We start from the raw sequence: 55,416 nt of genomic DNA on the forward strand, positions 1-55,416 counted from the left end.
GCCGGGGGCTGCCGTTCGCGAAGCCACCGACGAGCGCCTGCGCGGCTCGAATCAGGCCGGACTCAGGGCGCATAACGAACGCGCCGTCCTGTCCTTGATCCGGCGGCACGGCGAACTCGCCAAGTCGCAGATCGCACGCCTGTCCGGCCTGTCGCCGCAGACGGCCTCGGTGATCATGCGCTCGCTGGAAGCGGAGGGGCTGGTGCTGGCGGGCGAGCCGCGGCGCGGTCGCGTCGGCCAGCCGTCGGTGCCCATGCGGCTCAACCCGGACGGCGCCTTCTCCTTCGGCCTCAAGCTCGGCCGGCGCACCAGCGAGATCGTGCTGATGGACTTCGTGGGCCAGGTGCGCGATTCGCGCGATGTCCTGTATCGTTTCCCCCGCCGCGCGGAGATCCAGGCCTTCGTCGAGCGGGGCGTGGCGGACCTGCGCGCGAGCCTCCCGCCCGCCCTTCGCCGGCGCATCGCGGGGCTTGGCGTCGGCATGCCCTTCGAGCTTTGGTCCTGGGGGGAAGCGAACGGTGCGCCGGCCGGCGAGATGGAGGAATGGCGCCATCTCGACATCCCGGCTGAACTGGAGGCGCTGACCGGCGAGGCGGTCTATGTCGCCAATGACGTGACTGCCGCCTGCGGCGCGGAGCAGGCCTTCGGGACCACCGACTCGGCCGACTACATCTACTTCTTCGTCGGCGCCTTCGTGGGCGGCGGCATCGTGATCGACGGCTCGCTCGTGCCGGGGCGCACGGGGAATGCCGGCGCGCTCGGCTCCATGCCGGTTCCCGCCCCCGGTGGCGGGCGGCACCAGTTGATCCACGCCGCATCCATCCATGTCCTGGAGCGGCGGCTGGAAGCGGCCGGTGGTTCCTCGGTGGAACTCTGGCGCAAGGACGCCGACTGGAACGGCCTCGGCCCCCCGCTCGACGCCTGGATCGCGGAAGCGGCGGAAGGGCTCGCCCATGCGATCGCCTCCGCCGTCTCGGTCTACGACTTCGAGAAGGCGGTGATCGACGGCAGCTTTCCCGGCAGCGTCCGGGCGCGCCTCACAGTGGCGACGCGCGATGCGCTGGGCCGCATCGACCTCCAGGGCCTGCCCCCCGTCTCCGTCGCGGAAGGGACGATCGGGCGGGCGGCGCGCGAGGTGGGCTCGGCGAGCCTGCCCTTCTTCGCCAAGTTCTTTCTGGATCACCGGGTGCTTCTGGCCGAGCGCTAGCGCTGGGCCTCCGCCGGCCGCACGCGCAGGACCGAGCCGTTCGCGCCTTCGACCACCACGGCGACGCCGACCGGCAGGTCCGGCCCTTCGGCGCTCCACCATCCGTCATCGAGCGCGACGCGTCCGCGCCCGTTGCGGATCGCCTCGCTGACGACGGCCGATCGACCGACCAGCCGGGCGGTCCGATCGTTGAGAGGCTCGCCGGAGCCGGGTTTCGCGCGCTGGCCGTACCATCGGTGGCCGAGAAGCGTCGCGACGCCCGACACGACCGCGAAGCCGAGAAGCTGGCTCTGCCACGAAAGGTCCGGCACGAGGAGGGCGTTGGCGCCGACGACCAGCGCTCCGATTCCGAAGAACAGGAGATAGACGCCCGGCAGTGCGAGTTCGCCGGCGAGAAGCAGCGCGCCGAGGATCCACCAGCCATAGGTGCCGACGAGATCGCCCATCGCGCGTCAGGCCTCCGGCTTCGGATAGACCACGCCGCCGGTTCTCGGCACGGACGCGGCGGGAGACCTCGGCGCCGGCGGGGCGGGGGCGTCGCCGAAGCTCGCCTTGGCCAGTTCCGCGATGCCGCCGATCGAGCCGATCAGCGACGAGGCCTCCAGCGGCATCAGGATCACGCGCTGGTTGGGGGCGCCGGCGAGCTTGGCGAGCGCCTCGGTGTATTTCTGGGCGACGAAGTAGTTGATGGCCTGCACGTCGCCGGCTGCGATGGCTTCCGAGACGAGCTGTGTCGCTTTGGCCTCGGCTTCCGCCAGTCGCTCGCGCGCTTCCGCCTCGCGGAAGGCCGCCTCCCGTTTGCCTTCGGCTTCCAGGATCTGGCTCTGCTTCTCGCCCTCGGCGCGCAGGATCTTGGCGTTCCGGGCGCCTTCGGCCTCCAGGATTTCGGCCCGCTTCTCGCGCTCGGCCATCATCTGGCGGGCCATGGAATCCACGAGGTTCTTCGGCGGGTTGATGTCCTTGATCTCGATACGGGTGATCTTGATGCCCCAGCCGTGCGCGGCCTGATCGACCACCCGCAGGATGCGCTCGGAGATCGTGTCGCGGTTGGAGAGGAGATCGTCGAGGTCCATCGAGCCCATGACCGAGCGCAGGTTGGTCATGACGAGGTTGAGGATCGCGTATTGGAGGTTCGACACCTCGTAGGCTGCCGAGGAGGCGTCGAGGATCTGGTAGAAGGCGACGCCGTCGGCCGCGACCGACGCGTTGTCGCGGGTGATGACCTCCTGCGTGGGGACGTCGAGCACCTGCTCCATCATGTTCATCTTGTGCCCGATCCGCTCCACGAAGGGCATGATGATGTTGAGGCCGGGCGTCAGGGTGCGCACGTAGCGGCCGAAGTTCTCGACCGTGTAGTTGTAGCCCTGCGGCACGATCTTGACGGTGGAGGCGAGGACGACGATCGCCACGAAGACCGCGACCACGACGAGAATGCTGCCCAGGCCGAAATCCATCGGGAATCCGTTCATCGCGTTCCTACCTCCACTCTTGTCATGTCATTCCACCTCGCGGATGCGTCCGTCGGTCGACGGGGTATAGGGCGAGTTGCCGTCCTGAAGGTAGGCGATCACCGCGTCCTCCATGTTCGGGCCGAAGTCGTAGGCGTTCTTCGCCTGCGTTGCGAAGACAGCATATCCGTCGCCGCCCTGGCGCAGGAAGTTGTTGGAGACGACCGTGTAGGTGGCCGCCGGGTCGATCGGCACCCACTCGCCGGCCTCGTTCTTCAGCCGCACCGCCTTGATCCGGTCGACGCCGGGCGTGCCCTTGCGCGACCAGTCGAACTGGAGGCCCGCCACCTGCGGGAAGCGACCGGCGCCCTCCTCGACCTGGGACACGCCGTTCTCCAGTGCCTTGACGATGTCGGCCCCGGTGAGCTGGAAGGTCGCCAGCGTATTCTGGAAGGGCAGGACGGTCAGCACGTCGCCCATGGTGATCGGCCCCTGGTCGATCGAGGCCCGCACGTTGCCGCCGTTGCCGATGGCGATGGTCGTGCCCTGGTCCTTGGTGCGCTCCAGGATCGCGTCGGCGACGAGATTGCCCATCTGGCACTCAGCCACGCGGCAGGTGTCGCGCTGCCCGTCGATGGGGGCGGCCGCCTCGGCGACGACCTTGGCCTTGATCTCCTCCAAGGGCTGGGCGAGTTCGGCGACCCGCGCCTTGATCGTCTCGTCCTCCGGCACGGACGCGTCGAGGAGAATCGGCGCACCCTCGGCCTTCGTCACGCGTCCCTGGTCGTCGAAGGTCACCGTCAGTTTGCCGAGATACTTCGAATAGGCGTAGGCCTGGACGATCGGCACGTCGCGCCCGTCCGGCCCCTTCACCAGCGTCGGATAGGGTCCCGCCGCCTTCGGGTCGGTGGAGGAGAGGAGCGTGTGCGAATGGCCGCCGACGATCACGTCGATCTCGGGCACTTCTGCGGCGAGGCGCTTGTCCAGCTCGTAGCCGGAATGGCTGAGGAGGATGATCTTGGTCACGCCCTCCTCGGTCAGCGTCTTCGCCTCGCGCGTGGCGGCCTCGACCGGATCGGTGAAGGTGATCGACTTGCCGGCGGCCGTCAGCTCCTGGTTGTCCTGGGGCGTCAGGCCGATGATGCCGATCCGCTCCCCGTCCTTCTCGATGATCGTGGACGGCTTCACGACCTTGGCGAGCCCCGGCTCGCGCGCAAGATCGGCGTTGGCCATCAGCATCGGGAATTTCACCGCGCCGGCGAACTTCTCGATCACCGGCACGCCGTCGTCGAACTCGTGATTGCCGACCGCCATCGCCTCGAAGCCGATCGTGTTCATGAACTCGGCCGAATCGTCGTTGCGGTAGCGCGTGTAGAAGAGCGAGCCCTGACTCTGGTCGCCCGCGTCGAGGAGGATGGTCGGCGTGGTCCCGGCCGCCGCCCGCTCGGCCTTCACGGCGCTGGCGATGCGCGCGACGCCGCCGAAGCAGGCCTTCTCCGCCGCGTCCTTCTCCGAACAGGGGCCGTCCGATTTCGAGATCGGCTCCACCCGGCTGTGGAAGTCATTGATGTGGAGGATCGTCAGGTCGAAGGCCCGGGCGGGCAGAGCGGTGCCGGCGGCAAGGACGGCCACGAGGCCGAGAAGGGCGGATCGCATGGAATCTCCTCGTGATCTGAACGGGCGCGAGTGTCCTGGGCCGGAGCCGCTTTGGCAACCCACCCTTACCCAAACCCCTGGCGAAGCCGTTTGACAGGGGTATCTCCATCGCCCAAACCCGTGGGACCCTGACCAAGGAGGAGCCTGCCCATGTCCGATACCGTCGAAGTCCACGGCCTCAAGGTCGCGTCCGTCCTCAAGAGTTTCGTGGAATCGGAGGCGCTGCCGGGCACGGGTGTGGAGGCCGACGCATTCTGGCGGTCGCTGGCCGAAATCCTCGCAGACCTCGCGCCCCGCAACCGCGAGCTTCTGGCACGACGCGACGAGCTGCAGGCGCGGATCGACGCCTGGTGCCGCGAGCGCCAGGGCCGGGCGGTGGACGGCGCGGAGGCGGAAGGCTTCCTGCGCGAGATCGGCTATGTCGTGCCGGAGGGCGAGGCCTTCTCCGTCGAGACGGCGAACGTCGATCCCGAGATCGCCTCTATCGCCGGGCCGCAGCTCGTGGTTCCCGTCCTCAACGCCCGTTTCGCGCTGAACGCGGCCAACGCCCGCTGGGGCTCGCTCTACGACGCGCTCTACGGCACGGACGCGATCTCCGAGGAGGACGGCGCGACGCGCGGGCCGGGCTACAACCCGGTGCGCGGCGCCAAGGTCGTCGCCTGGGTGCGCGCCTTTCTCGACCGCTCCGCACCGCTCGACGGGGCGTCGTGGAGCGATGCGATGGGCTTTTCGGTCGCCAGCGGCACGCTCGCCGTCCGCCTCGACGGCCGTGAGACCGGCCTCGCCACACCCGACCAGTTCGCTGGCTATCGCGGCGCGGCCGAGCGGCCGGACGCGATCCTCCTCGTCACCAACGGCCTTCACGCCGAAGTGGTGATCGACGCCTCGACGCCGATCGGCAAGGTCGACCGCGCCGGCATCTCCGACGTGGTCCTCGAAAGCGCGGTGACGACGATCCAGGATTGCGAGGATTCGGTCGCCGCCGTCGATGCCGATGACAAAGTCGCGGTCTATCGCAACTGGCTCGGCCTCATGAAGGGCGACCTCGCCGAGACCTTCGAGAAGGGCGGCCGGACGATGACCCGTCGCCTCAACCCCGACCGCACCTACACGGCGCCGGACGGCGAAGCGCTGACGCTGCCCGGCCGCTCGCTGATGCTGGTGCGCAATGTCGGACACCTGATGACCAACCCGGCCGTCCATCTGCCGGACGGCTCGGAGGCGCCGGAGGGCATCCTCGACGCCATGTTCACCTCGCTGATCGCGATGCACGACCTAAAGAAGACGGACGGCCCGAGGAACAGCCGCGCCGGCTCGGTCTACATCGTGAAGCCCAAGATGCACGGGCCAGACGAGGTGGAATTCGCCGACGAGATCTTCAGCCGCGTCGAGACGGCGCTCGGTCTTGCGCCCGACACGCTCAAGATGGGCATCATGGACGAGGAGCGGCGCACCACCGTCAACCTCAAGGAGTGCATCCGTCGGGCGCGCCGCCGCGTGGTCTTCATCAACACCGGCTTCCTCGACCGGACCGGCGACGAGATGCACACGTCGATGGAACTCGGTCCCATGGTCCGCAAGGGGGACATGAAGTCCTCCACCTGGATCAAGGCCTACGAGGACCGCAACGTCGACACGGGCCTCGCCTGCGGTCTGAAGGGCCGTGCCCAGATCGGCAAGGGCATGTGGGCGATGCCCGACATGATGGCCGCGATGCTGGAGCAGAAGGTCGGCCACCCGAAGGCCGGCGCCAACACGGCCTGGGTCCCGTCGCCGACGGCCGCGACACTCCACGCCACGCACTATCACGAGATTTCGGTCGCCAAGGTGCAGGCGGGCCTCGAAGGCCATCCGCGCACCAGGCTCGCCGACATCCTGACCATTCCCGTCGCCGTGCGCCCGAACTGGACGCCGGAGGACGTGCAGGCCGAGCTCGACAACAACGCGCAAGGCATTCTCGGGTATGTCGTGCGCTGGATCGACGGTGGCGTCGGCTGCTCCAAGGTGCCCGACATCCACGATGTCGGCCTGATGGAGGACCGGGCCACCTGCCGCATCTCCTCCCAGCACATCGCCAACTGGCTGCGCCACGGCGTGGTGACGGAGTCGCAGGTCGTCGAGACCATGAAGCGCATGGCCGCCGTGGTGGACAAGCAGAACGCGGGCGATCCGGCCTACGAGCCCATGGCGACCGATCCCGACCGTTCCATCGCCTTCCAGGCGGCGCTGGAACTCGTGCTCAAGGGCCGCGAGCAGCCGAACGGCTATACCGAGCCGGTCCTCCACCGCCGCCGCCTGGAGAAGAAGGCCGCCGGCCGCCGCGGCTGATGGCGCGGTGATCGAACTTGCCGAAAGCGCGGGCCCCCTGGCGATCCAGGGGGCTCTCTTCGTATCGGCCTTCCTGTCGGCAACGCTTCTTCCCGGCTCGTCCGAAGCGCTGCTCGTCGCCCTGCTGCTCAAGGGCGGACATGATCCGGTCGCGCTCACGCTGGTGGCGACAGCCGGCAACACGCTCGGCAGCCTGTTCAATTGGGCCTGCGGGCGCTGGCTGATGCATCGGAGCGATGCCCGCTGGTTTCCCGTGTCCGAGCGCCATCTCGCCCGCGCCAGGCGCTGGTTCGCGCGCTTCGGTCTGCCTTCGCTGCTTCTCGCCTGGCTGCCGGTGGTGGGCGACGCGCTGACGCTGGTCGCGGGGCTGCTGGGCGTGCGGGCGGTACCCTTCCTCGTGCTGGTCGGGATCGGCAAGCTCGCGCGCTACGGCGTCGTCGCGGCGACGACGCTGGGCGTGCTGTCCCTTTAAAGGCTTACGGCTGGCCGGTGGCGGGCAGGCTCCGCGCGGCGGCGTCCGCCGCCCCGGCGCTTTCCGGCGCGCCGGCGTCCTTGGACTGGCGCCGCAGCTCGTCCAGCGTGGTGGAGCCACGATAGACGATGGCGTTGTCCCGCGTGACCGGCGAGACGGCGCCGCCGCGCCCGGTCCAGTTGAACTGGTCCGCGCGGCCCTCGGTCGGGTCGTGCGGCGCCCCTGCGACCACGAGCTTGGCGCGGGGGCTGGCGTCGGCGCCGGGCTTGGCCGCAGGCGCCGTGGGCGCCGTGCCGCCGAGCAGGCTGTCGCCGCCGTCGAGGCTCGGGTCGGAAAAGCTCACCGGCGGCGTCGTGGTCGTCGAGGCGAGTTCGCCCACCGAGGGCAGGTCGGCCGCCGAGAGCTGCTGCGGCCCGAGGCTCGCCACGAGATCATCGACGCTGAGGCCGAGGACGCGCGTCACCGGCTTTTCGACGAAGTAGGCGAGCTTGTCGGATCCGGCACCGGTCAGGGTGATGCCGTCGGAGTTGCGCAGCCGCGCGGTCTGTCCCGCCATGTCGGGTCCGGACGCCGTGAAGGCGCCGTTGGCGTCGGTGAAGCCGCCCCAGACATCGACATACTCGCCGCCAACCTTGAGTGCGGCGGTACGGTAGAGGTCGTTGAAATAGACCATGTCCTCGTTGGCGCGATCGACGCCGAAGGGCAGGGCGCCCACCCAGACCAGGGAGGCGCCGCCCGCCCGGACGGCCGAGGCCAGCGCTTCGACGCGCGCGGTGTAGCGCGCGTTCCACTCGCCCGTGCGCAGGGCCAGCGAGGACCCCGCCTCGCGAATCGCCTGCCGGTCGTTGGCGCCCAGCATGACCACCACGACGGCCGGCTTCTCCTTGACGACGACCTCGCCGATCGCGGCCGGCCAGTCGAAATGGTCGTCGCGCACGAGGCCGGACGAGCCGTCCACCTTGGAGACGACGCGAATCTCGCGATTCTGCGAGACGGCCGCCTCCAAGCCCTTGGCGAGCGAGCCGGCCATGAAATCGCCGACCACGAGGACGGTGCGTGCGGTCTCGCTCTTTTCGACGGGCGCGAGCGCCGCGGCGGCTGCCGCGCCCGCCCCGGCCGCCGCACCCGCCGTCGCGGCCTTGGCGCCGCCAGGGCGAGAGGCCTGCGTCGTCGCCTTGCGCGGCTTGCGGACCTTCTTCACCTGACGGCGCTGCTGCTGCGGCTGAACGCGCTGGGGCGTCGGCTGCATCTCGTTGCGGCCGCCGCCGAACAGCATGTCGAGGAGGCCGCGGCGCTGCTGCGCCTCGACCGGAGGCGCGTGGGCGGCCTCCGCGCCCACGACGGCGAGGGCCAATATGGCGGACAGGAGGGCGCGGGTCCGCCGCGCGTGTGTCGTGTCCGCCATGGCCGTCAATGTCTCCGCAGGAGGTCGAGAAGGGCCTTGGAGGCGTTGCCGTCCTCGGCCACGCCCGCCCGGCGCTGGTAGGCGGTGATCGACGCCTTCGAGCCGGAGCCGATCTTGCCGTCGATCTTGCCGTCGTAGAGGCCATGATGGCTGAGGCGCTGCTGCACCTCGTAGCGCTCTTCCATGGTGAGCGGCGTGTAGCCACGCGGCCATTCCTGCGCGAAGTCGCCGTAACCGGCGATCCGGTCGGCGAGGTGACCGACGGCGAGCGCGTACTTGTCGGCGTTGTTGTATCGCTTGATGACGAAGAAGTTCTTGGTCATCAGGAAGGCCGGCCCGGAAGCGCCCGCCGGCATCAGGAGGTTGGCGTTGTCGCCCGCGTTGGGGAAGTCGCGGCCGCTCACGCGCTTGAAACCGCTGGCCGACCACTGCGACAGCTTGCGGTTGGCGCGCTGCATGTCGGAGGCGCCGGCCGGCGCCACGACCTCGTAGCCCCAGGTCTTGCCGGTCTGCCACCCGTTCTTGCGCAGGAGATTGGCCGCGGTCGCGAGCGCGTCCGGCACCGAGTTCCAGATGTCGGGATGGCCGTTGCCGTCCATGTCGACCGCATAGGCCTGGTAGCTCGTCGGGATGAACTGCGTGTGGCCCATGGCGCCCGCCCAGGAGCCGGTCAGGCCCTTGGGGGTGATGTGCCCGTCCTGCACGATCTTGAGAGCGGCCAGGAGCTGGGTGCGCGCGAACTTGGCCCGCTTGGGGTCCATGTAGGCGAGCGTCGCAAGGGCCTGCGGCACGCTCTTCATCACGTCCTGGCGTTCCAGGATGCGGCCGTAGTTGGACTCCATCGACCAGATGGCGAGGAGGATGTGGCGATCGACGCCGAAGCGCTTCTCGATCCGGTCGAGCCAGGGCTTGTACTGGACCAGCATGCGCCGGCCTTCGGCGATCGATTCCTCGTTCACCCGGTTGTCGAGATAGTCCCAGATCTTGTCCTGGAACTCGGGCTGGAAGCGCGCCTTCTGGATGACGTCGTGATCGGGCTCGGTGACGCCGGCGAACACCGCGCGATAGGTGTTGCGGCTGATGCCGCTGGCCACGGCCGTCTTCTCGAAGCCGGCGATCCAGTTGCGGAACCCGGCGTCGGCCAGGGCCGGCGTCGAAGCCGACGCGATCATCAGCGCCAGACAGCCGGCGCCAAGGCGGAGGATGCGCTTGCGGATCGGTCCAGGCATGGGTCTACACTCCTTGGAAGGACGGGACGTTAGCGAGGGCCTCGAGTCTAGAGGGCGGATGTGAACGCTTCCTTTACCACGTCTGGACACGAAAAGCTTTTCGACGCGTGATGTGTCATCTAATCGGCTTGTTCTTGGGCGAAATCACGGCGTCGCCGCAGATTCGCTCGACGCGACCGTGCGTCACCCGGTATATTCACGTTATCGTAATGGGCAGGAAGGACTACGAATGCGCAAGGTCAGGAAGGCCGTCTTTCCGGTCGCGGGTCTGGGGACGCGGTTCCTCCCCGCCACCAAGGCGATCCCCAAGGAGATGCTGACGGTCGTCGATCGCCCCGTGATCCAGTACGTCGTGGACGAGGCGCGCGAAGCCGGCATCGAGCACCTGATCTTCGTCACGGGCCGCAACAAGGGTGTGATCGAGGACTATTTCGACATCCAGGTCGAGCTGGTCAACACGCTGACCGAGCGCAACAAGACCACCGAACTGAAGCTCCTCGACAGCCTCCAGCCGACGGCCGGCACGGCGAGCTTCACCCGCCAGCAGGCGCCGCTCGGCCTCGGCCACGCCGTCTGGTGCGCGCGCGACCTCGTCGGCCCCGAGCCCTTCGCGCTGCTCCTGCCCGACATGATCATGCAGGACACGCAGGGCTGCCTGAAGCGGATGGTCGAGCTCTACGAGCAGACAGGCGGCAACGTCGTCTCCGTGGAGCAGTGCGACCCGGCCGAGACCCACAAGTACGGCATCGTCGGCAAGGGCGGGGACGTCGGCTCGGGCTTCCGCATCGACGGCATGGTCGAGAAGCCGAAGGCCGAGGAGGCTCCCTCCAACTTCTTCATCTCGGGCCGCTACATCCTGCAGCCCGAGATCTTCGACATCCTGTCGACCCAAGAGAAGGGCGCGGGCAACGAGATCCAGCTCACCGACGGCATGCTGAAGCTTGCCAAGCAGCAGGACTTCTTCGCCTATCCCTTCACGGGTCGCACCTTCGACTGCGGCTCCAAGGAAGGCTTCATCCAGGCCAACGTCGCCTTCGCGCTGTGGCGCCACGATATCCGCCACAAGGTCTTCGACGATCTGGAGGAACTGATGCGCACGGTGGAGCCGGAAGAGCGCCGCACCGCGCCGCGCTCGGCAGCCGAGTAAGCGCGCCGAACCGAGTTGGGGCGCCCTCCGGGGCGCCCTTTTTCGTCAGCGTTGGAGGCGAACGCCGATACGGAACGTGTTGGCGTCGTAGTCGAGCCCAGGCCGGGGCGAGTCGAAGCGGTCGTAGCGATAGCGCGCGGTGAACGCGACGTAGCGGTTGAGCCAGTAGGTCAGGCCGGTTTCGGCGGCATAAAGGTTCTCGTCGCCCGCGATCGGGCCGTCGCGCAGGCCCGCGATCAGCCGGCCGTCGAGGTCGATCCTGGCGGTCGCGCGATGGCGGAGCCCGAGCGAGAGCTGGTAGAGCGTCGAGGTCGCGAGCCCGGTCGTGTCCGGCTCGAAGAAGGTCTCGCCGCGCAGGAGCACGTCGGTGCCGCGCAGCGGCGACCAGGCGATGCGCGCGTCGATCGTCGGGCTGGCCTTCTCCTCCAGCGCGTCGGCGTCCGGGATGTTCCAGGCATAGCCGAGCGCCACCTCGCCGGAGAGCTTCTCGCCCCAGTCGAAGGCGAGACCGCCGCGCAAGGCCGGGATCACGCTGTCGCGCGAGGGTGCGCCGAGGGCTTCCTCGTCGAACAGACGGCGGCCGACGCTGGCCGCGACGAAGGGCCGGAGCGCGGGGGCGATGTCGTAGCCGGCGCGCAGTCCCGCGCTCCAGGTGGTGAAGCTGTCGTCCAGCCGGCGCACCGTGCCGTCGAACAGGCCGTCGTCGCGATCCTCGCGGACGGCGGAAAGATCGAGGTCCGTGGACAGGCGTCCGACGGCGCGGGTGAGCGAGGCGCCGGCGGAATAGGCGAGGATGTCGCGCCGGGCGTTGGCGGTCGTCGCCGGTCCGGTGACGAGCGGATCGTCGCGGTCGAAGCGCAGGGCACCCCGAAGGTTCGCCGTCCAGTCGCGGTCGATGTCGAGACGCAGCCGGCCGTCGAGGTCGAGGCGCGGCACCTCTTCCAGCGGGCCGGAATCGTTGCGCCGGTAGCTCGCGAGCGCATTGAGTTCGGCCGCATGCCGGCTCCAGTTCGAAGCGACGCGGGCCGAGAGCGCGGTTTCCGAGAACGCGCCGCGCGAGCCGTCCAGCGTGTTGGTCAGGTTGTCCGACGTGCCGAAGCTCTGCTCCAGCGTCGTGTAGGCGGTGAAGCTGCCGAGCCGCAGCCCGATCGGCGCGAACGGGTCGTCGGCGGCGATTGGTAGGGAGCGGCGCAGATCGTCGAGGCCGGCCATGCCCTGCCGCCCCAGGCGGGCGTCGCGCGTCGGGCTGCGGATGGGGCCGACGGCGCGGAACAGATCGGGCGGTGCGAGCGTGCCTTCCGGGCGCACCGCGCGCGTGTCGTCCGGCACCAGCTCTTCGTCCTGCGGGAGGCCGGGCAGGGTCTGCCCCTCGCGAACGCCGGGAAGGCCGGACACTCGGGGGGCACCGGCGCGGTTGCGCGTGGCGCCGACGGGACGCACGCCGCGATCCACCGGCTGGGCGGGCGTCGCCTGGCGCGTCGATTGCGGCAGGTTCTCGCGGCGCGGCTGCGGAGGGCCGGCAAAGAGGTCCAGCGTCGCCGCGGCCTCGGCGCCCGGCCGCTCGGCCGGAGCGTCCGTGCGCTCGCGGCGCGGGCGGGAGGAGGGATCGGCGAGATTGGCGTCGAGATCGCGCGACAGTTCCCGGGTGCGCGGGTCTAGCGGCTGGCGCACCGGTTCGGCGTAGGATGCCGCGGGCCGGGTCCGAAGCTCGCCGGTGTCCGACAGCCGCACCTCCGCCTCGCCGCGGCGCGGCGGTGCCGGCGGCCCGAAGGCGTCCTGCGCCGAGGCCGGCAGGATCGGGCCGGCCGACAGGAGCAGCGAGGCGAGGAGGGGACGAAGGCTGCGCGTCATGTCCGATCGTCTTGGGGCGCCCGGCTTTTCGGCGGGCGCGGGGGCGTGCGTCGTCCATTCGTAATGCGTGACCATGGAGCCGGGCTGACCGCGGCGTTTCCAGCGCTGGCGTGCATGCGATCGGGAGAGTAAGGGAAGCGGATGACGTCCCAAGCCTTTCCGCTCGCCCCTCCGCCGGCTCCCGGCACCCAGTCCGCCATCCGCACCGTGCGCACGGAGGCGGAAGGTCTGTCGCTCCTCGCCGACGCGCTGGACGGCGAACTCGGCGCCGCCTTCGAGCGAAGCCTCGACCTGATCGCCGGCGTGCGCGGCCGGCTGGTCGTCACCGGCATCGGCAAGAGCGGCCATGTCGGCTCCAAGATCGCCGCGACCTTCGCCTCGACGGGGACACCCGCCTTCTTCGTCCACCCGGTGGAAGCCAACCACGGCGACCTCGGCATGATCGGGCGCGACGACGCGGTGCTGGCGATGAGCTGGTCGGGCGAGTCGGCCGAGCTGACGGGCATCGTGTCCTACACGCGCCGCTTCCGCATTCCGCTGATCGCCGTCACCTCGCGCGAGACCTCGGCGCTGGGCTCGGCGGCCGACGAACGCCTGATCCTGCCGCGCGTGACCGAGGCCTGCCCGCACGGCCTTGCGCCGACGAGCTCGACCACGCTCCAGCTCGCGCTCGGCGACGCGCTGGCGGTGGCGCTCCTGGAGCGCAAGGGCTTCAGCCCCAGCGACTTCCGCGTGTTCCATCCCGGCGGGCAGCTCGGCGCGAGCCTGCGCCATGTCGGCGACGTGATGCACAAGGGCGAGGCGCTGCCGCTGGTGGCCAGCGGCACGAAGATGGGCGAGGCGATCCTCGCCATCTCGCGCAAGGGCTTCGGTTGCGTGGCGGTGGTGGACGAGGCGGGACGGCTGCTCGGCATCGTGACCGACGGCGACCTGCGCCGGCACCTAGCGCCCGATCTCCTCGGGCGCACGGTGGACGAGGTGATGACGCGGGCGCCCAAGACCATCCGCCCCGACACGCTCGCGGTGAAGGCGCTCGACATCATCAACGGCGCCAACATCACGGCGCTCATGGTGGTGGAGGGTGAAAAGCCGGTCGGCATCATCCATCTCCACGACCTCCTGCGCCTCGGCGTCGCCTGACGGCGAGGTCACGATTTCCTGAGCCCCCGATGGGCGCGTTGAAAGGAAAGGTCGCGCGCTAGCTTTTCTCCTTACCCGCCTTGTTCCGCGCGTTCCCGCAGCGGACCGGCACCCTCGAGGAGATCGTCCGCATGCGACCATCGAAGACCCTGCTCCTGGCAGGCGCCCTGCTTTTGCCCTGGACGAACGTTCAGGCCGACACGCCCGTCGACCAGTTGCCGAGCGTGGGCGCAAACCCCCAACTGCCGGCCGTCGACAAGAGCCACGACGGCACGATCAACCGCACGAGCTGGATCGGCTGGGCGGAGGGCGGCAAGCCGACCGCCCCGGAGGGGTTCACGGTCCAGGCCTTCGCCAAGGGGCTCGACAATCCGCGCTGGATGCATGTCCTCGAGAACGGCGACGTGCTGGTGGCCGAGGCCCGCACCATCCCGCAGCCGGACGCGGGTTCGATCGACGGGTCCGCCGGCGAGAGCGCCAATCGGATCACGCTCCTGCGCGACACGGACGGCGACGGCGTCGCGGACGAGCGCCACGCGCTGCGGACCGGCCTGCTCCAGCCCTTCGGCATGGTGGCGCGCGACGGCCATCTCTATGTCGCCAACACCAACGCCGTGATGCGCTTCGACTTCAAGCCGGGCGACACCCAGATCGAGGGCGAGGGGACGGAGATCCTCAAGCTGCCGGGCGACGGCTACAACAACCACTGGACGCGCAACATCGTCCAGAACCCGGACGGCACCAAGCTCTACGTCACCGTCGGCTCCAAGAGCGACCACGGCGAGGAGGGCATCGAGGCGGAGGAGAACCGCGCGGCGATCCACGAGATCAACCCGGACGGCAGCGGCCACCGCATCTTCGCCAGCGGCCTGCGCAACCCGAACGGCCTCGCCTTCGAGCCCTCGTCGGGCGCGCTCTGGACGGCCGTCAACGAGCGCGACAATCTCGGCGACGACCTCGTGCCCGACTACGTCACCAGCGTGCAGGACGGCGGCTTCTACGGCTGGCCCTACTACTACTGGGGCCGCAACGCCGATCCGCGCATCGAGGCGCCGGCCGAGGTGGCCGAGCGCGAGGTGCTGACGCCCGACTTCGCCCTCGGCGCCCATACCTCCACCATGTCGATCGTCTTCCCGCAGAGCGAGGCCTTCCCGGAAGCATTCCGCAACGGCGCCTTCATCGCCCAGCGCGGCTCCTGGAACCGCTCGGCGCATTCGGGCTACCGGGTGCTCTACCTGCCCTTCGCCGACGGCAAGCCGTCGGGCGACCCGCAGGACTTCCTGACCGGCTTCTTCCGGGACGTGGAGGCCGGCGAGGTCTACGGCCGCCCGACGGGCCTTGCCGCGCATGCGGACGGCTCGCTGCTGGTCGCCGACGACGTCGGCAACACGATCTGGCGCGTCGCCGCGAACTGATCGCCCGTGCGATCGAAAGGCCCGTCGCTCAAGTAAGCGGCGGGCCTTTTGTTGTCAGCCGATCCAGCCGGACAACTCGCGCCGGACCATGTGTTCGATCACGTCCATCCCGTCCTCGGAATCGTTGAGGCAGGGGATGTGGCTGAAGTGCTCGCCCCCGTGCTCGCGGAAGATGTCGCCAGCCTCGCCCGCGATCTCCTCCAGCGTTTCCAGGCAGTCGGAGACGAAGCCGGGATTGAGGATGGCGATGCGTTTGATCCCTTGCTTGGCAAGAGCCTCGACCGTCTTGTCCGTGTAGGGCTGGAGCCACTCTTCCGGCCCGAAGCGCGACTGGAAAGTGGTCATGAAGCGCCCCTTTTCCCAACCCAGGCGCTCCTCCACCAGACGGGAGGTCTTCTGGCAATGGCAGTGATAGGGGTCACCCTTGCGGAAGTAGCTCTGCGGAATGCCGTGATAGGAGGCGATTACCCGCTCCGGTTCGAAGGGCAGGCTTTCGAGGTGCCGCTCGATGGTGCGGGCCAGCGCTTCGATATAGACCGGTTCGTCGTGATAGGCCGGCACGGTGCGGGTGGCGGGCATCCAGCGCAGGCTCATCAGGTGCTCGAAGAACTTGTCGTTCACCGTCGCCGTGGTCGAGGCCGAATACTGCGGGTAGAGCGGGAAGCACAGGATGCGCTCGCAGCCCTCGGCCCGAAGCGCGTCCACGCGTTCGGCGATCGACGGCTGGCCGTAGCGCATGCCCCAGTCCACGACGACGTTGGCCTCGCCCGCCATGCGCTCGGCCAGTTTCTCGCCCTGCGAGCGGGTGAAGGTGCGCAGCGGGCTCTCGTTGCGCTCCTTGTTCCAGATCTGCTCGTAGGCGTGGCCCGACTTCTTCGGGCGGGTATTGAGGACGATGCCGTAGAGGATCGGATACCAGGCCGCCCTCGGCCACTCGATCACGCGCTTGTCGGACAGGAACTCCTTCAGGTAGCGGCGCATCGGCTTGAAGTCTGTGCCGTCGGGTGTCCCGAGATTGACCAGGAGCACGCCGACCTTCTTCGGCTTCACCGGCGGATGGCCGGGGGGCAGGGGGCCGATCGCGGTGGAGGAATCGGTGGGGCGAGGGCTGGTCAACATGGGCGGCGGGTCACTTCGAGGGGCCTGAATCGGCTGCGACGGCGAGGCGTTCGTCGCCCGCCGCCGCAGCCGGATATGGACAGGTGGCTCGCCCTCGGCAAGCGGACAAAGCGTCCGCCCCGGCCGGAAGGGCGTTCCGGTCAGGCCCTGCGGGTGAACTCGAAGCGGCTGCCGTCCGCGTTCACGCAGGCCAGCCGGTTTGCGGCCATCTGGTTGCAGTTCACAGACATCTGCTGGTTGCGCGAGCGCGAGGTGTAGATGATGCTCGCCTGGCTCGGGCTCAGCTTGGTGTAGTTGCCCTCCGCCAGGATCGCGCCGGTCGCGGCCTCGCGCGAGGTGAAGCGACCGCTGGCGAAGGTCGCCGTGTAGGCCACAGGACCGCCCACGGAGGACCAGTCCCCTTCGAGGCCCGTGGCGCGCGGCGCGGCCTCGGCGAGGCGTGGCGGCGGCGCGGCGGTCTGGCAGGCGGACAGGGCCATGCCCACGGCCAGCAGCGGGAGGGCACGGGAAATCGGACGCATCGGCAACTCCGGATGGCGACGGTTAAGATTTTAGACAAGTTTAAGGCACAAGGGCCGGGGAGTCATCGGTCCGGGCCGCAAAGCCCGGCCCTTTCCTCAGCTTCGCGACGAGGATCCCGCCAAGCTCTCCTCGCGCTTGGACGCGATCACGGAATGGATGGTGCCGATCGTCTCGATCGAGCGGATGCGCCCGTCCGTCGTGAAGGAGAACCAGTACATGGTGCTGCCGGTGACCAGCGATCCGTTGGTCTCGTCCTGGCGCGTCCAGTCGCAGCGGCTCGCGCCCTCGTCGCCCTCCACCACGATGCCGCGCGGCTTATAGGAGATGTAGGTCGCACGGCGCAGGAGCTCGTTGAGAAAGGACCTGGCTTCCTCCTCGCTTTGAAAACGGTATTCGCCTTCCATGCGATTGAACCAGGGCGCATCGATGATCCCGGCGTTGTTCCTGTTGGAGAACATGGCGCCCGGCGCGAAGTGTCGCGCGATGGAGCCCGCCGAGCCCGCCATCGCGGCATCCATGATCTCACGGATGATACTGTGCTTTCGCTGGGCTTCCGAAAGAAACTCGCCCATCACCTACTCCTCAAGCGCATCAAGCACTTGGGTGAGAATGCTAGGGCGGGCCATATGTTTCGCCAGCAGAATATGAAAAGCCGCAGGATGATCTGCGGCTTTTCCACTGTCAAATCTGTTCCTCAGACCTTATCGGACAAGGATATTCCGGAACTGCCAGGGATCCTTCTCGTCCAGATCCTCCGGGAACAGTCCCGGCCGGTCGGTGAGCGGCGTCCAGTCGGTGTAGTAGCCCTTCACCGGCCCGAGATAGGGACGCTGCACTTCGAGGCACCGGCGGTAGTCCATTTCGTCGGCCTCGACGATGCCGGCCTCCGGGTTCTCCAGGGCCCAGACCATGCCGGCGAGGACCGCCGAGGTCACCTGCAGACCTGTCGCATTCTGGTAGGGCGCAATGCGGCGCGTTTCCTCGAGGCTGAGCTGCGAGCCGTACCAATAGGCGTTCTTCTCATGGCCGAACAGGAGTACGCCGAGCTCGTCGATGCCCTCGACCAGCTCGTTCTCGTCCAGGACGTGGTGCTCGGGCTGGATCTTGCCGGCGGCACCGAACAGCTCGTGCAGCGACAGGACGGCGTCGTTGGCCGGATGGTAGGCGTAGTGGACGGTCGGGCGATAGGTCACCTCGTCGTCCTTGTTGCGGTGGGTGAAGTAGTCCGCGATCGAGATGGACTCGTTGTGCGTGACGAGGAAGCCGTACTGGGCGCCCGGCGTCGGGCACCAGGTGCGGACGCGGGTGTTGGCTCCGGGCTGCTCCAGGTAGATCGCCGCCTGGCATCCCTTCTTGTGGGTCTTGGCGTTCTTGGGCATCCACTTCTCGTGCGTGCCCCAGCCGAGCTCGGCCGGCTGCATGCCCTCCGACAGGAAGCCCTCGACCGACCAGGTGTTCCAGAACACGTCGCGGGGCTTCGGCTTGGCGGCGACCTGCGTGTCGCGCTCGGCGATGTGGATGCCCTTGACGCCGACCTTCTTCATGAGCTTGGCCCAGCCCTCGCGGTCGTCCGGGCCGGGCTCCTCGAACTCAAGATTGGTGTCGCGGGCGATGTCGACCAGCGCCTGCTTGACGAACCAGGACACCATGCCCGGATTGGCACCGCAGGTGGAGACGGCGGTGGTGCCGCCCGGATGCTTGCGCTTCTCCTTGCGGAGCGTCTCGCGCAGCGCATAGTTGGTGCGGTCGGCGTTCGACAGGTTCTCGTCGAAATAGAAGCCGAGCCAGGGCTCGACCACCGTGTCGATATAGAGCACGCCGAGCTCGCGGCAGAGGCGCATCAGATCGACAGAGCCCGTGTCCACCGAGAGGTTGACGAGGAAGCCCTGGCCGCCGCCCTGCGTCAGCAGTGGGGTGAGAAGGTCGCGGTAGTTCTGCCGCGTCACCGCCTCCTGGACGAAGCGGATGCCGCGCTCGTCGAGCAGGTGGCGGCTCGTGTCGCGCGGGTCGATCACGGTGAAGCGCGACTGGTCGTAGCGGAAATGGCGCTCGATCAGGGGGAGGGTGCCGCGCCCGATGGAGCCGAAGCCGATCATCACGATCGGGCCGGTGATCTCGGCATGGACCGGGAAGTTCTCGTCTGCCATGGGGTCCCTTTCGGTCTGGACGTGTCTGGAAGCGCCGGGCTAGAGCAGAACGCTGTCAAATAAAAGGGGCTTGCATGCCGAGCGGCGCCGAACGCCGTGCGTCGCGTGCGCCACGATCGCATGGACCTTCCCCCGCTCCTCCGCGCCGCCGTCGAGGCGGAACTCGCCGGGACGCCGCTGGCCGACCTTCAGCGGGCCGGCGAGACGCTCTCGGGCCGCTACCGCGCCGAGACGCGCGACGGGCGCCTCCACCTGTCGGACGACCTCTTCGCCAAGGCCTATGCCGCCGCGCGCCTGCCGGCCACCTATGCAGCGCTGCGCGCCTGCCTGGAGGCGGTCGCCGGCGCCCTGCCGGACTTCGCCCCGACGGGTCTTCTCGACGTCGGCGCGGGGCCGGGCACCGCGCTCTGGGCCGCGACGGACGCCTTTCCGCGCCTCGATGCGGCGACGCTTCTGGAAGCGTCCGACCCGATCCGGCGCCTCGGCGCGCGGCTCGGCGAGGGCGCCTTCGACTTCCGGCCGGACTGGCGCGCGGGCGATCTGGCGACCGGGCTCGGCGCCCTGCCGCAGGCGGACCTCGTGACGCTGTCCTACGTTCTCGACGAGATCGCCCCGCAGGCGATCGGCCCGCTGGCCGACGCGCTGTGGTCCAAGACGGCAAGCGTGCTCCTCGTGGTGGAGCCGGGGACGCCGGCGGGCTGGCGGCGCATCCTTGCGGTGCGCGACCGTCTGATCGCGGCCGGGGCGCACATCGTCGCGCCCTGTCCGCACGCGCTCGCCTGCCCGATCGTGTCGCCCGACTGGTGCCACTTCGCCCAGCGCCTGCCGCGCTCACGCCTCCACCTGCGCACCAAGGAGGCGGAAGTGCCCTTCGAGGACGAGAAGTTCGCCTATGTCGCGCTGGCCCGCGAGGCGCCCGCGGGAAGCGCCTTCACGCGCGTCCTGGCCCCGCCGCACGCTGGCAGCGGCAAGGTGCGCCTGAAGCTCTGCCGCCCGGACGGCACGGCCACCGACACGCTCGTCACCAAGCGCGACGGCGACGGCTTCCGCCGGGCGCGGCGCGCCAACTGGGGCGACCGCCTGCCGTTTTAGGCCGCCGCGTCCATCGCCTCCAGTTCGTCGATCAGCCCGGAGATCATCGACAGGCCCTGCCGCCAGAAGGCGGGGTCCGCGGCGTCGAGCCCGAAGGGCGCGAGGAGCTCGGAATGATGCTTGGTGCCGCCGGCCCGCAGCATCGCGAAATACTTGTCCTGAAAGCCCTCGTCCGCCTTTTCGTAGACCGCGTAGAGCGAGTTCACGAGGCAGTCGCCGAAGGCATAGGCGTAGACGTAGAAGGGCGAGTGGATGAAGTGCGGGATATAGGTCCAGAAGGTCTCGTAGCCCTCCCCGAGCCGCACGGCCGGGCCGAGGCTCCGCGCCTGGACCGCCATCCAGATCTCGCCGATCCGCTCGGCCGTCAGTTCCCCCTTGCGGCGTTCGGTGTGGATCTCGCGCTCGAACTCGTAGAAGGCGATCTGGCGGATCACCGTGTTGATCATGTCCTCCACCTTGGAGGCGATCAGCGTGCGGCGCTCCGCCTTCGAGGCCGCGCGGGCGAGAAGCGAGCGGAAGGTCAGCATCTCGCCGAACACGGAGGCCGTCTCCGCCAGCGTCAGCGGCGTCGAGGCCATCAGCGCGCCCTGGTCGCCCGCCAGAACCTGATGCACGCCGTGGCCGAGCTCGTGCGCCAGCGTCATCACGTCCCGCGGCTTGCCGAGATAGTTGACCAGCACATAGGGGTGGACGGAGGGGACCGTCGGATGGGCGAAGGCGCCCGGCGCCTTGCCCGGACGCACGGCGGCGTCGATCCAGCCCTGCTCGAAGAAGCGGCCTGCGATCTCTGCCATGTCGGGCGCAAAGCCGCGATAGGCCGAGAGCACCGTTTCGCGTGCCTCGTCCCAGCCGATGTCGCGGCGCGAGGCGCCGGGCAGGGGCGCGTTGCGGTCGTAGAATTCCAGCGCGTCGAGCCCGAGCCACTTCGCCTTCAGCGAGTAGTAGCGATGGGCGATCGACGGATAGGCGTCGGAGACGGCCTTGGCGAGCGCGTCCACGACCTCGCGCTCGACGCGGTTGGCCAGATGGCGGGAGTCGGCGACATCCTCAAAGCCGCGCCAGCGGTCGGAGATTTCCTTGTCCTTGGCGAGCGTGTTGGTGACCAGCGCGAAGGTGCGCAAGTTGCGGCGGAACACCTCGCCCAGCGCCGCGCCGGCCTTGGCGCGGGTGTCGCGGTCGGGGTCCTGGAGGAGGTTCAGCACCTCCTCCAGCGCCAGTTCTTCGCCGTCCACGGTGAAGCGCAGCGCCGTCATGGTCTCGTCGAAGAGCCGGTTCCAGGCGCCGTGGCCGGTGACGGACTTCTCCAGGAACAGCTCCTCCACCCGGTCTTCGAGCTGGAATGGCTTGTCCTGGCGAAGGTCCACAACCCAGGGCCGGTAGTGCGCGAGCGCCGCGTCGCGCTCCATCGCGGCGTCCATCACGGCTTCGTCGATCCGGTTCAGCTCCAGGGCGAAGAACAGGAGGGCGGAGGAGATATCGGTGACGCGTGCCTGGATGTCGCCGTAGAACTTGGCGTTGGCCGGCGAGGCGGTGTCGCCGGAATAGACGAGACCGGCGAAGGACACGAGGCGGCCGAGACGCTCGTCGATCGCCTCGTACTGGGCGATCGCCGCGCGGAGTCCGTCCTCGCCCGCGGCGCCGGCAGCCTCGGCGAGCCGGCCCTTCCAGCGTGCCTGGAAGGCGGAGGCCTGCGCCGCAGCCTCGTCGAGATCCGCAGCGATCTCCGGCGCGTCGATGCTCCGATAGAGATCGGCCAGGTTCCACTCGGGAAGCGGGCCGAGATCGACGGACTTGGAGCGAGCGGCGGTCGGATGGGCGGAATTCATCGAGGAAACACTCCGGGCGGTCTTTAGGCGCGACGCTTCGCCATCGCTCCCGCCATATAGGTCAGGGCGCGCGCCTGCGCATCCGGACGCGGCAAGCGGGTTCGCGAGCGGAGGAGGGCGGAGGTGATTCGCGAGGCGAACAGCCAGACTGCATCGATTTTCACTCGCCGTTAACCAAAATCATGTGTATTGGCGCAGAAATCGACCAAGTGTCATTTTCGTGCCGCACTCGTTCCTGATTAAGCTCACCGGCTGGATCGGGATCATTCGTGACCTGATGGGGGATTTCCATCAGCGGGACGACGCACCGGGGGAAAGTACCGCATGTTCGGATGGACCGAATGCGTATCGCGACGCGTCTTTCAACGCGCCGCGCTGGTCCTGATGGGCCTGCTCGCAGCAACGGCGGCCGAGGCCGAGACACGGACTCTCAAGCTCTACCACGTCCATCTCAAAGAGAAGTCCGAGATCACCTACAAGCGGAACGGCAAGTTCCTGCCCGACGGCCTGAAGAAGGCCAACTGGGCTCTGCGCGACTGGCGCGAGAACAAGCCGACCACCATGGACCCGAAGCTCCTCGACCTCCTCTACGAGGCGCATAAGCAGTCCGGCTCGCGCGGCTACATCCACGTCATCGGCGGTTACCGTTCGCCCGGCACCAACAAGATGCTGCGCTCGCGCTCCTCGGGCGTGGCGGGCTCGAGCCTCCACATGTCCGGCAAGGCGGTGGATTTCTTCCTGCCCGACGTCCCCCTCAAGCGGGTTCGCGACATCGGCCTGCGCATGCAGCTCGGCGGCGTCGGCTACTATCCGCGCTCCGGCTCCCCCTTCGTCCATTTCGACACCGGAAAGGGCCGCTACTGGCCGCGCATGAGCCGCACGGAGCTGGCCAGCGTCTTCCCGAAGGGCAACACGATCCATCTGCCCTCCGACGGCAAGCCGCTGCCCGGCTACGAGACGGCGCTCGCTTCCTACAACAAGCGCAAGGGTGCCAACGACGTCCAGATCGCCTCCTCGTCGAGTTCCGGCGGCGGCCGTTCGCTGCTGGCCGTCCTGTTCGGCGGCGGCGCGGACGAGGCGGAGGACGAGGCCGAGGCCACGGCGGCCCCGGTCGGGCGCACCGCCCCGGCGGCCCGTCCGCAGCCGGCGGCCCCCGAGCCCGAGGTCCAGGTCGCGGCCGTTCGCCCGGCCCGTGCCCTGCCGCCCGCAGCCCTGCCGACCGGCGTCCCGATGCCCGAGCGCGATGCGTTCGACGGCTCCAGCCCCGCCGCCCGCGCGGCGCCGCCCGCCGGCATTCCGGCGGCCGAGACGGCGGTCGCGGCCCTTGTGCCCGCCCGCGTTCCGCTGCCGACCAGCGCGCCGTCGCGGCCTCAGGTCGTGGACCCCGCCTCGACGCTGGTCGCGGCGCTGGAGGCCGAAGCGCAGCCCGAGGTCGCCCCCGGCGCCCCGGCTCAGCTCGCCTACGCCGTGCCGACGCCACGGGCTCGTCCGCCCTTCGAGGCCGTTCTGCGCGGTGAGCAGGCTGCCCTGCCGACGCCGCGCATGATCGGTACCGAGCCCGAGCTAACGCCCGAATCCATCATCGCCGCCGCCATGGCCGAAAGCGCGGCCGCGTCGGCGGGTACCAAACCGCCGTCCCGTCCCGCCCCTCAACCGTCGGCGCGCCCGGACGAGGCTGCGCTGGTCGCGGCCGTGATGCCCGCCACTCCGACGCCGGCCGCCGCACCGATCCGCGTCGCCGCGCTGGATGCGACGGCCGCTGTCGTCGCCAAGGTCGCCGAGCCCGCCCGCCGAACGGTGTCCGCCAAGGGCGGGCGCGTGGTCGGCGACGAGGCGGCCATCGCCGCAGCCCGTCGCGCCGCGCAGCCCTCGGCGCGCATCATCGCCGAGCGCGTCGAGTTCGCCGCCCTGATATCCAACCCGGAGCGCCGCGCCCTGGAGCAGGAGTTGGAGCGCCCGGTCGCCCACAGCCTGATCGGCAACGTGCCGGACGCCGTGTTCGCCCATGGCTTCTCGCACAAGGGGAGCGTTCCCTCCGCGTCCTCCCGTTTCGAGGGCAAGGCCGTGAACTTCATGCCGGTCCACAAGATCAACTGATCCGGCCGACCCGAGACGGACCGCCCTTCACGCCCGCGCCCATCGGCGCGGGCGTTCGCGTTTCCGGCGAAGACGCGCCGGGTTCCTTCCCAGCCAAGTTCTCAGACGGCTATGCCTTATCCGCGGGGCGGACACGTGAAGATGATCGCGGCGCGCCTATCGGGGATTCATTGAGCAGGACTGTGCGTTTCAAAATCGGAGCTTGACAAAACTCGGACCGATTCTCAGATACCTCACGGATAAACGCTCTCGCACATTGCTCCATCGAAGCCCGCAAGACGATTCGCCCCGCAAGGGCGGTCGAGCACGCTTCATGAACTTGAGCGACCTTTGCGTCTTTACGACCGGATCGGATTGAGACATGGACGACCTGAACATTTCGGACAGCGACGACGGGCTGATGGAACTGACCGCCGAGGTCGTCGCCGCCTATGTCAGCAATCATTCGCTGCCCGTGGCCGACCTGCCGGCCCTGATCGCGGACGTCCATGGCGCGCTCGGCATGACCGGCGCCCAGCCCGAACCCCCGCCGGCCGAGAAGCCCAAGCCCGCCGTTTCCGTCAAGAAGTCCGTCACCGACGAGTACATCGTCTGCCTCGAGGACGGGAAGAAGTTCAAGTCGCTGAAGCGTCACCTCATGACGCACTACAACCTGACCCCGGAAGAGTACCGCGAGAAGTGGGACCTGCCGGCGGACTATCCGATGGTCGCGCCGAGCTATGCTGCGGCCCGCTCGCGCCTCGCCAAGCAGATGGGCCTCGGCCACAAGCGCCGCCGCGGCCGCTGACCAGCCCGGCCCAAACGAAAACGCCTCCGGTGCGAGCCGGAGGCGTTTTCGATTCGAGGCGGTGCCCGGAGGCGTCAGCCGCCGGACGGCATCATGCCCAGCGCCTGGAGATAGAGGTCCAGGATCGCGTCCATCTCGGCTCGCTCGTTGGCGTCCTGCTTGCGCAAGCTGATCACCTTCCGCAGCACCTTGACGTCGAAGCCGTTGCCCTTGGCCTCGGCGTAGACGTCCTTGATGTCGTCGGAGATCTGCTTCTTCTCCTCCTCCAGGCGCTCGATGCGCTCGACGAAGGAGCGGAGCTGGTCCTGGGCGACTTCCTCGGTGGCGTTGGACATGGGTAGACCTCGTAGCGGACGATAGGTACGCGTCGCCTAGAAACGGCGGCCGCTTTCCCCTCTTCGATGACGCGCAATGGTTACGCGAGCGTTACGCCGGCCTCAATCGTGCGGCTTGGAGGCGGCGAAGGCGGCTTGAGTCGCCGGGCTCGCCTCGCGCTGGTGAAGCGCACGCCATTCGTCGTAGGGCATGCCGTAGACGATCTCGCGCGCCGCCTCCTTCGACAGCGGCTGTCCGGCCTCGGCCGAGGCCTCGGCATACCAGTTCGACAGGCAGTTGCGGCAGAAGCCGGCGAGGTTCATCAGGTCGATGTTCTGGACATCGGTGCGCGCGCGCAGGTGGTCGCGCAGCCGGCGGAAGGCGGCCGCCTCCAGCTCCGTCGTGCTCGGGGCTTGGTCCATGGAAAGGCTCCTCGCTGTCGGTCCTCGACCCGATATCGGCCGCCCGGCGAGCGGCCGCAAGGCTGGCGACCGGCGCGATCGTATCGATTTAAGAAAAAGTATGCCCATGCGACGCCGCCCCGGCTTTGACAGTTTTCGCGACTATGCGAGAAGAGCCCGCCGCCGCGTTTCGTCAAAGGGTCGCCCATGCCGCTTCGCCCGATCCTGGGGCTCCGCTCTCCGATCTCCGCCGCCGTCCTCGCCCTCGGTCTTTCCGCCCTGTCGGCGCCGTTCCTCTCCTCCGACGCCCGCGCCGATTTCCGCGTCTGCAACGGCACGCAGGCGCTGGTCGGCGTGGCGATCGGCCAGCGGACGGCGGAAGGCTGGGTGAGCGAAGGCTGGTGGCGCATTCCGGCGACGACCTGCCGCTCCGTCATCGAGGGCGAGCTGCAGTCGCGCTACTACTACATCTATGCCGAGGACGCCGAGGGCGTCGGGCGTTGGGCGGGCGATATCGACATGTGCATCGCCGAAAACGAGTTCAAGATCGTCGGGGTCAAGGACTGCTTCGCCCGCGGGTTCCAGAAGATGGGCTTTCGGGAGTACGACACCGGCGGGCAGGGCAGCTGGATGGTCCAGCTGACGGAAGCGGCACGCGAAGGGACCGACCAGCCATGAAACGCAATCGCCGCGTAAAGATCCTTGCAACGCTCGGGCCGGCCTCGTCGGACGAGGCGATGATCCGCAAGCTGCACGAAGCGGGCGCCGACGTGTTCCGCATCAACATGAGCCACACCGACCACGACACGATGCGCGAGCTCGTCGCCCGCATCCGCCGCGTCGAGGCGGCCGTCGACCGGCCGATCGGCATCCTGGCCGATCTCCAGGGTCCGAAGCTGCGCGTCGGCAAGTTCGCGGACGGCAAGGTCGACCTCCAGCCCGGCGATATCATCACGCTGGACGACAATCCCGAGCCGGGCGACCGCACCCGCGTCTACCTGCCTCATCCCGAGATCCTCCAGACCGTCCAACCGGGCCATCGTCTGCTGATCGACGACGGCAAGCTCCAGCTCCGCGCACTGGAATCGACCGGCACGGCGATCCGCTGCGAGGTCGTCGCCGGCACGCGCATTTCCGACAAGAAGGGCGTCAGCCTGCCCGACACGCTGCTGACGTCGGGCGCACTCACCGACAAGGATCGGCGCGACCTCGACGCGGTGCTGGAGGCCGAGGTCGACTGGCTGGCCCTCAGCTTCATCCAGCGGCCGGAAGACCTTGCCGAGGCGCGCAAGCTGGCGCGTGGGCGCGCCGGCCTTCTGTCCAAGATCGAGAAGCCGCAGGCCGTGGAGCGCCTCGACGAGATCATCGAGCTGTCCGACGCCATCATGGTGGCGCGCGGCGATCTCGGCGTCGAGATGCCGCTGGAGCAGGTGCCGGGCATCCAGAAGCGCATCACCCGCGCCGCCCGCCGTGCGGGCAAGCCGGTCGTCGTCGCGACCCAGATGCTGGAATCGATGATCACCGCCCCGGTGCCGACGCGCGCCGAGGTGTCGGACGTGTCGATTGCCGTCTTCGAGGGCGCCGACGCGATCATGCTGTCGGCCGAATCGGCGGCTGGCGCCTACCCGATCGAGGCCGTCCAGACCATGGACCGGATCGCGGTCGAGGTGGAGAAGGACCCGCTCTATCCCGGCATCATCTTCGCCCAGCGCCCCGCGGCGGAAGCGACGGGCGCCGACGCGGTGTCGCTGGCCGCGCGCCAGATCGCCGAGACGCTGCAGGTCGCGACCATCGTCACCTACACCTCGACCGGCACGACGGGCCTGCGCACCGCGCGCGAGCGCCCGCAGATCCCGATCCTTGCCCTGTCGCCGATCGCCGCCACGGCGCGCCGTCTCAGCCTCGTCTGGGGCCTGCACTGCGTGGTGACGGACGATGCGTCCGACATGGAGGACATGGTCAATCGCGCCTGCCGGCTGGCCGTGCAGCAGGGCTATGCGCGCGTCGGCGAGCGGGTGATCGTGACCGCCGGCGTGCCGCTGCGCACTCCCGGCGCCACCAACATGATCCGTATCGCCTATATCGGCTCCGACGGCCTCTCGGCCATCTGACGGGAACAGGGGAGGCGGCCTGCCGAACGGGGCCGCCTTCCGGGCGTCAGGCCGGCTCGCCCGACATCTCCTCGGCGATCCGGGCCGCCGCGTCCTGCGCGGCCTTCAGCGTCGGGTAGAGGGTGAGGGCGCGGGTATAGGCCTCCAGGGCCTCCCGCTTGCGCCCGAGCTCCTCCAGCATCGCTCCCAGCCCCGTCAGCGCGCCGAAATGGCGCGGCTCGCGGCGCAGTGTCTCCTCGACATCGGCGATCGACAGGGCATAGCGGTTCTGCGTGTAGTGCAGCGTGGCGCGGCGATTGTAGGCTTCCGCATAATCCGGCTGGAGCACGATCGCCTGGTCCACGAGATCGAGGGCGGCGCCCGCATCCTTGCGCGCGACGGCCTGCCCGGCCCGCTCCATCAGAAGGTCCACCGTGGCGCTGCCGCTGTCGAGCCAGACCCCTTGGATCTGGTTGGCGACGGCGGTCGCCTTCTCGGCGTCCGGCTCGCGCCGTAGCTCGGCGAAGAGACGGTCGAGGCGCGCCTCACGCGTTTCGTCGGCCGGAGGCGTCGCGGCTTCCGAGGCGACTCCCGGCGGCAGGACGTCCTGCGCCCGAGACGGCATGCCGGCGGCCGTCAGCAACGCTGCGGCGAGAAGGGCGGATCGGAAACGAGAAAAGGCGCGCATGAGACGACCTTAAGTCGTCCCGGCGCGCCTTCCAAACGATTTTCGTCGAGCCGGTCGCCCGGCCCCGAGCGTCAGCCCTGACGCGCCTTGTAGCGCGGGGCGAGCTTGTTGATGATGTAGATGCGACCCTTGCGGCGAACCAGGCGGTTGGCGCGGTGGCGGCCCTTGAGGGACTTCAGCGAGTTCTTGATCTTCATGGTTTCGACCGTCGATTGCCAGGCGACGATCGGGCCTAGTCCCATTCCGCCGCATAATGAAAAACGCGCCGTGGGGGGCGCGTCGACCTAGGGTGGCAATAGCGGCAGGCGGGGTGCGATGTCAACCATGTGACGACGCGCCGCCTGCCGTTTCATCAGCCTTTTCGTGCGGTGAGGCGGGTCGCGTGGCCCATCTTGCGCCCGGCGCGCGCCTCGCGCTTGCCGTAGAGGGTGAGAAGGACGTTCGGCTCGGCCAGCAGCGCGCCGGCCCGCTCCACGTCGGCGCCGATGAGGTTCTCCATCACGCAGTCCGAATGCCGCTCCGCCGAGCCCAGCGGCAGGCCCGCGACGGCGCGGATATGCTGCTCGAACTGCGAGATCGTGCAGGCGGCCTCCGTCCAGTGGCCGGAATTGTGGACGCGGGGCGCGATCTCGTTGACGAGGAGCGCTCCGTCGCCGCCAACGAAGAACTCGACGCCGATCACCCCGACATAGGACAGCCTGTCGAGGATCGTGCGCGCCGTTTCCACGGCCTTCTCGGCGACCGCCTCGCCAATCGCCGCCGGCACGGTGGATCGGCTGAGAATGCCCATCCGATGGACGTTCTCGGCCGGGTCGAAGGCGACGAACGAGCCGTCCGCCCCACGCGCCGCGATCACCGAGATCTCCCGCTCGAAGGGCACCTTCTTTTCGAGGATGGCGGGCACGCCGCCGAGGCTCTCGAACACGTCGTCGTGCGGCCCGCCGGCCGCGATGGTCGCCTGGCCCTTGCCGTCGTAGCCGAGGCGGCGCGTCTTGAGGATGCAGTCGCCGCGCAGATCGAGGAGTGCGTGCTCCAGCTCCTGCGGGTCGTCCACTGCGCGCCAGGGGGCGGTGGCGATGCCGATGCCGTTGAGGAACGCCTTCTCCACGACGCGGTCCTGCGCCACCTCCAAGGCCTCGATCGGCGGGTGGATGGGCCTGGGAACGCCGAGCGCGCGCAGGGGCTCGACCGGCACGTTCTCGAACTCGTAGGTCATGACGTCGGTGGCGTCGGCCAGCTGGCGAAGGGCCGCGAGATCGTCGTAGGCGCCGCGCACCAGACCGTTGGCCACCTGGGCGGCCGGGCAGTCGGCGTCGGGATCGAGGATCAGGGTGCGAAAGCCGAGCCGGGCCGCACTCGACGCCATCATGCGGCCGAGCTGGCCACCGCCGATGATGCCGATCGTGGAGCCGAAGGGGAGGGGGGCTGTCATGCGGTCCGCCTCGAAAGGAAAGGGATCAATGCGATGGGCCTGCGTCGTCGACGGGACGCTCGTCGACCGCGTCGGTCTGGCGCGCACGCCAGGCGTCCAGCCGTTCGGCGAGGGCCGGATCGGTGAGGGCAAGGACGCTGGCGGCGAGCAGCGCCGCGTTGACCGCGCCCGCCCGCCCGATCGCCAGCGTGCCGACCGGAATGCCCGCCGGCATCTGCACGATCGACAGGAGACTGTCCTGGCCCGACAGCGCCCGGCTCTCCACCGGCACTCCAAAGACGGGAAGCGGCGTCATGGAGGCCGCCATGCCCGGAAGGTGGGCAGCGCCGCCGGCACCCGCGATCACGACCTTGAAGCCCCTGGCCTTGGCGCCCTTGGCGAAGGAGACGAGGCGGTCGGGCGTGCGATGGGCCGAGACGATCAAGGCCTCGTGCGCGATGCCGAGCGCGTCCAGCGTCTCGGCGGCGTTCCGCATCGTGGGCCAGTCCGACTGGCTGCCCATGATGATGGCGACGGGGGCCGAGCTCATGCGATGATGTCCGGCAGGACCTGATCCTCGAGATCCTGGAGGCGGTCCTTGATCAGGAGCTTCTTCTTCTTCATGCGCTGGATCTGCAGCCGGTCGCAGCCGGTCGCCTCCATCGCGTCGATCGCCGCGTCGAAATCCGCGTGCTCCTGGCGCAGCCTTGCCAACTGCAGCCTGAGTTCGGCCTGTTCCTGATCCGCCACCCCGGTCCCCTCGAACGCGACACCACCGAACCCCGGCGCCCGCTCGGCGGGCCGGGGCCTCACAAAAAATCGACCCGGCCTTCCTCGGCAGGCGGAAACCCCGCCAAGTCCTTGGGAAAGGACGCTTCGACACCCATCCATTCGTTACCAGCCTCGGAAGAATTTAAAAACCCGGGCTTGAACCCCATTCGACAGGTCAAACCTTATATGACACCTTCATGGCGTCCACGACGCGCCGGTCGTCCGGGCGCCGATGGAGGGAGAAGAGACCTAGAGGAGCTCAAGAATGTCCTTGGATGCCCATCTCGCGACCCTGGAACAGCGCCATTCGGCTCTGAACGAGGAAATCGCCTCGGCCCACACCAAGCCTGCCATGAGCGATGCGGAAATACAGGAACTCAAGCGGCGCAAGCTGCAGCTGAAGGACGAGATCGAGCGTCTGCGTCAATCGACCCATTGATCCCTCAGGACCTATCATCCTTCGGCGCGGCCCTCGGGCCGCGTCTCTTCGTTTGGTGCCCGACCCTTGTAGTCTCGCCGCAATCGGTATCTACAGCAGCCCGCCGGTCTTGATCCGGCCCGTTATCGCCCGCTGCGCAGATGTTTCCATGATCGACGACGACCGCATCCGCCCCCGACTGGTCCTGGCGACGACCCTCCTGCCGGATGGCGAGGCCGGTGAGGCCGCGCTCCGGGCGGCGCTCGCCGCGGGCGACGTCGCGTCCGTGCTGGTGGATCCCGCCGGCCGCCAGCCGACCCCCTTCCAGGATTTCGCCGAGCGGCTCGTGCCCCTGATCCAGGAGGCCGGTGCCGCCGCCATCGTCGCCGAGGACACGCGCTGTGCGGGCCGAGTCAGGGCCGACGGCTTCCACGACGCCTCCGGCAGCGTACCGGCCCTGCGCGAGGCGGTCGGGCGCTTTTCGCCCCGCCTCATCGTCGGCGGTTCGGGCTTCACGACCCGCCACGACGCGTTGGAGGCCGGCGAGTGCATGCCGGACTACCTGTTCTTCGGAAAGCTCGGCGCCGACGCAGGTCCCGAGCCGCTCCGCCGCAATCTGGAGCTTGCCGAGTGGTGGGCCTCCATCGTCGAGATCCCCTGCATCGTGCAGGGCGGCTCCGACCTGGCGGCCCTTTCCAGCGCGATCGAGACGCGCGCCGAGTTCATCGCCCTGTCCAGCGCGGTCTTCTCGGATCTTGCCCGCGCCGCCCATCAGGTCGAGGCCGCCAACCGCATGATCGACGCGGCGATGGAGGAGGCTTCGGCATGAGGCGCCTTGCGCTCCTCTTCGTGCTTCTCGCCGCCGAGCCCGCCCTCGCACAGGATGCGGCTGCGCCCGCTGTGACGCCTGCGCCGCCAGCCGCCGGTTCTGAGCCGCCGGTCGCCGGAGAGGGCACCGGCACGAACCCGCCGCCGCTGTCGCCCAATTTCCTGCCGACGCCCGTCGCCCGTGCGGCCGACGATCCGGCCGGGACGGACGGCGCTTCCGCCAGCGCGCAGGCCTATGGTGCTTTCCAGCGCGGCTACTACCTGTCGGCCCTGCGCCTTGCCGAGCCGCTCGCCAATCTCGGCGACCCGGCCGCCCAGACCCTTCTCGGCGAGATCTACGGTCGCGGTCTCGGCGTGCCCCGCGACGAGACGGAGGCCGCGCGCTGGTACGGCGTCGCCGCCAAGGCGGGCGTGCCGGAAGCCCAGTTCCGCTATGCCATGCTGCTGATCGAAGGCCGCGCGGTCGCGCCCGACGACGCGACCGCGCGCGACCTGATGAAGGCGGCCGCCGACGCCGGCAATCCGCTCGCCGCCTACAATTACGGCCAGATGCTGATCCGCGCGGCGCCCACCGGCGGCTTTACCGAGGCCGCGGGCTATTTCCGCAAGGCCGCCGAAGCCGGCCTGCCCGACGCGCAATACGCGCTGTCGCAGCTCTACGCCTATGGCAAGGGGCTCGAGAAGGCCGACGACGGCGAGGCCCGCCGCTGGCTCGCCGAGGCGGCCAAGGGCGGCAGCGACACCGCGCAGATCGAACTCGGCATCTGGCTGATCAACGGCCGGGGCGGTCCGGCCGAGCCGCTGGAAGGATTTCGCTGGCTGAAGGGGGCGGCCGACCGGGGCAATCCGATCGCCGTCAACCGCATGGCCCATCTCTACAAGGACGGCGTCGGCACGCCGCGCGACCGCGCCCAGGCGGCCATGTGGACGGTGCTCGCCCGCCGCGCCTCAAATTCGGACGCGACGCTGGACGGCTGGTTCCGGACGCTGCCCGACGTCGAGCAGAAGGCCGCCCTGGAGGCCGCCAACCGCTTCCGCTCCGGCTAGAGGCTTGAGTCCGACGCCCGGATGTGGTTCTGAGGCGCCCGTTCCCCCATTCGCCCCGCTTTGCTGCGGGAATGCGGCATGCCCCTTCGGCCGCCGCCTGTTCTTTCGATCGTTGTAGGAAAGTTGAAGACATGGCCCGTACGGCGCTGATGAACGTCATGACGCAGGCCGCCATGAAGGCGGGCCGCTCGCTCACGCGCGATTTCGGCGAGGTGCAGAACCTCCAGGTTTCGATGAAGGGTCCGGCGGACTTCGTGTCGCAGGCCGACCGCAAGGCCGAGGAGATCGTCTACGCCGAACTCGCCCGCGCCCGCCCCGACTGGGGCTTCCTGATGGAGGAGCGCGGCGCTATCGAAGGGCGCGACCCACAGCATCGCTGGATCGTCGATCCGCTCGACGGCACCACCAACTTCCTGCACGGAATTCCGCACTTCGCCATCTCGATCGGGCTGGAGCGCGACGGGCAGATCGTCGCGGGCGTCATCTTCAACCCGGTGACCGACGAGCTCTACACCGCCGAGAAGGGCGGCGGCGCCTTCCTTAACGATCGCCGCATCCGCGTCGCCGCGCGCACCAAGCTCGCCGAATGCGTCGTGGCGACGGGCGTCCCCCATCTCGGCCATGCCGACCACGCGCGCTATCTCTTCGAGGCCCGCCAGATAATGGGCGAGGCGGCGGGCATCCGCGCCTTCGGCTCGGCCGCGCTCAACCTCGCCTATCTCGCCGCCGGCCGCATCGACGGCTTCTGGGAGCACTCGCTCCAGCCCTGGGACGTGGCGGCCGGCTCGATGCTTGTGCGCGAGGCCGGCGGTTTCGTCACCCATTCCGACGGCTCGAAGTTCGAGTTCGTCGAGGGCGATATCGCCTGCGGCAACGAACTCGTCCACAAGGCCCTGGTCGCCCAGCTCGCCAAGGCGAACACCGCGCTGCGCGGCGGGGCGAAGCCCAAGGCCGAGGCCACAGTCGAAAAAGACGCCTGACACCTTGCTGCGGCGCGCTTCTCGCGAAAAAAGCGATTTGCAGCGCGCCGCCGCTTTATCTCTTTGATTTCATGCATCGGGCTTTCCGAAAATCGATATCGATTTCCGGGCCGATGCTGTAGCTTCCCGCCAGCCAGCGAGTTCGCCAAGCGGGTGCCCGTGCCGATGCAGGTTCTGAGTTCATCTCCCGACGGCCGCCCGACCGCTCCCGGCGGGCCGGAACGGTTTTCCAGCCCGCTGGTCTTCCTGTGGGCCATGCTGGTGTTCCTGGCGCTCGCCGGCTTTGTGGCCCTGATCCTCGGCCGCCAGGTCATCCAGGCCTTCTCCACCAATCCGGGCCTCAACGGCCTGATCCTGGGCGTCCTGGCGGTGGGCATCCTGCTCGCGGTGGCGCAGATCCTGCGGCTCGCGCGCGAGGCGCGCTGGCTCAACGCCCTGCGCGACAACGATCGCGAGCGCCGCGCCCGCTCGCCCGTGCTGCTCGCCCCCATGGAGGCGATGATCGGCCACGGGGCGATGCCGCGCACCCTGCCGGCGCCGTCCGTGCGGGCGGTGCTCGACTCGGTCGGCGGGCGCCTCGACGAATCGCGCGACGTGTCGCGCTACCTCGTCGGCCTGCTCGTGTTCCTCGGCCTTCTCGGCACCTTCTGGGGCCTCCTCACCACGATCGGCTCGATCTCGGCCACGATCCAGTCGCTGGACCCGGCGGCCGGCGACGCGGCCACCGTGCTCGATTCGGTGAAGAGCGGCCTGTCGGCGCCCCTGTCCGGCATGGGCACCGCCTTCTCGTCCTCGCTCTTCGGCCTGTCGGGATCGCTGGTCCTCGGCTTTCTCGACCTCCAGGTCGGGCGCGCGCAGAACCGCTTCTACACCGAGCTGGAGGACTGGCTCGCCACGATCTCCGTCGAAGGCGCCGCGCTGCCCGCCTCCGTGGCCGCGCCCGAGGCCACGGCCGTCGGCTCGGCCGGCGAGGAGTTCCGCCTCCTGTCGGACCGCATAAACCGGCTGGTGCTGGAACACTCGACCAGCCCGCGCACCTCGGCGGCCATGGCCAATCTCGCCGAAAGCATTCAGGGCCTCGTGCAGCACATGCGCGGCGAGCAGCAGACGCTGCGCGACTTCGTTGAGGCGCAGGCGGGCGAGCAGCGCGAGATGCGGCGCGTGATGGAGCGCCTCGTGCGCTCGCTGACCGAAATCGAGCGGAACTGACGCCGTGGCGCTCGGGCGCGGACGCCGTCTGCGGCGCGAGATCGACTACTGGCCGGGCTTCGTGGACGCCCTGTCCACGCTTCTCCTGGCCATCATGTTCCTGCTGTCGGTCTTCGTGATCGCGCAGTTCCTCCTCAGCCGCGACCTGTCGGGGCGGGACACGATCCTCGACCGGCTGAACTCGCAGATCGCCGAGCTCAACCAGCTCCTGGCGCTGGAGCGCTCCAACTCGACCGACTTCCAGGACCAGATTTCGGCGCTCCAGGCCTCGCTCGCGGGCGCCGAGAGCGAGCGCACGCGCCTTCAGTCGGCACTCGACGGCGAACGCGCGGCGGCCGGCGCGGGCGACGGGGGCGCGCGGATCGGCGAGCTGCAGGCCACGGTCGAATCGGAGCGCCAGATTTCGGCCCAGGCGCGCACCCAGATCGACCTCCTGAATCAGCAGCTCTCCGCGCTCCGCCAGCAGATCGCCGCACTGGAGGATGCGCTCGGCGCCTCCGAAAGCCGCGACCGCGAAAGCCAGACCCAGATCGCCGATCTCGGCCGCCGCCTCAACGTCGCGCTCGCCCAGCGCGTCCAGGAACTGGCGCGCTATCGCTCCGACTTCTTCGGCCGCCTGCGCGAGATCCTGGCCGACCGCGACAACATCCGCATCGTCGGCGACCGGTTCGTCTTTCAGTCGGAGGTGCTCTTCGCCTCCGGGGCGGACGTGCTCCAGGCCGCCGGGCGGGACGAGATGCAGAAGCTGGCCGATGCCATCATCCAGCTGAACCGCGAGATCCCCTCCGATATCAACTGGATCATCCGCGTCGACGGCCACACCGACAACGTGCCCATCACGGGCGGCCGCTTCGCCGACAACTGGCAGCTGTCCACCGCGCGCGCGGCCGCCGTCGTGCGCTTTCTGGTGGAGGCCGGTGTGCCGGCCAATCGCCTGGCCGCCACCGGCTTCGGCGAGTTCCAGCCGCTGGTGGCGGGCGACACGCCGGAGGCGCGCGCCCGCAACCGGCGCATCGAGCTGAAGCTGACGGAGCGGTGAGCGGCCCGCGCGCCGCGCGCCTTCTCGACCTCGTGGAGATCCTGCGCCGTCACCGCCGACCGGTGGCGGGCGAGACACTGGCAGGCGAGCTCGGCATCAGCCTGCGCACGCTTTATCGCGATGTCGCGGTCCTCCAAGGGCAGGGCGTGCCGGTGGAGGGGGCGGCCGGGCTCGGCTACGTGCTGCGCCCCGGCCTGACCTTGCCGCCCCTCATGTTCGACGAGGACGAGATCGACGCTCTGGTGCTCGGCCTGCGCTTCGTCGCGCGCCGCCTGCCCCAGACGCTGGGGCCGGGCGCAGCCGGCGCGCTCGCCAAGATCGAGGATGTGCTTCCGACCAACCGCTCGGTCGACATGGTCCAGCTCTTCGCCGATGGCGCGACGCCGAAGGACCACGCCTGCCTGGGGACGATCCGCGAGGCGATCCGGGACGAGAAGGCCTTGGCCATCCGCTACACGGACAAGGCCGGTATCGGGTCCGAACGCGTCGTCTGGCCGATCATCGTCGGCTTCTTCGATGCAGCCGAGGTTCTGGCGGCCTGGTGCGAGATGCGCGGCGACTTCCGCCATTTCCGGCTCGACCGGATCGCCGACGCCCGCCCGGCCGGCCACCGGATGGGCCGCCGGCACCGCGTGCTCCTTGCCGACTGGCGCCTCATGCGCGAGGCCGAAGAGTGCGGCTGCTGACATCGGCTGACAGGAGGGGCGTCTAGAAGGGGCATGTTCATCCCGAACGGAGCCCTCCGATGACCCCATACGTCCTCTTCTATGTCGAGAACCCAACTACCTCCGCAAAGGCGATCCAGACGCTTCTCGGCGCCGCGCCGGTCGAGACGTCGCCGGCTTTCGTGCTGTTCGTGATCGACGGCGTCCGGCTCGGCCTCTGGCGCACCGCCGACGTGCGGCCGCTCTCCCAACCGGCGGGCGAGAACGGAGAAATCTCGCTGGAGGTCGAAACGCGAGAGGCCGTGAATCGCCACCATGCCGAGTGGCAGGACCACGCTCTGCCGATCCTCCAGGCGCCCGAGGACAAGGATTTCGGCTACACCGCCACGGTCGGTCTTCCGGGGCCGCTTCGCCTTCGGGTGTTTCATCCCGGCGCGATGCAGGGCTGAGGCCGAAAGGCGCGCCTCAGCGGCGTGCCAGCTCGTCGCGGATCAGGCGGCCGAGGCGGGGGATGCCCTCCGTCACGGCGCGCTGGTCGGCGAGCGTGAAGGAGAGGCGCAGCGTGTTGCGCCCGGAGCCGTCGGCGAAGAATGCGCTGCCGGGAACGAAGGCGACGCGCTCCTCCGCGACGGCGCGCGCCAGAAGCACCGTCGTGTCGATGGATTCGGGCAGCGTCACCCAGACGAACATGCCGCCCTCGGGCCGGCTCCAGCTCACGCCTTCGGGCATCGCGGCGTCGAGCGCCGCCAGCACCGCGTCGCGACGATCGCCGTAGACCCGTCGGACCTTCTCCACCTGTTCGCCGTAGCTCGTCTCGGCGACGCGGTGGATCGCCATCTGGTTGATCGAGGGGCTGTGGAGATCGGCCGCCTGCTTCATCAGGACGAGCTTCTCCACGATGCGGCGCGGCGCGCAGATCCAGCCCATGCGCAGGCCCGGCGCCAGGATCTTGGAGAAGGAGCCGCAATAGATCGTACGGGCCTCGTCGAGGCTCCCCGAACGGGCGCAGTCGAGCGCGACGATCGGCGGGACCGGCTGCCCCTCGTAGCGCAGCGCCTGGTAGGCGGCGTCCTCGATCACCGCGATATCGAGTTCGGCGGCGAGGTCGAGCACGGCCTCGCGCTGCGCGAGGTTCAGCGTCTCGCCCGTCGGATTGGCGAAGTCGGGCACGAGATAGGCGAACTTTGCCCGGCCGCCGGCTTTCGCTGCCGCGTCGGCATAGGCTGCGGGCGTCGTGTTGCCGCCGTTCGGCTGGAGCCGCGCATAGGTCGGCTCGTAGGCGTTGAAGGCTTGGAGCGCGCCGAGATAGGTCGGCCAGGTGACGAGCGCGGTGTCCGCCGGCGAGAGCATCAGCTTGCCGAGATAGTCGAGCCCCTGTTGCGAGCCGGAGGTGATGAAGACGTTGTTCTCGTCGCAGGGGACGCCGAGCGTGCTCATGTAGGAGGCCAGCCAGCGGCGCAGCGGCAGGTAGCCTTCGCTCACCTGATACTGGAGCGCGGCGTTGGCCTGCGCGCCGCCGAGCACCTCCGCATAGGCCTCGCGGAACGCCTCGTGCGGGAACAGCGCGGGATCGGGGATCCCGCCCGCGAAGGAGATGATGTCCGGCTGGTCGAGAAGCTTCAGAAGCTCCCGGATCTCGGACGCCTTCATGCGGCTGGAACGGGTGGCGAAGAGATCGGTCAGGGTCATCAAATCCTCCTGGGGATGCTTCACACCCGCAGCGGGAATATGTCAACAATGCTGACCTATTTTTATTCCGCGGCGCCTCGCAGGGCCGCTTCCGCTGCACCGAATTGAAGCCGGGCGAGGCGTGCATAGGCACCGCCCGTCGCGATCAGGCTGGCGTGGTTGCCCTCCTCGACGATCCGTCCGCCGTCCACGACGAGGATGCGGTCCGCCTTCAGGATGGTTGCGAGGCGGTGGGCGATGACGATCGTCGTGCGCCCGCGCATCAGCCTGTCGAGCGCCGTCTGGACGAGACCCTCGCTTTCCGCGTCCAGTGCCGAGGTCGCCTCGTCGAGGAGCAGGATCGGCGCGTCGCGCAGGATCGCGCGGGCGATTGCCACGCGCTGGCGCTGGCCGCCCGACAGGGTCACGCCCCGCTCGCCGACGGCGGTGTCGAAGCCATCCGGAAGATGACGCACGAAGGGCGTGACGAGCGCGGCGTCGGCCGCCGCCTCGATCTCGGCCCTCGACGCATCGGGCTGCCCGAAGGCGATGTTGGAGGCGAGGGTTCCGGCGAAGATCGTCACGTCCTGCGGCACGAGGGCGATGCGTCGGCGCAGAGCCGAAAGCTCAACCTGGCGGATGTCGACGCCGTCGACCAGGATCCGGCCGGCGGTCGGGTCGTAGAAGCGTTCGAGCAGCGAGAAGACGGTGGACTTGCCCGCGCCCGACGCGCCGACGAGGGCCACGGTCTCGCCGGGCTGCACGGTGAAGTCGAGCCCGCGCAGCGTCTCGCGGCCGGGGCTCGTCGGATAGTGGAAGGCGACGTTCTCGAAGCGGACGGCGCCCAGCGCGCGGGAGGGGAGGGGCTGCGGGGCGGGGGGATCGGCGATCTCCGGCCGGTCTTCCAGGAGTTCGGACAGGCGCTCCGTCGCCCCCGCCGCCGCCGTCAACTCGCCCCAGACCTCCGAGAGCTGACCGAGGCTGGAGGCGGCAAAGACGGCATAGAGCAGGAACTGGCCGAGCGTGCCCGGCGTCATCGCGCCGCCGATCACCTGCTGCGCGCCGACCCAGAGCACGGCGACGATGGAGGCGGTCACGAGGAAGATGGCGAAGGCCGTCAGCCCCGCGCGGGCCGAGACCGAGCGGCGGGCGGCCTCGAACGCGTCGTCCACGGCGGCGTCGAAACGCCCGCGCGCCTCGCGCTCGGCCGTGAAGGCCTGGACGGTGCGCACCGAGCCGATCGCCTCGCCGGCATAGGCGCTGGCGCCGGCCAGGACGTCCTGCGCGGCGCGAGAGCGGGCGCGAACCGTGCGCCCGAAGGCAACGAGCGGCAGGACGATCAGCGGAATGGCGCCGAGTACGATCGCCGACAGGCCGGGGCTCGTCACCACCATCATCGCGGCCGCGCCGAGGAAGAGGATCGAGTTGCGCAGCGCGAGCGACGCGGTGGCGCCCACGGCGGACTTGATCTGCGTGGTGTCGGCGGTGAGGCGCGAGACGATCTCGCCGGACAGGTTCTTGTCGTAGAAGGCCGGTGAAAGCGTCAGGACGTGGGCGAACACGTCCTTGCGCAGGCCCGCCACCACGCGCTCGCCGATGGTGATGACGAAGTAGTAGCGCCCGGCGCTGGCCAGCGCGAGCACGAGAGCGAGCACCGCCAGCATGCCGAAATAGGTGTTGACGAACCCCGTGTCGGACGAGGCGAAGCCATGGTCCACCACGCGGCGCACGGCGACGGGCACCGAAAGGGTGGTGGCGGAGGCGAGCGCCAGGAAGAAGAGCGCGGCGGCGACGTGGCCCTTGTGCTCCATCATGTAGGGCCAGAGGCGGGCCAGAGGCTTCAGCGTGCGGCGGGGCGCCCCGCCGCCGGCTTTCTCGGCGGTTCCGTTTCGCAAATTCGCTGCCCCTTGCGGCCGCGCCCGGCGGCCCTTGTGCGCTATCGGGGCCTGATGTATAGGCTCGCCCTTGAATTTGAAAGCGATCGCGCTCCTCATTCCGATCCCTGGTCGAAATGTCCAACCCGGCTTCTCGCCGGCGGGCTCCGTCCATGGGTCTCAGTGGGTGCGAGCGCGTCAGGCTGGGAACAAGGCGATGAAGCAGAACATCCACCCCGACTACCACACGATCACCGTCGTGATGACCAACGGCACCGAATACCAGACGCGCTCGACCTGGGGCTCGGCCGGCGACAAGCTGAACCTCGACATCGACCCGACCAGCCACCCGGCCTGGACCGGCGGCAACCAGCAGATGCTGGATCGCGGCGGCCGCGTGTCGCGCTTCAAGAAGCGCTACGAGGGTCTCGGCATCTGATTGCCGGTCACCGAAGGCTTACGAGGAACCCGGCTTCGGCCGGGTTTTTTGTTGGCCTCCGGGCCAAACGAAAAGGGCGCGCGGGTGAGGAACCCGCGCGCCCTTTAACGTGAAAGGTGGCCTCTCGTCAGACGGCGAAGGCGGTGCGCAGGAGATGCATCTGCTCGCCCACCGGGTTGGTCGAGCCGTCGGCCTGCGGATCGCCGTAGATCTCGCGGTCGAGCATCGCGACGCGCCGCTCCAGCATCACGGCGCGCTCCACGAGGTCGCGGAAGGCGAGGGGCAGTTCCTCGTAGAACGGGGAATCGGCGCCGCCGCTGATGCCGTCCAGCCGGACCTTGACCTTCTCGGCCTCGACCTGCGCGCGCGACATGTCGCCCTGGTTGGCGGCGCGCTGGAGGAGGAGCCAGGAGGCGACCTGCATCAGGCGCGTCGTCAGGCGCATGGATTCGGCGGCGTAGAGGGTCGCCGCCCCGCGCGAGATGGTGCGCGCGTCGCGCCGCCCGTCCCCGTCGAGATAGGCCGCGGTCTCGTCGACCAGCGTCATACCCTCGTCGAAGATCGGCTGGAAGGAGGACGAGAAGGCAAGCCGTTCCGCCAGCTTGATCGTCCGGGAGGATTCGCTGTGATCGAGATGGGTGTTTGTCATGCTGGGAAAACCGACCTTGAGGCGAATCGTTGCAAGGGTCGCGGCACCATAGTCGGCGCGTCACGGCCCTGTCGCTCCTAGAATCCACCCATGGCGCGCGATGCGCAAGGAGGCCCGGTCAATGATGGTTAACGGCCGGAAAGCATGCCGAAGCGTTGGATTCCCGGCAAAAAGAGAGCCGCGCGGAGCGGCTCTTGAGTTTCAACAGGGAGGTTCGACAACCGGCAAGGTCGCCATCCAAAGCAATCTGGACTTCCCCGACAGTGCGCCGGAATGGTCAACGCGCGGTTAACGCGGGCGGGAAAGTTTGCCGGCGCGCGTTAAGTGAGGCGTCGTATCAGGAGAGCCGAGCGATGACCCTTCCCAGCGAGATGACGATCATGGCCCTCGACGGGCACGGCGGACCGGAGGTGCTGGTGCCGCGCCGCGCGCCCTTGCCCCGGCCGGGCGAAGGCGAGGTGCTGATCCAAGTGGAGGCGGCCGGCGTCAACCGGCCCGACGTCCTCCAACGCATGGGCGCCTATCCGCCGCCGCCGGGCGCGCCGGATTGGCCGGGGCTGGAGGTCGCGGGCAGGGTGGCGGTGGTCGGGCCGGGCGTCCGGCGCTGGCGCGAGGGCGACCAAGTGATGGCGCTGCTCTCCGGCGGTGGCTATGCGCAGTATGCGCTGGCCGACCAGGGCTCGGTCCTGTCGGTGCCGTCGGGCCTGGGCGCCGTCGAGGCGGCGGCGATCCCGGAGACGTTCCTGACCGTCTGGCACAACGTCTTCCAGCGCGGCGCGCTGAAGCGCGGGGAGACCTTTCTCGTGCACGGCGGGACGTCCGGCATCGGCACGGTGGCCATCCAACTCGCGCATGCCTTCGGCGCCCTGGTCGCGACGACGGTCGGCGGCGAGGCGAAGGCCGACGCAGCGCGGCGGCTCGGGGCCGATCTCGCCGTGAACTACCGCACGGACGACTTCGTGGCGGCACTCAAGGACTGGCAGGGCGGGCGCGGCGTGGACCTCACGCTCGACATGATCGGCGGCGACTACCTCCCGCGCAACATCGAGGTTGCGGCACCGGACGGCCGCATCGTCCAGATCGCGCATCTCAACGGCCGCAAGGGGGAGATCGACCTCTTCGCCGTGATGCGCAAGCGCCTGACGCTCACCGGCTCGACCCTGCGCGCCCGCGACACGGCGTTCAAGGCGGCGCTTTGCGCCGAGCTGGAGGAGAAGGTGTGGCCGCTGCTTTCGGAGGGCCGGGTTAAGCCGCTGATCGACGCGACCTATCCGCTCGAAAAGGCGGCGAACGCCCATGCCCACATGGACAAGGACCATATCGGCAAGATCGTGCTGGTGACGGGCGCGGCGGAGAGTTGACCGGGGCTCGACCGCGCATCGTTCCTTGCGGAACGCGGCGGGGGTGCCTATAGTCAGCGTCGATTTCCGGAATTCGTGGCGTGACCACAGCCTGCCTGACCGGGGCCGGCCTACAGGAGACCTATATCCATGGCTCAGCAGCTTCTGATGCCCAAGGCCACGGCCGTCTGGCTCGTCGACAACACCTCCCTGTCCTTCGAGCAGATCGCCGAATTCTGCACGCTGCATCCCCTGGAAGTGAAGGCGATCGCGGACGGAGAGTCGGCGCAGGGCATCAAGGGCATGGACCCGATCATCACGGGCCAGTTGACGCGCGACGAGATCGTGCGGGCCGAGAAGGACGAGAAGCACCGCCTGAAGCTCGCCCCGCCCAAGGTCCGGGTGCCGGAGGCAAAGCGCAAGGGGCCGCGCTACACGCCGGTCTCCAAGCGCCAGGACCGCCCGAACGCGATCCTCTGGCTGGTGCGCAACCATCCCGAACTGAAGGACCCCGCGATCTCGCGCCTCGTCGGCACGACCAAGCACACGATCGAGCAGATCCGCGAGCGCACCCACTGGAACTCCGCCAACCTCCAGCCGATGGACCCGGTGACGCTCGGCCTCTGCTCGCAGATCGACCTCGACCTCGAGGTCGAGAAGGCCTCGCGCGGCATGCCGCGCCCGGAGGAGGTGGCCGAGGAGGAGCGCCTCCTGTCGGCCGCGCAGACTCAGAACTACCGGTCCGGCGCGCGCGACGAGGAAGAACTCGACGCCGCCGCCGTCTTCGCCAAGCTCACCTCCATGCGCCGCACCGAGCCGGAGGAGACCGAGGAAGAGGACGAGTTGCGCTGAGCGGTTTCGTCATCGCAAATTCTGCAAAAAAGGGCGGCCTCCGGGTCGCCCTTTTTTGCTTGCGCGATGACCGTCGCGTTCGTCATGGCTCGAGTGCGATCCCGGGAGAATAACCGGCAGGGGAGGCCTCGAGAGGTTCCCTAAGATCCCGGGATCGGCAATCCGGCCTGCTCACCCGTTGCCGCGGAAGCCGGGGTAGAGCGTCATGCCGCCGTCCACGAACAGCGTCTGGCCATTGATGTAGTCGGAGGCGTCGGAGGCTAGGAAGGCGACGACGCGGCCGATGTCCTCCGGGTCGCCGACGCGCCCGTGGGGGATCAGCTTCAGCATCGCGTCCATGCCGCCTTCCTTCTCGCGCTCGTCCCTGTTGATGGCCGTCGCGATCGCGCCCGGCGCCACGGCGTTGACGCGGATCCCCTCGCAGGCGACCTCCTGTGCCACCGATTCCATCAGGAGCTTCAGCCCGCCCTTGGACGCCGCGTAGTTGACGTGGAAGGCCCAGGGGATGCGCTGGTGGACGGAGGAATCGAAGATCAGCTTGCCGAGCGCCCGGCTCACCTCCGGCCGGCGGCCCTTGGCCCGGAAGCGGCGCACCGCTTCGCGCGCCATCAGGAAGCCGCCGGTGAGGTTGGTGCGGATCACCGCGTCCCAATCGTCCAGCGTCATCTCGGCGAGCTTGGCGTCCTTCTGGCGCCCGGCATTGGAGACGGCGATCTCGACGGGGCCGAGCCCTCGTTCCGCCTCGTCGAAAAGACGGGCGACGTCCTCCTCCGACCCGACATCGCCCTGAACCGCGATCGCGCGGCGGCCGAGCGCCTCGATGGCCGCGACGGTCTCCTCCGCCCCCTCGCGCGAGCCGTGGTAGTTGACGGCGACATCGGCACCCGCCCGCGCCAGCTCGACGGCGCAGGCGCGCCCGATCCCGGCCGAGGCGCCGGTGACGATGGCCACCTGGCCCTGGAGCGAAAGGAGGTCAGAAGATGCCATCGGGGTCCTCGATCATCTGGAAGCCGGCATGGGCGGGGTCGGATCGGTCGGCGGTCAGCGCCCGGTCCAGCCAGATGGCGGCCGAGATCAGCGACAGGTGTGTGAGGCCTTGCGGGAAGTTGCCGAGATGCCGCCCGTCGGTGGACAGTTCCTCGGCATAGAGGCCGAGATGGTTGGCGTAGGAATGCAGCTTCTCGAACAGGAGCCGCGCCTCGGCCACGAAGCCGGTGCGCGCCAGCGCTTCGACGTACCAGAAGGAGCAGATGGTAAAGAAGCCTTCTTCACCCTCCAGCCCGTCGTGGTTGGAGGGGCCGTTGATGTAGCGGCGCACGAGGCAGTCGTGGACGAGGGTCTCGCGCACCGCCTTGAGCGTCGAGACCCACATCGGGTCGCGCGGGTTGATGAAGCGGACGAGCGGCATCAGGAGCACGACCGCGTCCAGCGTGTCGCCGCCCTTGAACTGCGTAAAGGCGCCGACTTCCGGGTTCCAGAACTCCTCCACGATGGTCTTCTGGATCGTGTCGCGCTCGCGGTGCCAGAGGGCGAGGTCGGCGGGCATGGATTCGCGCGTCGCGATGCGGATCGCGCGGTCGATCGCCACCCAGCACATCAGGCGCGAGGAGAGGTACTCCTTGTCTTCGCCCCGGCTTTCCCAGATGCCGCGGTCGGGCAGGTGCCAGTTGGCGCAGAGCCAGTCGATCAGCCCCGACAGCTTCGCCCAGACTGAGTAGCTCGGCTTTCCGCGCGCCCGCGTCGCGATGTACACCGCGTCCATGAACTCGCCGAAAATGTCCATCTGTCGCTGGTCGAAGGCGCCGTTGCCGACGCGAACGGGCCGCGAGCCGCGATAGCCCGAGAACTGCGGCAGCTCCGTTTCGGTCAGCTCGGCCCGTCCGTCCATGCCGTACATGATCTGCAGGCCCGACCGGTCTCCGTCGCTCCTCGCCACGCGCTCCATCAGGAAGTGGATGAAGGCCTCGGCCTCGTCGTAGTAGTTGAGCCGCGACAGGGCGTAGAGGGTGAAGGCGCTGTCGCGGACCCAGCAGAAGCGGTAGTCCCAGTTGCGCTCGCCGCCCACGACCTCTGGGAGGCCGAAGGTCGCGGCGGCCGCGATGGACCCGTGCTTGGCGGATGTGAGAAGCTTCAGCGTGAGCGCCGATCGGACCACGAGTTCGCGCCAGAAGGTGGGAAAGCGGCCGTGCGCCACCCAATCGTGCCAGAACTTGCGCGTCTCGCCGAAGGACACGCGGACATAGTCGCGGTCCGCCGGGCTCCAGCCCTCGCGCCCGGGGCAGAGGACGGTGAAGGCGGTCTCGCCCTCGCGGAGCGTCACCTCGCCGGCAAGCGTCCCGTCCTCGATGCGCAACGGGATGGAGGTGTGGAGGAAGATCGTCTCGCGCGAGCCGTCGGGGCGGGTCCAGGCGATGGCGGCGCCGTCCGCGGTCGGCGACAGTTCGGGCTGCGCGAGAGCGTATTCGGGTCGCGGATCCAGGCGGATGGCGAAGGTGACTGGCCCCATGATCGCCTTGGCGCGGCGCACGATGCGGCCCGAGCCGTCCAGCGGCATGAAGTCCGAGACCTCGCCGATTCCGTCCGGTCCGAGAAACCGGGTCAGGAGGATGTTGGTGTCGGGCAGGTAGATCTGCCGCTGGCCCATGCCGTCCGCCGTCGCCCAGAAGCGGAACTCGCCGCCCTTTTCGGGGTCGAGCAGGGAGGCGAACAGTGTCGGCGAATCGATGTCGGGATGGCACAGGAAGTCGATGCGCCCGTCCGGGGCGACGAGGGCCAGCGTGTTGAGGTCGCCGATCACGCCGTGCCGGCCGATCGGATTGGGCAGGGGAGGAAAGGTGGTCATCGACGGCTTCCGGAAGGCTTCTGCAAGGCAAGGTCGCGCGCAGGCGGCTAAAGGAAAGGGTGAAAACTCGCGCCGTGACGGCAAAGCGCGGCGAGATTGCTCCATTCCGCCGCATTCGCTATCCAGATGCGATGCCGAGGGACCGTGGCGACGGTGTCGCCTCGACCGGCCGGGAGATGTCATGAGCGCAATGGAAGACAGCCTGCGGCGAGCCCTCGAGGGCGGCGACGCGAGCGATCCGGCCTTCCGGGAAAGCATCTACGCCGCTTCCGAACGCGCGCTGGAGCGGATGCTGGAAACGCGCGGCGCAAGCGAGGCGGATGCCGAGGCGCAGCGCACCCGCCTGGCCGAGACGATCGACCGCGTGGAAGCGGACTATTCGTCCTGGCCGGCGCCGTCCGAGGCCGCCGAAGCCGAGGCCGATCCGGGCTTCATGCTGACACAGCCGCCCCTGCCGCCGCGCCCCGAACCGGCCGATGATGTGCGGGAGCCCCGCGCCTTCGAGCCGGAGGAGGCGGCCCCCGAGTCGGCTGCCGCGCCCAACACGTGGACGCCGGGCGGAGAGCGCGGTGCGCCCGAGCCGGTTCGCGAGGCCCGCTCGCCGCGCTCCGTGCTGGTCGCGGCCGTGGTGTTCGCCCTGGTGCTCGCGCTTCTAGCCTATTTCGTCGGCGGCATGATCCGCGGATCCGACCCCGATTCACCGACGGCGCAGAACGAGACCTCGGCGCTCGACTGGATCACCGTGTTCGACGGCGACGACCTGGAAAGCCTCTCGACGCCCGCCGGCGGGCGAATCGAAGCGGCGCCGCGTTCGGGCGGACGGGACGCGGTGCGCGTGTCCGGCCCGGCCGCGGGCGAAGGCGAGGTGCTGATGGCCATCGGTCCCGGCGTCGTCGGAGAGATCGCCGGCTCCAACGTGCGCATCGAGGTGACGGCCGGTTCGCCCGACGGCGCGGAGCGCGAGTTCGCCGTGCGCTGCCTCTTCGGCGGTACGAGCCTCTGCGAGCGGCAGCGCTTCTCGACCACCATGAGCGAGGAGGCCTTCATCTTCGACGTGCCCGTGCCGGCCAATGCCGGATCGCCCGCCAGCATCGCGATCGAGCCGGGCGTCAACGGGACCACCAACGACGTCGACGTCTTCTCCCTGCGGCTTCGCCGGGTCGGATAAGCTTTCGGGCAGGAGCGGGTCGTGGACGAAACGGGCCGCTCCGGCGGAGAAACGGCGCGGCGCTGGCTGCGCCTCGTGCCGACGGCGATCTGGGGGGCGGGGCTCGTCTTCCTGGCGCTGGCGGTCGGCGAGGCGCGCTGGTGGGCGGGAGGCTTCGTTCTGGCGGGTGGCCTGGCGCATCTCCTGCTGCGTGGGGCCGACGGCAACCGCCCGCGGAGCACGGCCGCCAGCCGCTCGCGCAACCAACCGCACTGGCCGGACGCGAGCGTCAAGAGCGTGGTCGAGGCCCTGCGCGAGCCGGGCGTCGTTGTGGACCGCTCGCTCGCCCTGCGCTTCGCCAATGCGGCCGCCTCGCGCGCCTTCGGTCCGCTCGTGCTGGGCGACCCCATCGCCATGCGGTTCCGCGCACCCGACCTTCTGGCCGCGCTGGAGCGCGCGGTGGAGAGCGACGAGGCCGAGCAGGAGGAGTTGAACGAGCGTCTTCCTGCCGACCGCTCCTGGGGGATCGACATCCTTCCGCTGCGGCTGGCGGGCGAAGAGCGACCGCCCTTCCTGCTCCTCCTCTTCCGGGACCATACGCAGGCGCGGCGGCTGGAGCGCATGCGCACCGACTTCGTCGCCAATGCCAGCCACGAGCTGCGCACGCCGCTGGCCTCGCTCTCCGGCTTCATCGAGACGCTGAAAGGTCCGGCCCGCGACGACGCGGCCGCCCGCATGCGCTTTCTCGACATCATGCAGGAGCAGGCGCGGCGCATGTCGCGGCTGATCGACGACCTCCTGTCCCTGTCGCGCATCGAGACGCGGCGCCGGCTGCGTTCCAACGAGGCGGCCGATATCGCCGACATCCTGCGCAGCGTCGCCCGCCAGCTCGGCCCTCAGGCCGCGGAGGGCGGCCTTGCAGTCCGGCTCGTGGGGCTCGACGGGGACGGCGTGCTCGTCAACGGCGACCGGGACGAGCTGATCCAGGTCTTCGCGAACCTCTTCGAGAACGCCTGCAAGTACGGCGGCGACGGCGGCCGGGTGGAGATCGGGCTGCGTCGCGACGGTGAGGGTGTCGAGGCCTATGTGCGCGACTTCGGCAAGGGTATCCCGGCCGAGCACGTGCCGCGCCTCACCGAGCGCTTCTACCGGGTGGAGGAAGGAACGTCCGGCAAGCCCGGCACCGGCCTCGGCCTTTCCATCGTGCGGCACGTCCTGACAAGACATCGGACCAGGCTGTCGATCGTCTCGGAGCCGGGAAAAGGCTCGACCTTCTCCGTCCGTTTCGTCCGATTCCTCGACGCGATGGAAAAACACTAGTTACGACAATGGTTTGGACTGTCATAAATCGCATAAGGAACTGTCATATAGGAGTTGCGCGGGGTCGCTAGACCAAGCCTCGAACCGGTGCCGCAGACTCGTCGGTCGGGCGGTTCGCTTTCGAAACTCCATGACGGAGACAACCTCGTGTTGAACAAGACGCTTGCCGGCCTCGCGCTCGGCGCTGCCTTCGCCCTTTCCAGCCAGGCCTTCGCGCAGTCCGCCCAGCCCGTGCAGGCTGCCGGCTCCTCGACGGTGCTGCCCTATGCGCAGATCGTCGCCGAGAACTTCGGTGAGGTCTATCCCGACTTCCCGACCCCGGTCGTCGAGTCCGGCGGCACGTCGGGCGGCTTCCGCCAGTTCTGCCAGGGCGTCGGCCCGGAGACCGTCGACATCGCCAACGCCTCGCGCCCGATCTCGGCCTCCGAGAAGAAGGCCTGCCAGGATGGCGGCGTGAACGAGATCCAGGAAGTGCGCTTCGGCTACGACGGCATCGTCTTCGCCTCGTCCGCTCAGGGTGCCGACTTCGCCCTGACCCCGACCGCCGTGTTCAACGCGCTGGCCGCCAAGATCGTCAAGGACGGCCAGGTCGTCGACAACACCAACGCCGCCTGGAACGAGGCCGACGCCTCGCTGCCGGCCCAGCCGATCGCCGCCTACATCCCCGCCGAGAACCACGGCACGCGCGAGGTCTTCGAGGAGAAGCTCCTGGTCGCCGGCTGCGAGGCCTCCGGTGCCCTCGAGGCCTACAAGGCGTCGGGCATGGACGAGAAGGCGGCTAAGGAGCAGTGCCACCAGGTCCGCAACGACGGCAAGGCGACCGACATCTCGGGCGACTACACCGAGACCCTGGCCCGCATCGCCGCCAACCCGCAGGGCGTGGGCGTGTTCGGCCTCGCCTTCTACGAGCAGAACCAGGACAAGCTGAAGGTCGCGACCGTCGGCGGCGTCACGCCGTCCGTCGAAAGCGTCGCCTCCGGCGAGTATCCGGTGTCGCGTCCGCTCTTCTTCTACGTGAAGAAGGCGCATATCGGCGTGGTTCCGGGCCTGTCCGAGTTCGTCGAGTTCTTCCTCTCCGAGCAGATGGTCGGCCCTGACGGCCCGCTCGCCCAGTACGGCCTCGTGCCGGCGCCGGAAGCCCAGCGCGAGGAAGCCCGCCAGAAGTTCACGGCCGGCACCACGGTCGAGGGCTGATCGCCTGTCAGCGGAGCGTGGCCGACAGGCCGCGCTCCTTGCCTGCCCACGGCCCGGCTCCCCGGGCCGTTTCGTTCATCCTGCGCGGAGACGAGCGTCGGTGTCCATTTTCGCCATTGTCCTGACCGTGCTGGTGATCGGCGCCGTCGGCTTCGTCCTTGCGAAGCGTCGAAGCGCCCAGCTCGCCGCCGCCTCGTCCGACAAGCTCCACTCGCGCACCATCTATCACGGCGTCTATGCCGCGATGGCCGCGACGATCCCAGCGCTTCTCATAATGTGCCTGTGGCTCGCCGTGTCGCCAGTCGTCGTAACGAGCCTCGTCTCCGTTCCGGAGGCGACCGCCGAGGAGACCAATCTCGCGGCTTCGCTGCGCGAAAGCCTCGTCCGCTCGCTCGGCCAGGGCATCCGCCTCCTTCCCGCCGAAGAGCGCGAGTCGCTCGACGAGATCAACGTCGCGGACCTGCGCCCGCTGCTGGCCCGTCGCGGCATTCCCGTCCCGACGGAGACGACGGACTCCATGATCCGTCAGGCGATCGAGCGCAACCAGCTCGAGGACACGAGCCGCCTCGCGATGACGGTCGTGGTGATCGCCGCGTCCCTCGCGGGTCTCCTCTTCGCACTGCGCCGCATCGCGGTGCGCCTGCGTGCCCGCAACCAGGTCGAGAAGGTCGTCACGTCCTTCCTCGTGATCTGCTCGTCCATCGCCATCCTGACCACGGTCGGCATCGTGTCGTCGATGCTGTTCGAATCGATCGACTTCTTCAGCCGCGTGCCCCCGGCCGACTTCTTCTTCGGAACGGTCTGGGAGCCGCGCTTCGCGGCGGCGGGCTCCACGGCGACCGGCCAGTTCGGCCTGATCCCCCTTCTTCTGGGCACCCTCTACATCGCCTTCGTCGCCATGCTCTTCGCCGTGCCGATCGGCCTCTTGGCGGCGATCTACATGGCCGAATACGCGTCCAATAGCGTGCGCTCCGTCGTGAAGCCGCTCCTCGAAGTGCTGGCCGGCATCCCGACCATTGTCTACGGTTTCTTCGCCCTGATCACGGTCGGCCCCTTCCTGCGCGACCTTTCGGCGGACATCAACGGCCTCCTCACCGGCGACTATTCCAGCTTCATCCAGGCGCAGTCGATCCTCACGGCGGGCCTCGTGATGGGCATCATGCTGATCCCCTTCGTCTCGTCGCTCTCGGACGACATCATCACCGCCGTGCCGCGCTCGCTTCGCGACGGCTCGCTCGGCCTCGGCGCCACGCCCTCAGAGACGGTGAAGAAGGTGGTCCTGCCCGCCGCGCTTCCCGGCATCGTCTCGGCGCTGCTCCTCACAGCCTCGCGCGCCATCGGCGAGACGATGATCGTGGTGCTCGCCGCCGGTATCGCCGCCAACATCACGGCCAACCCGTTCGAGGCCATGACCACCGTGACGATCAAGATCGTCAGTCAGCTCACGGGCGATCTCGACTTCACCTCGCCGCAGAGCCTCGTCGCCTTCGCGCTCGGCATCACGCTCTTCGCGATCACTCTGGTTCTCAACGTCATCGCGCTGGCCATCGTGCGCAAGTATCGGGAGCAGTACGACTGATGAGCGACGCGACCTTTCCCTCCGGCGCCGGCCCCGTCGTCGACGCGAAGGCGCCGCCGCGCCGCGATATCGGGCTGAAGAAGCGCTACGCCTCCGAGCGTCGCTTCAAGGCCTACGGCATCACGGCCATCGCCATCGGCATGGTCTTCCTCGCCACGCTCCTTTGGACCGTGATCAGCCAGGGCTACACCGCCTTCTGGCAGACCGAGATCCGCCTTCCGATCACCTTCTCGCAGAGCGTGATCGACCCGAAGAACTCGGGCGGCACGGACATGCAGGCGCTGCGCCTCGCCAACTATCCCAAGCTCGTCCAGGACGCGCTGGTGGCGCGGCTCGGCATCGACCCGAGCAACAGCGCCGACGTGCGCCTCGCCACCCAGCTCGTCTCGCAAAGCGTTCGCACGCAGCTCGGCGGGATGGTGATGGCGGATCTGTCCATCATCGGTACCACACAGGACGTCTGGCTCTACGCCAACTCCACCGTGGATTCGGCGGTGAAGGGCCAGTTCGACCTGTCGATCCCCGAGGAGCGGCGGCCGATCAAGGACAAGCAGATCGAATGGATGCGCACGCTGCAGGAAGCGGGCGACATGGAGCAGCGCTTCAACACCGGCTTCTTCACCTTCGGCGCCTCCTCGCGCGCCGAGACGGCGGGCGTGGGCGTCGCCATCATCGGCTCGCTCTACATGATGCTGATCGTGCTGGCGCTCGCTCTGCCGATCGGCGTCGCGGCCTCGATCTATCTGGAAGAGTTCGCGCCGAAAAACCGCTTCACCGACTTCATCGAGGTGAACATCAACAACCTCGCGGCCGTGCCATCCATCGTCTACGGCCTCCTCGGGCTGGCCATATTCGTCAACTATATGGGGCTGCCGCGTTCGGCTTCGCTGGTCGGCGGCCTGGTGCTCGCGCTGATGACCCTGCCGACGATCATCATCGCGACCCGCGCGGCGCTGAAGGCCGTGCCGCCCTCCATCCGCGCCGCGGCCCTCGGCCTCGGCGCCTCGCGCATGCAGATGGTGTTCCACCACGTCCTGCCGCTCGCCATGCCCGGCATCCTGACCGGCACGATCATCGGCCTCGCCCATGCGCTCGGCGAGACGGCCCCGCTGCTCCTGATCGGCATGGTGGCCTTCGTCGCCAACTACCCCGCGACGCCGATGGACCCGTCGACCGCGCTGCCCGTTCAGATCTACATGTGGGCCAACGAGGCGGAGCGCGCCTTCGTGGAGCGCACTTCCGGCGCGATCATCGTGCTCCTCCTCTTCCTGGCCGTGATGAACATCACGGCGATCATTCTTCGCCGCCGCTTCGAGCGGCGCTGGTAAAGGCGACATCCATGATGGAACAGCTTCCGATCAAGGCGGCCGCCCCGGCCGCTCCGACCAAGGCGCAGAGCGCCAAGATGCGCGGCAAGGGCGTCTCGGTCTTCTACGGCGCCAAGCAGGCTCTGTTCGGGGTCGATCTCGACGTCTACGAGCGGCAGGTGACCGCGCTGATCGGCCCCTCGGGCTGCGGCAAGTCGACCTTCCTGCGCACGCTCAACCGCATGAACGACACAGTGGAGGGCGCCCGCGTCGAGGGTCTGGTGACGCTCGACGGCGAGGACATCTACAATTCGGGCATCGACGTCGTGGAACTGCGCGCCCGCGTCGGCATGGTGTTCCAGAAGCCGAACCCGTTTCCGAAGTCGATCTTCGAGAACATCTCCTACGGCCCCAAGATCCACGGTCTCGCCCGGTCCAAGGCGGACCTGGAGGAGATCGTCGTGACCTCGCTGCGCAAGGCGGGCCTCTTCGAGGAGGTGAAGGACCGCCTCCACGATCCCGGCACGGGCCTGTCCGGCGGCCAGCAGCAGCGCCTTTGCATCGCGCGGGCGATCGCGGTGAGCCCCGAGGTGATCCTGATGGACGAGCCCTGCTCGGCGCTCGACCCGATCGCGACGGCGACCGTGGAGGAGCTGATCGACGACCTGCGCCAGAACTACACGATCGTCATCGTGACGCACTCGATGCAGCAGGCCGCCCGCGTGTCGCAGCGCACGGCCATGTTCCACCTCGGCAAGATCGTCGAGGTCGGGCCGACCGAGAAGATGTTCCAGAACCCCGACGACAAGCGCACCCAGGACTACATCACCGGCCGCTTCGGCTGACCGGACCGACGCAACCGGGCCGCGGCCCGAATCCATGAAGGGAGCCCGCGTCATGGAACACCATATCGTCTCGTCCTACGACGATGAGCTGAAGTTCATCCTGCGCCGCATCTCGGAGATGGGGGGGCAGGCCGAGCGCATGGTCGAGCAGGCCGTGTCGGCGCTGATCCGCTCCGACGCGGGCCTCGCCCAGTCGGTGGTCGCCGACGACGTGCTCCTCGACGCCGCGCAACGCGAGATCGACGAGCACGCGATCATGACCATCGGCAAGCGCCAGCCGATGGCCCACGACCTGCGCGAGATCGTTGGCGCCATCCGCATCTCGAACGATCTCGAGCGGATCGGCGATCTCGGCAAGAACATCGCCAAGCGCGTGCTGGCCACGCAGGAACACACCCAGCCGGTGCAGCTCGTGCGCGGCATCGAGCACATGTCGGAGCTGGCGCTCGGCCAGCTCAAGGAGGTGCTCGACGCCTACGCCACGCGCGACCATCTGCGCGCCGAGGCGATCCGGCGCGGCGACCAGGAGATCGACGCGCTTTACACCTCGATCTTCCGCGAGCTCCTGACCTACATGATGGAGGACCCGCGCAACATCACCGCCTGCACGCATCTCCTGTTCTCGGCCAAGAACATCGAGCGCATCGGCGATCACGCGACCAACATCGCGGAGACGATCTACTACATCAAGACCGGCAGCCAGATGGAGATCGAGCGGCCCAAGGGCGACTCGACCCCGACCGTGGTGGCGCCCGCCGGCCTGCGGAGCGCCTGACGATGGCGCCCCGCGTGACGGTGGTGGAGGACGAGGAGGCGCTCTCCATCCTCCTGCGCTACAACCTGGAATCGGAAGGCTACGCGGTCGATACGATCGCGCGCGGCGACGAGGCGGACCTCCGGCTGAAAGAGCAGGTGCCCGACCTCCTGCTTCTCGACTGGATGCTGCCTGGGCTGTCGGGCGTCGAGCTTTGCCGGCGCCTCAGGGCGCGGCCCGAGACCGAGCGGCTGCCGATCATCATGCTCACGGCACGCGGCGAGGAGTCGGAGCGCGTTCGCGGTCTTTCGACGGGCGCGGACGACTATGTCGTGAAGCCCTTCTCGACGCCGGAACTCATGGCGCGCGTGCGCGCCATGCTGCGCCGGGTGAAGCCAGAGCGGATCTCCACGCAGCTCGTGGCCGGCGACATCGACCTCGATCGCGAGACGCATCGCGTGCGCCGCGCGGGGCGGGAGCTGAAGCTCGGCCCGACCGAGTTCAAGCTTCTCGAATTCCTGATGCAGTCGCCCGGCCGCGTGTTCTCGCGCGAGCAGCTCCTCGACGGCGTCTGGGGCCGCGACATCTATGTCGACGAGCGGACGGTGGACGTCCATGTCGGCCGCCTGCGCAAGGCGGTCAACCGGGGTCGCCAGCGCGATCCGATCCGCACCGTGCGCGGCGCGGGCTATGCGCTGGACGAGACGTTCACGGCCGCCGCTCCGCGAGCCTCGGCCCGGTCCGAGAGCGCCTGAGGGCGCTCTGCGGGGCCGAAGTCAGGCCTCGTCGCCCTTGAGGAAGGGCTCGACCGTGCCCTTCAGCTTGAGCAGGATCGGCTTGCCCTTGCGGTCGCGCG

54 protein-coding genes (2 of these 54 running past the window's edge) are annotated in these 55,416 nt (G+C 69.0%); 30 read left to right on the top strand and 24 right to left on the bottom strand.

What is annotated here, in order from left to right; all coding sequences use genetic code 11:
• On the top strand, positions 1–1,207 hold the 3' portion of the coding sequence (locus O5O54_RS09160) for an ROK family transcriptional regulator (RefSeq protein ID WP_279480896.1). 32 nt of this gene lie to the left of the window's left edge; only the last 1,207 of its 1,239 coding nucleotides appear in the window; its start codon lies beyond the left edge, outside the window; it ends in the stop codon at positions 1,205–1,207.
• On the opposite strand, the gene O5O54_RS09165 is transcribed toward O5O54_RS09160, so the two are convergent.
• The 3 genes from O5O54_RS09165 to O5O54_RS09175 are packed head-to-tail and all read right to left on the bottom strand — an operon-like array spanning position 1,204 to position 4,311.
• Complete coding sequence (locus O5O54_RS09165; protein ID WP_279480899.1) at positions 1,204–1,653, bottom strand: NfeD family protein; 450 nt, start codon at positions 1,651–1,653, stop codon at positions 1,204–1,206. The genes O5O54_RS09160 and O5O54_RS09165 overlap by 4 nt on opposite strands.
• Positions 1,654–1,659: 6 nt before the next feature.
• Positions 1,660–2,661: an SPFH/Band 7/PHB domain protein gene (locus O5O54_RS09170; protein ID WP_279480901.1), complete on the bottom strand. Its 1,002-nt coding sequence runs from the start codon at positions 2,659–2,661 to the stop codon at positions 1,660–1,662.
• Between the two features lie 42 nt (positions 2,662–2,703).
• The gene (locus O5O54_RS09175) at positions 2,704–4,311 is read right to left on the bottom strand and encodes a bifunctional metallophosphatase/5'-nucleotidase (RefSeq protein WP_279480903.1); all 1,608 of its coding nucleotides are present in this window, start codon (positions 4,309–4,311) and stop codon (positions 2,704–2,706) included.
• Between the two features lie 150 nt (positions 4,312–4,461).
• On the opposite strand from O5O54_RS09175, the gene O5O54_RS09180 reads away from it, so the two are divergent.
• Both O5O54_RS09180 and O5O54_RS09185 read left to right on the top strand, forming a co-directional pair.
• The gene (locus tag O5O54_RS09180; protein WP_279480904.1) at positions 4,462–6,639 is read left to right on the top strand and encodes a malate synthase G; all 2,178 of its coding nucleotides are present in this window, start codon (positions 4,462–4,464) and stop codon (positions 6,637–6,639) included.
• A gap of 7 nt (positions 6,640–6,646) precedes the next feature.
• A complete protein-coding gene (locus O5O54_RS09185; RefSeq protein ID WP_279480906.1) occupies positions 6,647–7,111 on the top strand; it encodes a DedA family protein in 465 nt (154 codons plus the stop codon).
• A gap of 4 nt (positions 7,112–7,115) precedes the next feature.
• Here O5O54_RS09185 and O5O54_RS09190 read toward each other — a convergent pair whose 3' ends face one another.
• Both O5O54_RS09190 and O5O54_RS09195 read right to left on the bottom strand, forming a co-directional pair.
• Positions 7,116–8,516: an SGNH family hydrolase gene (locus O5O54_RS09190; protein WP_279480909.1), complete on the bottom strand. Its 1,401-nt coding sequence runs from the start codon at positions 8,514–8,516 to the stop codon at positions 7,116–7,118.
• 5 nt (positions 8,517–8,521) lie between these two features.
• On the bottom strand, positions 8,522–9,745 hold the full coding sequence (locus tag O5O54_RS09195) for a lytic murein transglycosylase (protein ID WP_279480912.1): 1,224 nt from the start codon (positions 9,743–9,745) through the stop codon (positions 8,522–8,524).
• Between the two features lie 229 nt (positions 9,746–9,974).
• On the opposite strand from O5O54_RS09195, the gene galU reads away from it, so the two are divergent.
• The gene (gene galU / locus O5O54_RS09200; protein ID WP_279480914.1) at positions 9,975–10,892 is read left to right on the top strand and encodes a UTP--glucose-1-phosphate uridylyltransferase GalU; all 918 of its coding nucleotides are present in this window, start codon (positions 9,975–9,977) and stop codon (positions 10,890–10,892) included.
• 45 nt (positions 10,893–10,937) lie between these two features.
• Here the strand turns inward: galU and O5O54_RS09205 are convergent, their stop codons facing one another.
• Complete coding sequence (locus O5O54_RS09205; protein WP_279480915.1) at positions 10,938–12,743, bottom strand: outer membrane beta-barrel protein; 1,806 nt, start codon at positions 12,741–12,743, stop codon at positions 10,938–10,940.
• 141 nt (positions 12,744–12,884) lie between these two features.
• On the opposite strand from O5O54_RS09205, the gene O5O54_RS09210 reads away from it, so the two are divergent.
• Positions 12,885–13,883 carry a KpsF/GutQ family sugar-phosphate isomerase gene (locus tag O5O54_RS09210; protein WP_279480917.1) on the top strand — a complete coding sequence of 333 codons (999 nt, stop codon included), beginning with the start codon at positions 12,885–12,887 and terminating at the stop codon, positions 13,881–13,883.
• Positions 13,884–14,014: 131 nt separating this feature from the next.
• Complete coding sequence (locus O5O54_RS09215; protein WP_279480919.1) at positions 14,015–15,298, top strand: sorbosone dehydrogenase family protein; 1,284 nt, start codon at positions 14,015–14,017, stop codon at positions 15,296–15,298.
• Between the two features lie 54 nt (positions 15,299–15,352).
• Here the strand turns inward: O5O54_RS09215 and hemH are convergent, their stop codons facing one another.
• From hemH to O5O54_RS09235, 4 genes are all read right to left on the bottom strand, one after another.
• The gene (gene hemH, locus O5O54_RS09220; RefSeq protein WP_279480922.1) at positions 15,353–16,417 is read right to left on the bottom strand and encodes a ferrochelatase; all 1,065 of its coding nucleotides are present in this window, start codon (positions 16,415–16,417) and stop codon (positions 15,353–15,355) included.
• Between the two features lie 140 nt (positions 16,418–16,557).
• Positions 16,558–16,938: a hypothetical protein gene (locus O5O54_RS09225; RefSeq protein WP_279480924.1), complete on the bottom strand. Its 381-nt coding sequence runs from the start codon at positions 16,936–16,938 to the stop codon at positions 16,558–16,560.
• A 96-nt stretch (positions 16,939–17,034) separates the two neighbouring features.
• Entirely contained in the window at positions 17,035–17,511 is a 477-nt protein-coding gene (locus O5O54_RS09230) for a nuclear transport factor 2 family protein (protein ID WP_279480926.1), read from the bottom strand.
• 129 nt (positions 17,512–17,640) lie between these two features.
• Entirely contained in the window at positions 17,641–19,086 is a 1,446-nt protein-coding gene (locus tag O5O54_RS09235; protein ID WP_279480928.1) for a homospermidine synthase, read from the bottom strand.
• Between the two features lie 120 nt (positions 19,087–19,206).
• Here O5O54_RS09235 and O5O54_RS09240 point away from each other — a divergent pair, with 120 nt between their 5' ends.
• Positions 19,207–20,178: a small ribosomal subunit Rsm22 family protein gene (locus O5O54_RS09240; protein ID WP_279480930.1), complete on the top strand. Its 972-nt coding sequence runs from the start codon at positions 19,207–19,209 to the stop codon at positions 20,176–20,178.
• Here the strand turns inward: O5O54_RS09240 and O5O54_RS09245 are convergent.
• A complete protein-coding gene (locus O5O54_RS09245; protein WP_279480933.1) occupies positions 20,175–22,004 on the bottom strand; it encodes a M3 family oligoendopeptidase in 1,830 nt (609 codons plus the stop codon). The genes O5O54_RS09240 and O5O54_RS09245 overlap by 4 nt on opposite strands.
• A 324-nt stretch (positions 22,005–22,328) precedes the next feature.
• Here O5O54_RS09245 and O5O54_RS09250 point away from each other — a divergent pair, with 324 nt between their 5' ends.
• Together O5O54_RS09250 and O5O54_RS09255 are read left to right on the top strand one after the other, a co-directional pair.
• Positions 22,329–24,101, top strand: coding sequence for a DUF882 domain-containing protein (locus O5O54_RS09250; protein ID WP_279480935.1), 1,773 nt, complete (start codon positions 22,329–22,331; stop codon positions 24,099–24,101).
• A 361-nt stretch (positions 24,102–24,462) separates the two neighbouring features.
• A complete protein-coding gene (locus O5O54_RS09255; RefSeq protein ID WP_279480937.1) occupies positions 24,463–24,888 on the top strand; it encodes a MucR family transcriptional regulator in 426 nt (141 codons plus the stop codon).
• Between the two features lie 74 nt (positions 24,889–24,962).
• Here O5O54_RS09255 and O5O54_RS09260 read toward each other — a convergent pair whose 3' ends face one another.
• Together O5O54_RS09260 and O5O54_RS09265 are read right to left on the bottom strand one after the other, a co-directional pair.
• On the bottom strand, positions 24,963–25,223 hold the full coding sequence (locus O5O54_RS09260; protein ID WP_279480941.1) for a DUF2312 domain-containing protein: 261 nt from the start codon (positions 25,221–25,223) through the stop codon (positions 24,963–24,965).
• 102 nt (positions 25,224–25,325) lie between these two features.
• Positions 25,326–25,625 carry a DUF1244 domain-containing protein gene (locus O5O54_RS09265; protein WP_279480944.1) on the bottom strand — a complete coding sequence of 100 codons (300 nt, stop codon included), beginning with the start codon at positions 25,623–25,625 and terminating at the stop codon, positions 25,326–25,328.
• A 186-nt stretch (positions 25,626–25,811) separates the two neighbouring features.
• Here O5O54_RS09265 and O5O54_RS09270 point away from each other — a divergent pair, with 186 nt between their 5' ends.
• Both O5O54_RS09270 and pyk read left to right on the top strand, forming a co-directional pair.
• Complete coding sequence (locus tag O5O54_RS09270; RefSeq protein ID WP_279480945.1) at positions 25,812–26,282, top strand: DUF1036 domain-containing protein; 471 nt, start codon at positions 25,812–25,814, stop codon at positions 26,280–26,282.
• Positions 26,279–27,715 carry a pyruvate kinase gene (pyk, locus tag O5O54_RS09275; RefSeq protein WP_279480947.1) on the top strand — a complete coding sequence of 479 codons (1,437 nt, stop codon included), beginning with the start codon at positions 26,279–26,281 and terminating at the stop codon, positions 27,713–27,715. Before O5O54_RS09270 ends, pyk begins: the two co-directional genes overlap by 4 nt.
• A 46-nt stretch (positions 27,716–27,761) precedes the next feature.
• On the opposite strand, the gene O5O54_RS09280 is transcribed toward pyk, so the two are convergent.
• From O5O54_RS09280 to O5O54_RS09300, 5 genes are all read right to left on the bottom strand, one after another.
• Positions 27,762–28,382 carry a tetratricopeptide repeat protein gene (locus tag O5O54_RS09280; RefSeq protein ID WP_279480949.1) on the bottom strand — a complete coding sequence of 207 codons (621 nt, stop codon included), beginning with the start codon at positions 28,380–28,382 and terminating at the stop codon, positions 27,762–27,764.
• 71 nt (positions 28,383–28,453) lie between these two features.
• A complete protein-coding gene (gene ykgO / locus O5O54_RS09285) occupies positions 28,454–28,579 on the bottom strand; it encodes a type B 50S ribosomal protein L36 (protein ID WP_019998227.1) in 126 nt (41 codons plus the stop codon).
• Positions 28,580–28,734: 155 nt separating this feature from the next.
• Complete coding sequence (locus O5O54_RS09290; protein WP_279480959.1) at positions 28,735–29,814, bottom strand: 5-(carboxyamino)imidazole ribonucleotide synthase; 1,080 nt, start codon at positions 29,812–29,814, stop codon at positions 28,735–28,737.
• Between the two features lie 25 nt (positions 29,815–29,839).
• Complete coding sequence (purE, locus tag O5O54_RS09295; protein WP_279480961.1) at positions 29,840–30,343, bottom strand: 5-(carboxyamino)imidazole ribonucleotide mutase; 504 nt, start codon at positions 30,341–30,343, stop codon at positions 29,840–29,842.
• A complete protein-coding gene (locus tag O5O54_RS09300) occupies positions 30,340–30,543 on the bottom strand; it encodes a YdcH family protein (protein ID WP_279480963.1) in 204 nt (67 codons plus the stop codon). The genes purE and O5O54_RS09300 overlap by 4 nt, the downstream gene beginning before the upstream one ends.
• A 286-nt stretch (positions 30,544–30,829) precedes the next feature.
• Here O5O54_RS09300 and O5O54_RS09305 point away from each other — a divergent pair, with 286 nt between their 5' ends.
• From O5O54_RS09305 to O5O54_RS09340, 8 genes are all read left to right on the top strand, one after another.
• Positions 30,830–31,003, top strand: a complete 174-nt coding sequence (locus O5O54_RS09305) for a YdcH family protein (protein WP_279480965.1) — start codon at positions 30,830–30,832, stop codon at positions 31,001–31,003.
• Positions 31,004–31,154: 151 nt separating this feature from the next.
• Entirely contained in the window at positions 31,155–31,811 is a 657-nt protein-coding gene (locus O5O54_RS09310) for a thiamine phosphate synthase (RefSeq protein WP_407061688.1), read from the top strand.
• The gene (locus O5O54_RS09315) at positions 31,808–32,857 is read left to right on the top strand and encodes a tetratricopeptide repeat protein (protein WP_279480969.1); all 1,050 of its coding nucleotides are present in this window, start codon (positions 31,808–31,810) and stop codon (positions 32,855–32,857) included. Before O5O54_RS09310 ends, O5O54_RS09315 begins: the two co-directional genes overlap by 4 nt.
• Before the next feature lie 131 nt (positions 32,858–32,988).
• The gene (locus O5O54_RS09320; protein ID WP_279480971.1) at positions 32,989–33,837 is read left to right on the top strand and encodes an inositol monophosphatase family protein; all 849 of its coding nucleotides are present in this window, start codon (positions 32,989–32,991) and stop codon (positions 33,835–33,837) included.
• Positions 33,838–34,002: 165 nt separating this feature from the next.
• Positions 34,003–35,046, top strand: a complete 1,044-nt coding sequence (locus O5O54_RS09325; RefSeq protein WP_279480974.1) for a flagellar motor protein MotA — start codon at positions 34,003–34,005, stop codon at positions 35,044–35,046.
• A gap of 4 nt (positions 35,047–35,050) precedes the next feature.
• A complete protein-coding gene (locus O5O54_RS09330; RefSeq protein WP_279480977.1) occupies positions 35,051–36,085 on the top strand; it encodes a peptidoglycan -binding protein in 1,035 nt (344 codons plus the stop codon).
• A complete protein-coding gene (locus O5O54_RS09335; protein WP_279480979.1) occupies positions 36,082–36,771 on the top strand; it encodes a YafY family protein in 690 nt (229 codons plus the stop codon). Before O5O54_RS09330 ends, O5O54_RS09335 begins: the two co-directional genes overlap by 4 nt.
• A gap of 59 nt (positions 36,772–36,830) precedes the next feature.
• Complete coding sequence (locus tag O5O54_RS09340; protein WP_279480981.1) at positions 36,831–37,199, top strand: drug:proton antiporter; 369 nt, start codon at positions 36,831–36,833, stop codon at positions 37,197–37,199.
• Between the two features lie 16 nt (positions 37,200–37,215).
• On the opposite strand, the gene O5O54_RS09345 is transcribed toward O5O54_RS09340, so the two are convergent.
• Together O5O54_RS09345 and O5O54_RS09350 are read right to left on the bottom strand one after the other, a co-directional pair.
• The gene (locus tag O5O54_RS09345) at positions 37,216–38,442 is read right to left on the bottom strand and encodes a PLP-dependent aminotransferase family protein (RefSeq protein ID WP_407061680.1); all 1,227 of its coding nucleotides are present in this window, start codon (positions 38,440–38,442) and stop codon (positions 37,216–37,218) included.
• A gap of 59 nt (positions 38,443–38,501) precedes the next feature.
• On the bottom strand, positions 38,502–40,313 hold the full coding sequence (locus O5O54_RS09350; RefSeq protein ID WP_407061681.1) for an ABC transporter transmembrane domain-containing protein: 1,812 nt from the start codon (positions 40,311–40,313) through the stop codon (positions 38,502–38,504).
• A 196-nt stretch (positions 40,314–40,509) separates the two neighbouring features.
• Here O5O54_RS09350 and rpmE point away from each other — a divergent pair, with 196 nt between their 5' ends.
• Positions 40,510–40,731, top strand: coding sequence for a 50S ribosomal protein L31 (gene rpmE, locus O5O54_RS09355; RefSeq protein ID WP_279480986.1), 222 nt, complete (start codon positions 40,510–40,512; stop codon positions 40,729–40,731).
• A 127-nt stretch (positions 40,732–40,858) separates the two neighbouring features.
• Here the strand turns inward: rpmE and O5O54_RS09360 are convergent, their stop codons facing one another.
• Entirely contained in the window at positions 40,859–41,380 is a 522-nt protein-coding gene (locus tag O5O54_RS09360; RefSeq protein ID WP_279480988.1) for a DUF1465 family protein, read from the bottom strand.
• A 353-nt stretch (positions 41,381–41,733) separates the two neighbouring features.
• On the opposite strand from O5O54_RS09360, the gene O5O54_RS09365 reads away from it, so the two are divergent.
• Both O5O54_RS09365 and O5O54_RS09370 read left to right on the top strand, forming a co-directional pair.
• Positions 41,734–42,741, top strand: a complete 1,008-nt coding sequence (locus O5O54_RS09365) for an NAD(P)H-quinone oxidoreductase (RefSeq protein WP_279480989.1) — start codon at positions 41,734–41,736, stop codon at positions 42,739–42,741.
• Between the two features lie 129 nt (positions 42,742–42,870).
• Positions 42,871–43,572: a DUF1013 domain-containing protein gene (locus tag O5O54_RS09370; RefSeq protein ID WP_279480992.1), complete on the top strand. Its 702-nt coding sequence runs from the start codon at positions 42,871–42,873 to the stop codon at positions 43,570–43,572.
• Positions 43,573–43,743: 171 nt separating this feature from the next.
• Here O5O54_RS09370 and O5O54_RS09375 read toward each other — a convergent pair whose 3' ends face one another.
• Positions 43,744–44,559 (bottom strand): SDR family oxidoreductase, encoded by an 816-nt coding sequence (locus O5O54_RS09375; protein ID WP_279480994.1) that lies wholly within the window; start codon positions 44,557–44,559, stop codon positions 43,744–43,746.
• Positions 44,546–46,414: a glycoside hydrolase family 15 protein gene (locus tag O5O54_RS09380; protein WP_279480995.1), complete on the bottom strand. Its 1,869-nt coding sequence runs from the start codon at positions 46,412–46,414 to the stop codon at positions 44,546–44,548. The genes O5O54_RS09375 and O5O54_RS09380 overlap by 14 nt, the downstream gene beginning before the upstream one ends.
• 181 nt (positions 46,415–46,595) lie before the next feature.
• Between O5O54_RS09380 and O5O54_RS09385 the strand changes: the two genes are divergently transcribed.
• From O5O54_RS09385 to phoB, 8 genes are all read left to right on the top strand, one after another.
• Positions 46,596–47,582 (top strand): hypothetical protein, encoded by a 987-nt coding sequence (locus O5O54_RS09385; protein ID WP_279480997.1) that lies wholly within the window; start codon positions 46,596–46,598, stop codon positions 47,580–47,582.
• Positions 47,583–47,603: 21 nt separating this feature from the next.
• Positions 47,604–48,881 carry an ATP-binding protein gene (locus tag O5O54_RS09390; RefSeq protein ID WP_279480998.1) on the top strand — a complete coding sequence of 426 codons (1,278 nt, stop codon included), beginning with the start codon at positions 47,604–47,606 and terminating at the stop codon, positions 48,879–48,881.
• A 150-nt stretch (positions 48,882–49,031) separates the two neighbouring features.
• Entirely contained in the window at positions 49,032–50,075 is a 1,044-nt protein-coding gene (locus tag O5O54_RS09395; protein ID WP_279481361.1) for a PstS family phosphate ABC transporter substrate-binding protein, read from the top strand.
• A 100-nt stretch (positions 50,076–50,175) separates the two neighbouring features.
• Positions 50,176–51,654, top strand: a complete 1,479-nt coding sequence (gene pstC, locus O5O54_RS09400; protein ID WP_279481000.1) for a phosphate ABC transporter permease subunit PstC — start codon at positions 50,176–50,178, stop codon at positions 51,652–51,654.
• Positions 51,654–52,982 carry a phosphate ABC transporter permease PstA gene (gene pstA, locus O5O54_RS09405; RefSeq protein WP_279481002.1) on the top strand — a complete coding sequence of 443 codons (1,329 nt, stop codon included), beginning with the start codon at positions 51,654–51,656 and terminating at the stop codon, positions 52,980–52,982. The genes pstC and pstA overlap by 1 nt, the downstream gene beginning before the upstream one ends.
• A gap of 14 nt (positions 52,983–52,996) precedes the next feature.
• Positions 52,997–53,806 carry a phosphate ABC transporter ATP-binding protein PstB gene (gene pstB, locus O5O54_RS09410; RefSeq protein WP_279481363.1) on the top strand — a complete coding sequence of 270 codons (810 nt, stop codon included), beginning with the start codon at positions 52,997–52,999 and terminating at the stop codon, positions 53,804–53,806.
• Positions 53,807–53,858: 52 nt separating this feature from the next.
• Positions 53,859–54,581: a phosphate signaling complex protein PhoU gene (gene phoU, locus O5O54_RS09415; RefSeq protein WP_279481003.1), complete on the top strand. Its 723-nt coding sequence runs from the start codon at positions 53,859–53,861 to the stop codon at positions 54,579–54,581.
• A gap of 2 nt (positions 54,582–54,583) precedes the next feature.
• Positions 54,584–55,315 (top strand): phosphate regulon transcriptional regulator PhoB, encoded by a 732-nt coding sequence (phoB, locus tag O5O54_RS09420; RefSeq protein WP_279481005.1) that lies wholly within the window; start codon positions 54,584–54,586, stop codon positions 55,313–55,315.
• 21 nt (positions 55,316–55,336) lie between these two features.
• Here the strand turns inward: phoB and O5O54_RS09425 are convergent, their stop codons facing one another.
• Positions 55,337–55,416 carry the end of a DUF3297 family protein gene (locus tag O5O54_RS09425; protein ID WP_279481007.1) on the bottom strand. Its footprint extends 169 nt past the window's final position, so only the last 80 of its 249 coding nucleotides appear in the window; its start codon lies off the right edge, out of view — the gene reads right to left on this strand; the stop codon is at positions 55,337–55,339.

Origin of the sequence: Aureimonas sp. SK2 (assembly GCF_029813115.1) — a bacterium.
In the GTDB taxonomy this organism is placed as follows: Bacteria; Pseudomonadota; Alphaproteobacteria; order Rhizobiales; family Rhizobiaceae; genus Aureimonas.

Bases quoted from the DNA above. Each gene is read 5' to 3' on its own strand.
- O5O54_RS09250 (WP_279480935.1), top strand. From the start codon at position 22,329: ATGTTCGGATGGACCGAATGCGTATCGCGACGCGTCTTTCAACGCGCC.
- O5O54_RS09205 (WP_279480915.1), bottom strand. From the start codon at position 12,743: ATGACGCGCAGCCTTCGTCCCCTCCTCGCCTCGCTGCTCCTGTCGGCC.
- O5O54_RS09375 (WP_279480994.1), bottom strand. From the start codon at position 44,559: ATGGCATCTTCTGACCTCCTTTCGCTCCAGGGCCAGGTGGCCATCGTC.
- O5O54_RS09195 (WP_279480912.1), bottom strand. From the start codon at position 9,745: ATGCCTGGACCGATCCGCAAGCGCATCCTCCGCCTTGGCGCCGGCTGT.
- O5O54_RS09315 (WP_279480969.1), top strand. From the start codon at position 31,808: ATGAGGCGCCTTGCGCTCCTCTTCGTGCTTCTCGCCGCCGAGCCCGCC.
- O5O54_RS09175 (WP_279480903.1), bottom strand. From the start codon at position 4,311: ATGCGATCCGCCCTTCTCGGCCTCGTGGCCGTCCTTGCCGCCGGCACC.
- O5O54_RS09265 (WP_279480944.1), bottom strand. From the start codon at position 25,625: ATGGACCAAGCCCCGAGCACGACGGAGCTGGAGGCGGCCGCCTTCCGC.
- O5O54_RS09370 (WP_279480992.1), top strand. From the start codon at position 42,871: ATGGCTCAGCAGCTTCTGATGCCCAAGGCCACGGCCGTCTGGCTCGTC.
- O5O54_RS09245 (WP_279480933.1), bottom strand. From the start codon at position 22,004: ATGAATTCCGCCCATCCGACCGCCGCTCGCTCCAAGTCCGTCGATCTC.
- phoB (WP_279481005.1), top strand. From the start codon at position 54,584: ATGGCGCCCCGCGTGACGGTGGTGGAGGACGAGGAGGCGCTCTCCATC.
- ykgO (WP_019998227.1), bottom strand. From the start codon at position 28,579: ATGAAGATCAAGAACTCGCTGAAGTCCCTCAAGGGCCGCCACCGCGCC.
- pyk (WP_279480947.1), top strand. From the start codon at position 26,279: ATGAAACGCAATCGCCGCGTAAAGATCCTTGCAACGCTCGGGCCGGCC.
- hemH (WP_279480922.1), bottom strand. From the start codon at position 16,417: ATGTTGACCAGCCCTCGCCCCACCGATTCCTCCACCGCGATCGGCCCC.
- O5O54_RS09170 (WP_279480901.1), bottom strand. From the start codon at position 2,661: ATGGATTTCGGCCTGGGCAGCATTCTCGTCGTGGTCGCGGTCTTCGTG.
- O5O54_RS09240 (WP_279480930.1), top strand. From the start codon at position 19,207: ATGGACCTTCCCCCGCTCCTCCGCGCCGCCGTCGAGGCGGAACTCGCC.
- O5O54_RS09290 (WP_279480959.1), bottom strand. From the start codon at position 29,814: ATGACAGCCCCCCTCCCCTTCGGCTCCACGATCGGCATCATCGGCGGT.
- O5O54_RS09165 (WP_279480899.1), bottom strand. From the start codon at position 1,653: ATGGGCGATCTCGTCGGCACCTATGGCTGGTGGATCCTCGGCGCGCTG.
- O5O54_RS09280 (WP_279480949.1), bottom strand. From the start codon at position 28,382: ATGCGCGCCTTTTCTCGTTTCCGATCCGCCCTTCTCGCCGCAGCGTTG.
- O5O54_RS09305 (WP_279480965.1), top strand. From the start codon at position 30,830: ATGTCCTTGGATGCCCATCTCGCGACCCTGGAACAGCGCCATTCGGCT.
- O5O54_RS09320 (WP_279480971.1), top strand. From the start codon at position 32,989: ATGGCCCGTACGGCGCTGATGAACGTCATGACGCAGGCCGCCATGAAG.
- O5O54_RS09365 (WP_279480989.1), top strand. From the start codon at position 41,734: ATGACCCTTCCCAGCGAGATGACGATCATGGCCCTCGACGGGCACGGC.
- O5O54_RS09325 (WP_279480974.1), top strand. From the start codon at position 34,003: ATGCAGGTTCTGAGTTCATCTCCCGACGGCCGCCCGACCGCTCCCGGC.
- galU (WP_279480914.1), top strand. From the start codon at position 9,975: ATGCGCAAGGTCAGGAAGGCCGTCTTTCCGGTCGCGGGTCTGGGGACG.
- O5O54_RS09385 (WP_279480997.1), top strand. From the start codon at position 46,596: ATGAGCGCAATGGAAGACAGCCTGCGGCGAGCCCTCGAGGGCGGCGAC.
- O5O54_RS09190 (WP_279480909.1), bottom strand. From the start codon at position 8,516: ATGGCGGACACGACACACGCGCGGCGGACCCGCGCCCTCCTGTCCGCC.
- O5O54_RS09210 (WP_279480917.1), top strand. From the start codon at position 12,885: ATGACGTCCCAAGCCTTTCCGCTCGCCCCTCCGCCGGCTCCCGGCACC.
- O5O54_RS09230 (WP_279480926.1), bottom strand. From the start codon at position 17,511: ATGGGCGAGTTTCTTTCGGAAGCCCAGCGAAAGCACAGTATCATCCGT.
- O5O54_RS09260 (WP_279480941.1), bottom strand. From the start codon at position 25,223: ATGTCCAACGCCACCGAGGAAGTCGCCCAGGACCAGCTCCGCTCCTTC.
- O5O54_RS09180 (WP_279480904.1), top strand. From the start codon at position 4,462: ATGTCCGATACCGTCGAAGTCCACGGCCTCAAGGTCGCGTCCGTCCTC.
- O5O54_RS09360 (WP_279480988.1), bottom strand. From the start codon at position 41,380: ATGACAAACACCCATCTCGATCACAGCGAATCCTCCCGGACGATCAAG.
- O5O54_RS09340 (WP_279480981.1), top strand. From the start codon at position 36,831: ATGACCCCATACGTCCTCTTCTATGTCGAGAACCCAACTACCTCCGCA.
- pstB (WP_279481363.1), top strand. From the start codon at position 52,997: ATGGAACAGCTTCCGATCAAGGCGGCCGCCCCGGCCGCTCCGACCAAG.
- O5O54_RS09380 (WP_279480995.1), bottom strand. From the start codon at position 46,414: ATGACCACCTTTCCTCCCCTGCCCAATCCGATCGGCCGGCACGGCGTG.
- O5O54_RS09215 (WP_279480919.1), top strand. From the start codon at position 14,015: ATGCGACCATCGAAGACCCTGCTCCTGGCAGGCGCCCTGCTTTTGCCC.
- O5O54_RS09255 (WP_279480937.1), top strand. From the start codon at position 24,463: ATGGACGACCTGAACATTTCGGACAGCGACGACGGGCTGATGGAACTG.
- O5O54_RS09270 (WP_279480945.1), top strand. From the start codon at position 25,812: ATGCCGCTTCGCCCGATCCTGGGGCTCCGCTCTCCGATCTCCGCCGCC.
- O5O54_RS09235 (WP_279480928.1), bottom strand. From the start codon at position 19,086: ATGGCAGACGAGAACTTCCCGGTCCATGCCGAGATCACCGGCCCGATC.
- rpmE (WP_279480986.1), top strand. From the start codon at position 40,510: ATGAAGCAGAACATCCACCCCGACTACCACACGATCACCGTCGTGATG.
- pstA (WP_279481002.1), top strand. From the start codon at position 51,654: ATGAGCGACGCGACCTTTCCCTCCGGCGCCGGCCCCGTCGTCGACGCG.
- O5O54_RS09225 (WP_279480924.1), bottom strand. From the start codon at position 16,938: ATGCGTCCGATTTCCCGTGCCCTCCCGCTGCTGGCCGTGGGCATGGCC.
- purE (WP_279480961.1), bottom strand. From the start codon at position 30,343: ATGAGCTCGGCCCCCGTCGCCATCATCATGGGCAGCCAGTCGGACTGG.
- phoU (WP_279481003.1), top strand. From the start codon at position 53,859: ATGGAACACCATATCGTCTCGTCCTACGACGATGAGCTGAAGTTCATC.